Raw genomic sequence first — 56,613 nt, 5'->3', positions numbered from 1 at the left:
AGCTGCGCCGGCTCGACGAGGACATCGCGGCGCGTCGCCGCATCGCCGAGAGGTATCACGACGGGCTCGGCGACACCGGCCTGACCCTGCCCGCGATCGGGACGGGCAACGACCACGTCTACTACCTGTTCGTGGCCCGGCACCCGCGGCGGGACGAGCTGCTGAAGCTGCTGGCCGACCAAGGGATCCACCTCAACGTCAGCTATCCGTGGCCGATCCACACCATGCGCGGGTTCGACAAGCTCGGCTACCGTGCCGGCGATCTCCCGGTGACCGAGAAGCTGGCCGACGAGGTCTTCTCCCTCCCGATGTACGCGACGCTCACCCGCGAGGACCAGGACCGCACCATCGCCGCCGTGCGCGACGTGCTGGCCGTCATCGCCTGAACCACGGGACCACACCACACGGAGGTGCACATGAAGCCTTACCAGATCAACGTGTCCGAGGACGACCTGATCGGTTTGCGGAGCCGGATCCGCGGCACCCGCTGGCCGGTGGCGGGGGCTCACGTGGCGCCCGGCAGGGGCGTCGACCTCACGCTCCTGCAGGAGATGGCCGGCTACTGGGCGGACGGCTACGACTGGCGGGCCGCGGAGCGGCGGCTGAACGCGGTGCCCAACTACGTGGCGGACATCCACGGCGCGCAGATCCACTTCCAGCACGTGCGGTCCCCGCACCCGGACGCGACGCCCCTGCTCCTCACCCACGGCTGGCCCGGGTCGGTGGCCGAGTTCGAGCGGCTCGTGCCCTACCTGACCGATCCCACCTCGTACGGCGGCCAGGCGGAGGACGCCTTCCACGTCGTCGTTCCGAGCCTGCCCGGGTTCGGATTCTCCGCCACGGGCGACAGCGGCGGCTGGGACGTGCCGAAGATCGCCACCGCGTGGTCGGAGCTCATGGGCCGGCTGGGCTACGAGCGGTACGTCGCGCACGGCGGCGACGCGGGCTCGCCGATCACGCAGGCGCTCTCGATGATCGATCGCGAGCACGTCACGGGGATCCATCTGACGATGCTCATGACGTTCCCGGCCGTCGACGAGGACCTCGGCGGGTTCAGCGCCCTCGACCGGGAGAGGCTGGCCGCGCTCGACGAGTTCAACGCTCAGCGGAGCGCTTACATGCAGGTGATGGCGACGCGCCCCCTGACCCTCTCCTACGGTCTGACCGACTCGCCGGTGGGTCTGCTGGCCTGGCTCCTGGAGCGGTACCTGGAGTGGACCGACCCCGGCTCCTTCCAGGGCGGGGCGCTCTCCTGGGACGACGTCCTCACCGCGGCCTCGCTGTACTGGTTCACGAACACGGCCGCGACCTCGGCCAACTTCTACTACGAGGGCGCGCCGGCCATGCGCGAGCTGAGCCGCGGGAACGTCCCCGGCCCCAACCCCGTGCCCGCTGCCGTCTCCGTGTTCCCCCACGACATCATGCTGCCGATCCCGGCGTTGGCCTCCCGGTATCTCGGCAACATCGTGCAGTGGCGCGACCACCACCGCGGCGGTCACTTCCCGGCGCTCGAGTGCCCGGAGGCCCTGGCCACGGACCTGCGAAGTTTCGCCCGTGACCTGCGGAAGGCACCACAGATGGCCGTGTCGTGAGTGTGGGCAGCTCCCCGGTCACCGCTCGTGGCCGGCGGGCCCCCGCGAGCATCCTGACCTGGCTGGCCCAGTACCGCGCCGACCACGGCCTCCAGGTCCGGCGCACCCTGCTCGACGGGATGCCGGGCTGGCACTTCGACGACCTCGGCAACCTGGTGCACCAGACCGGACGCTTCTTCTCGGTCCGTGGCCTCGAGACGTTCGACGTCGACAGCCGGCAGGTGGTCGAGAGCGGCCCGATCCTCCTGCAACGTGATGTGGGCGTGCTGGGCATCATCACCAGGCGGATCGGCGGCGTGGCGCACTACCTGATGCAGGCCAAGATCGAGCCCGGGAACCCTGGGCAGGTCCAGGTCTCTCCCACGGTGCAGGCGACGCGCAGCAACTACGACCGTGCCCATGGGGGAGGGGCGACCGCCTACCTGGACTGGTTCCTGCCCACCCCGAGCGGGCAGGTGGAAGCCGACTCCCTGCAGGGCGAGCACAGCGCGGTCTTCTTCCACAAGCACAACCGGAACATGATCATCTCCGTCGACCAGGACATCCCCGAGAGCGAGAGCCACCGCTGGCTGACCCGCACCGAACTGCGCGACTGCATGTGGCAGGACCATGTCCTGAACATGGACAGCCGGTGCGTCCTCGCTCACCTGCCCACGCTGCCGGTCGGTCCGTCCCGGCACACCGACGCGGAGGTGCAGTCGTGGCTGACGAGCCTGCGGGCCACGGACCTGGCCGAGGCCCGGCTCGTCGGCCTGGACCAGGTGCCGTACCTGGGCGACCGGGGTGTCATCCAGGCATCGGCCGACTTCCGGGTCGTGGGCGTCCAGGTCTCGGGCGGCAACCGGGAGGTCGTCGGCTGGTCGCAGCCCCTGGTGGAGTACACGTCGACCCGGGAGGAGCTGCTGCTCGTCGCCGAGCACCGGGGCGAGCCGCACCTGTTGATCCAGGCGAGGCGCGAGGCAGGGTCCCGTGCCGGCTTCGAGGCGTATCCGTCGGTGACCCACGTCGGCCGCGACTCCCCGCTCTCCGAGGAGCTGCGGGAGCTCGCTCTCTCGTCGCAGGCCGAGATCGTCTACAGCACCGTGCACTCCGAGGAGGGCGGCCGGTTCCTGGGTGCGAACTCCCGGTACACCATCGCCCGGGTGCCGGACGCGGTGATGGAGCGTCCGCTCCCGGCCGGGTACCTGTGGGTCACTCCGGCGCAGGCGCAGATGCTCACCATGGGGAGCTACACGGTGTCGGTGCAGATGCGCACGATGCTGGCCGTCCTCACCACGGGCTGCGTGGTGCTGTGACGGCCGGCCCCCGGCCCGCCCGGCCGATCAGGACGACAGGCCGGCGTCGCGCAGCGCCGTGCGGAGCGTCGAGATCGCGCCCGGGCCGACGCCGTGGAGCTCCTCGATCGCGTCCAGGCCGCGCTCGGCCACGCCCTCGAGGGTGGTGATGTCCTGGCCCGTGAGGGCCCGGACCGCCGGCGCCGCCAGGTTGTCGGGCAGGGGGTGAGTCATGCTGTCGACCTCTCTTCTCGTGCGGGTGCGAGCTGCCGGCGCAGGGCCTTCTTGTCGATCTTGCCGACTCCGGTCAGAGGGAGGGCATCGACGACGTGGAGCTGCTCCGGGTACTTGATGCGCGCGGCACCCGCCGCGCGCATCTCGGCGTGGATGTCGTCCAGTGTCACAGTCTGGCCCGGACGAGGGACGATGACCAGGCCGACACGCTCACCGAGCGCCTCGTCCGGCAGAGCGACGGCCGCGGCGTGCAGGACCCCGGCACAGCGGTACGCGATCTCCTCCACGTCCTCCGCGGAGACCTTCTCGCCGCCCCGGTTGATGATGTCCTTGTCCCGTCCCTCGACGACGAGGTTGCCGTCGGGCCGCCGCCGGACGACGTCGCCCGTGCGGAACCAGCCGTCGGCGGTGAAGGCGTGGCGGTTGTAGGCGGCGGCGTTGACGTAGCCCCTGGGCGTATAGGGGCCGCGGGTGACCAGGAGCCCCGGGGTGTCGTCCTCGACGACACCACCGTCCTCGTCGAGGATCCGGATCTCGTCGTGAGCGCTCATCGGACGGCCCTGGGTGCCGGTCACGACGTCGTCCGGGTCGTCGAGGCGTGTCATGTTGATCAGCCCCTCGGCCATGCCGAACACCTGCTGCAAGGCGCAGCCCAGCTCGGGCCCGACGCGGCGGGCGACGCTGTCGGCCAGCCTCGACCCTCCCACCTGCAGCAGCCGGAGCGATTCGAGGTCCGCGCGGGCTGCGGGCTCCTGCCGTACCGTGTCCAGCCATCGCTGGGCGATGGTCGGGACGAGCGCCGTCATCGTCACCCCGTGCTGTCGGATCAGCGGGAAGCAGACCTCCGGCCGCGGTGACGGGGAGACGACGACGGTGCCCCCGACCCCCAGGACCCCGAGAATCCCCGGGCACGCCAGGGGGAAGTTGTGCCCCAGCGGAAGCACCGCCAGGTACACGGAGGAAGACGAGAGGGCACAGACGTCCGCGGCCGTCCGGGCGTTGTACCCGTAGTCGTCGTGGGTGCGGCAGATGGCCTTGGGGAGACCGCCGGTGCCGCCGGAGAGCAGGAAGACCGCCGGGTCCTCGCCGCGCGGTACGGGTTCCCCGGACCCGTCCGCGGACGGCACGCCGCCGGTGGACCGTACGCACGGAACCAGCGTGTCGACGTCCACCGCCCGTTCGAGGGGGGACCGTTCCACGACCCGGCGCGCCAGGGCGAGGTGGTCCACCCCGCGCACCACGGCGGTGACGAGAATCGCGCGCGCCCGCGTGAGCTCGGCCAGGTGCGTGAGCTCGCGCTCGCGGTGCCCGGTCAGGCACATGACCGGGACGACGCCGCGGCGCAGGCACGCCAGCAGCAGCGGGACGAATCTCCAGGTGTTGGCGACCTGGACCAGGACGCGGTCGCCCCGGCGCAGACCGGCGGCGGCCAGGCCGGCCGCGGTCGCGTCGGCGGTGGCGACCAGATCGCCGTACGTCAGGCTGGTCTCGGGGTCGCGGACGGCGACCGCGGCCGGCCGCGCCGCGGCGCGGCGCAGGATCGCGTCGCCCAGGTTCTCCCCACGCCACAGCCCGCCGCCGCGGTACCGGTCGGCGACGACGGCGGGCCATCTCACGATGTCCTGGTTCGGCATGACGAGCCCCTCACGCGCGCACGATGGAACGGGACACGGACGCGAGCTTCTCGCAGGTCTCGATGAACTCGCGCCGCGGCTCGGACTGGGGGACGATGCCGGCGCCGGCACGGATCCAGCACCGCCCGCCGGAGGAGTAGACCGACCGCAGGACCAGTGCGGAGTCGAGGCTGCCGTCCTCGCGCTGGACGAAGACGGCGCCCGAGTACAGGTCCCGGGGAGAGTTCTCGAGGTCGACGATCGCGGCGAGCGAGACGTCGCGGGGGATCCCGCTGGCGGTCACCGCGGGGAAGGCGCTCTTGAAGGCGTCCCACGGCGTCCTGCCGCCGGCGAGCCGCCCCCGCACCACCGATCCGAGATGCTGCACGGATCCGCGGCGCTTGACCGCCATGAACTCGCGTACCTCCAGGCTCTCGGGGGAGCACACGGCGGACAGGTCGTCGAGCGCCGACTGCACCGAGACGCAGTGCTCGTAGACCTCCTTGGGGTCGGTGAGCAGCTCCGTGCGCAGTGCCTCGTCCCGCACCGGGTCACCGGTCAGCGCCCTGGTCCCCGCCAGCGGCATGATGCGTACGGTTCCGTCGGCGTCGACCTCGGCCACCGTCTCCGGGGGGAAACCCGTGGCCTCGAGCTCTCCGGTGCGCAGACAGAACGAGCGGGCCGGGGTGTTGACGCGCCGGCCGGCCAGATAGGTCCGCGGGACGTCGACCGGGAACGGGACCTCGACCCTGCGCGACACGATCACCTTGCGCAGGTTCGTTCCCCTGACCCGGGTCAGGGCCTGCTTGACCGTCGCCTCGTAGGCGCCTCGGCCGGTTTCCACGTCCACCGCGGTCACCGTTCCGGCGGCTTCCTCCGGTTCGGTCTGCTTGAACCTCTCCGTGGCGGCGACCAGGTCGTCCGGACCCAGCCCCAGGAACGTGGTGCGATCGGCGGTCAGGTGTACCTCGCGTCGGTAGGTCGCGGCATGGACGAGGGTCTCGCCGTCGGCGGCCGCCGACGGCACCGCCGCCGAGAACCCGCACCAGCCGTACCAGTTGGGCTCGCTGATCGGCACGGTCTCGAACACCTCGGGGAGGCGGGCGAGATCGAACCCCTCCCAGCGACGGGGCCCTTCCGGCAGGACGGACGGCGCGCCCGTGAGGGAGATGCCCTCACGGGTCGCCGTGACGACGGCGGCCGGTTCCTCGGCGAACCGGATCCCGTCCGGCCCCTCGACGAGGATGTAGTCGCCGGTGGCGGTCCGGGCCAGTGCGGCCGCGGCCAGGATGGGGTCGTCGGCGGCCGGGCCCACGGCCCGGAGCATGCGGGCGCCCATCTCAGAACCAGTAGCTGATGAACGGGGCACGCGGCGGAGTCGCGAGCATGTCCCACTGGGCGGGCAGTTCGGGCGACGCGCAGCGGATCGCTCCGGCGCGAGCCCATCCGACGGCACTCGTGCCGCCGAGGTAGATCGAACCCAGGGTGCCCACCTCCATCACGAGGTCGGGCTCGGCACCCGGTGTCCGGTCGCAGCGCGCCTTGCCGTCGACGACCTCCATCCGGTACGTGCCGGTGGTGTAGCCCTGCGGGTCGTGGATCTTGATGGACATCCCGGGATGTGAGCCCTGCCAGTGGCGCGCCTCGAGCAGGCGGGGCACGTCGAGCGGCCGTAGCCAGAGCCCGTCCTTCGGGACCGTGCGGATCCAGCGGGCGTCACGGACCCACCAGCGCAGCGGGCTGTCCTGCGGCACGCGCCACGCATGCACCTCGGCGACCATGTCGAGGGAGAAGAGGTACCGCCACAACGACGCCTCCGCCTCCGTGTCGGCCGCAATGAGGTCGACCACGAGCGCCGTGTAGCGGGGTGCCTGCTGGTCGGTCCAGTCCTGGAGCAGGCGGTAGGACAGGAACGCGCGGTCCTCGATCCCCACGCAGTGGAGCGGGCCGCCGGGCATGCCGAGTGCCATCAGCGACTCGGGGCCGGCGTCCTCGGGATCGAGCAGGAGCCGGTCCCAGGCCGCGTCGGGAGGGATGACCTCGCCGGGCGTGCCCGACGACACCCGCGCGTAGACCGACATCGCGGTGGCCCGGGCCTGGGGACCGTCGAGACGCGTGAGGCCACCCGCGTCGCCCGGCGCGTCGTCGCGGAAACCGGTGCGGTGGATGTCGATCTCGACGCTGTCGTACCAGGTGGCCGGGCCGTAGCCGAACCGCCGGTAGATGGGCCACTCGGAGACGCCACCCGCGGCCAGCGGCACGTCCTCCTCGACGGCGCGGTCGTGGAGGCGGTCGAGCGTCGCTCGCATCAGACCCTGACGGCGCAGCGTCTGGTGGCACGAGCCACCGGTGCAGCCGGCCAGCGGGATGGTGGTGCCGCCAGGAAGGACGAAGTCGCGGTTCATCGAGGTGTTCGTGGCCACGGGTCCGCGTTCGTCGCTGATCAGCAGGCACCGGTCCGGAGGGTGCGTGCCCCGGAAGTAGCTGACCAGGCCCGGGTCACCGCTGGGCGGGGAGCCGAAGGCCCCCTGCCAGGCGTCGAGCCACTGGCCGTACTGCTCGTCGGTCAGCCCTTCGACCATCGTGTAGTCGGAGTTCAGGGTGGTGCGCATGGTTTCCTCCCGGAGCGATCAGATGACGACGGGCTGATCGGGTGCTGCGACCAGGGCGCCGAGGGACTGGGTGAACCCCTCCGCCATGGCACGGACGGAGGGCTCCTCCCAGCGGTCCACGCTGGAGCTGAGGGCGTAGTAGACCGCGCCGTCCGAACCGCGCTCGATGGTCCACAGGATCGCGTCGTCCGGGATCCCCGGCCCCGCGTCCTGGGAGCGGACCCGATGGATGCCGGCGAAGCGGACGTCCCCGGCCGTGACCAGCTGGGAGCCGGCCGGGCTCTGGAACATCGCGAAGCCCGGAACCACCATCCCGGGGCGTTCCAGCCCGGCGAGCTGAGCGCCGGCGATCCCCAGGAGCTCGACGAACGGGACCTCGTGCGTCAGCGACTCCAGTGCCGCGCCGCGAACCGCACGGATCGCGTCGCGGAACGTGCGGGCGCCCTCGAGGTCGACGGGGAGCGGGCACATGTTCGCGAAGTACCCGACGGTGTCGGCCCACTTGTCGTCACGGCGACCGGGGCCCGCGGTCAGCATCCAGACCAGTCCTCGGCGGCGGCCGGTCGCCCGGGCGAGCTCGATCGCGTGAGCGGCCAGGAGCACCATGTAGCCGGACGCCCGGGCCTCCTCGGCGAGCCGGTGCACGCCGGCGGACACCGACGCGTCGAGCGCGAACCGGTCGACGCGCGTCGTCCCGCTCGGATGCTCGGCCGCGGGGCGGTCGGACTCCAGGACGTACGCCTCGGTGCCGGAGAGCCGGTCCGCCCAGCCGGAGTCCTGCGAGACCGCGTCCTGCTGCGCCGCGTAGTCGGCGTAGGCGGGTGGCGCCGCGACGTCCTCGCCCGCGTACAGCCGGGTGACGTCGCGCAGCAGCACCTCGATCGACCACACGTCGATCAGGGGCAGGAATCCGACGAGGACGAGCACGGCGTCGTTCTCGTCGAACCGGCCCAGGTACCCGCGCAGCGGGGGGAAGTCCCGTTCGGAGAAGGGGCTCTCCTCGCAGGCGGCCACGAACTCCTCAGCCGCGCGGTCCCGGGCGTCCGGGGCGAGGTCGTCCGCGTCGAGGCCGCGTTCCTCGATCCGGACGGCCGCCGTCGCGCGGATCTCCTGCCCGTCCGGGTGGACGGCGGCGCGGGTCTGGGGGTGGAGCTCGACGGCGCGCTGGATCGCGGTGGCGAGGCGGCCCGTGTCGAGCGGGCCGTCGATGCGCAGGGCGCCACTGGAGATCGGGCGCTGTCCGAACCCGGCGGTGCTCCCGTCGGTCTCGTGCTGGCCACGGAGAAAGTTCTGTTCGAAGGTGAAGGGGAAACTCGTCATCGGCTGGCCCCGTCCGGGTCGTCGGTCACGGTGTCGGCGCGCTCCCTGAGCGTGCGCAGCAGGTCCTCGAGGCTGGGATCGTCGAACAGGTCGGTGAGGGTGACCGTGACGCCCAGCCGGGCCAGGCGGGACCTGAGCCGGTTGGCGGCGATCGAGTGCCCGCCGAGCGAGAGGAAGGTGCCCGGCGTCCCGGGGGCGATGCCGAGCACCTCTGCCCAGCACTCACCGACGGCAGCGGCGAGATCGTCGGTCACGGTGCTGTTGGTTCCGGACACGTCGTGGGTGGTCACACGGCCAGTCTCGGAGGCCCCTCGGGGAGATCTCTTCTTCCCCAGTGCGCTGCTCGCGTGCGGCCTGACGGCGTTGTCGAAACGTGCGGCATGGGGACGCGGCTATCGCCCCCGCGACGCGCGCAGACCTACGCTCCAAGCATCTCGGCGCGAAGGAGGAGAACCATGTCCAACCCGGGCATCATGTCCTACAACGGCTTCATCAACTACTGCTACGCCGACGCCGCCTCGATGTTCCTGTCGGCATACGGCATCGAAGCGCCGTCCGGCCGTCTCGAGGTGCTCAGCGGGATCTCGCTGCTGGGCGCGCACCGGCTCAGCGAGCCCGACTGCGAGAAGCTCTACCTGTCGCTGGTACCGGACCCGAGCCGGCTGGACCGGGCGTTCTCCCTGCTGGGCCATGGGGCGGAGCGGGAGAACGCCACGGAACCGCTCGAGGCCCTCCGTCGCGGTCTCGAGCACGGGCCCGTCCTGGTGGGGCCGATGGACATGGGAGCACTGCGCTACTTCCCCTATCACCAGCACGCCAACGGCGCCGACCACTACGTGGTGGCGTATGCGGTCGAGGGCGACTCGGTCCGGGTGCACGACCCGATGGGTTACCCGTTCGCGACCGTCTCGGTCGAGCACTTCCTCGACGGGTGGCGCGGCGAGGAGCTTCCCTGCCCCGGCCCGCCGTTCCACATGTGGACCCGGCCGCGGGCGGGCAGGCCGGCCGGCGACGCCGAGGTGTTCGACGCCGCCCTGAGCTGGTTCGAGGAGATCCGGCAGTCCACCCCCAACGGCGCCGAGGTGATCCAGGGATACGCTGACGACCTCGAGGCGGACCGGCTCTCGCCGCGGAGCCAGTCGTTCATGACGATCTTCCTGCTTCCCTCGCAGGCACGCCGGTGCCTGGACTACGCCCAGTTCTTCGGCGAGGGGGGAGCGCGCGAGCTCGCGGAGCGCAAGTTCACCCAGGGACGCCTGATGGGAGAGTCCCTCCAGGCGGGCAACAAGGGCAACTGGAAGCAGGTCGCCACGCTCTTGCGCGAGTACGCCGACATCGAGGACGAGTTGAGCTCCCGGCCCTTCGGCTGAGCGCCGATCCCGCCTGCGGGCCGTCCGCGCGTCACCCTGCCCTCCGCGCGTCACCCTGCCCCCTGCGCGTGACCCTGCCCCGACGCCTCCGCGTGCGGGGCAGGGTCACGCGTGCGCCGTCACGCGAGGAGAAGCTCGGTCAGCCGGGCCGCCGTGGCGTTCGGGGACGGGACGGCCTGGTACCTGGCGCGCAGCCGCGCCGCGTTGTCCGCGTACGAGGAGTCCTTCAGCACGCGCTGCAGCGACCCGTGCAGCCGCTCGGCGTCGAGGTGGTCGGAGTCGGACACGAACTCGCCCGCGCCTTCGTCGACGATGCCGCGGGTCTGGGCGACCGGCCCGAACCAGCGGTCGCTCCAGTAGGTGCTGGGCACGACGAGCTGGGGTGTGCCCGCCTCGTAGGCGGCGGCGAAGGTGCCGCTGCCACCCTGGTGCACCAGTGCGGCGCAGTGCGGGAGCAGCGCGTTGAGCGGCACGAACCGGGTGAGGGTCACGTTGGGCGGGACGGCGGTACCGGGATCGCCGGCGACCGTGGCGATGACGTCGGCGTCGAGATCGGCGACGCCGTCGAGCAGCGCCGTGGACGACGCGTGCGCGACACCCGCCTCCTCGTGCGACAGCCCGAGCGTGATCAGGACGAGCGGGCGCTCCGGGCGCCGGAACAGCTCGGTCTGCCAGGTGCTGGGGCCGTTGTAGGCGAGATGCCGCATGGGCAGGTAGTCGCCCTCGGGGCGCCACACCCACGGCGGCATGGTGTCGATGCTGAGGCTGCCGGTGGCCCGGTCGGGCGCGGGACGGCCGCCGTGCCGCTCGATGTGCGGGTCGAGCCAGGCATGAACGGGGTCGTAGCCGGTGCCTGCCGCCTGGACGAGCTGGCCGATACCGTCGGTGCCGAACAGGATCCGGGCGTGGGGGACGCCCAGGATCGAGGCGAGTGCCCCGCCCACGTAGCACAGCTGGTCCCACACGACGAGGTCCGGGCCCCAGTGGCGGCCGAACTCGACGAGGTCCGCGAGGAGCCGGGGCTCGCAGAGCTGGGAGAGGAAGTGGGTGTTCAGGTACTCCAGCTCGGCGCGGGGGTCGTCGGCGGCGTAGTCCTGCTGGTGCGGGGCGGGCCCGTCGTCCTGAACGTGTGCGGGCTCGTGCGCGTCGATACGCCCCAGGGTCTCGAGCATGTCGATGCCGACCGTGGGACCCGCGAGTCCGACGGCGGACCGTGCGTCCTCCAGGTCCGGGTGGACCGCCACGGCGACCTCGTGTCCCTCGCCGCGGAGCGCCCAGACGAGGGGGACCTGGAGGTACAGGTGTGATCGGAGAGCCGGTGGTGCGATGAACAGGATCCTCATCGTGGTTCCCTTCAGTCGGCGAGCCGGATGGCGACTTCTGTCTCCCACTGCTCGATCGGCACGTCCGGGGGCGAGAAGTAGGTCTCGACCCGCCCGGACCAGACGTCGTCCGATCCGTCGGACGTCACGTCCCAGGACCTTCCCGTGCTGGTTCCCCACTCGACCAGTTCCGCGGTGAGCTCCACGAGCTCGTCGGGGTGGCCCACGTGGCGGACGCTCGCGTACCGGCCGGCGGGCAGGACGTCCGCGACCATCCCGGGCCCCACCGGCGACTCGCCCTCGACGGGGATGCAGCAGGAGACGTCGACGTGGTCGGGGAGCCGGACGACGTGGTACCGGAAGAACGGCGCACCGTTGACCGTGACGCCGTGCTCCTCCAGCCACTCCAGGGTGACGGGGATCTTGTCGGCGACCTCCGGGAACTGGTCGACGTGGATGGTTCGGCGCCAGCCCACGTAGGGCGAGGCCGGCCGGGTGGTGATGACGGGATCGACGGTCACGAGGAATGCTCCTTCAGTGCGAGACGCAGGTGGCGAGCGGTGTGCGTGTCGTGGTCGAGTGCCATCGCCGGCGGGCCGGCGAAGAGGATCCGTCCGCCGGCGGCGCCGGCGTCCGGACCGACGTCGATCATCCAGTCGGCCTGGAGAGCGACGCTCAGGTCGTGCTCGATCACGATCACGTTGTTGCCTTGGTCCACGAGGTGGCGCAAGGCGTCGAGCATGCGGGGGACGTCGGTGCCGTGGAGTCCGGTGGTCGGTTCGTCGAGGATGTAGGTCCGGCCGCCGGTGGCGGTGCGCGTGGCGACCTTGAGTCGTTGCCGCTCTCCCCCGGAGAGGCTGACGACCGGCTGGCCCAGCGTCAGGTAGTCGAGTCCTACCTCCGCCGTCGTGGCCAGCCGTTTGCGGATCCGGCCGGGGCCGAAGAGGTCCTGGGCCGCCGCGACCGAGGTCTGCAGGACGTCGCTGATGTTGCGGCCGTCCACGCGCTTCTCCAGCACCTCGGGCGCGAACCGGTGCCCTTCGCACGCCGGGCACGTGTAGCTGACCGGGTCGAGGTGTGCCAGGTCGAGGAAGATGGCCCCCAGGCCCTCGCACTCGGGACAGGCTCCCCGGGAGTTGGCACTGAACAGTGCCGGGCTGGAGCCGGTGGCCTGCGCGAAGTGCTTCCGGATGTCCTCGGCGATGCCCAGGTAGGTGGCGACGTTGGACCGGCGGTGCCCGCGGGGGACGGTCTGGTCGACGATGATCGGCTTCTGGAGCTGCGGCGCGAGGCATTCCATGACGAGGGTCGACTTGCCGCTTCCGGCGACGCCGGTCACGACGGTCAGGCCCCGGACGGGAAGCTCCACCTTCCCGTCGGGGACGTTGTGGGCGCCGGTGAAGGCCAGCGTGCTGGTCTCGACCTCCGCGGGCTCCGCCATGGTCACCGGAGCCGCGAGGTGGTCGGCGGTCGGGGTGCCCGCTCCGCGCAGGTCTTCCACGGAGCCCTGGAAGACGACGGTTCCCCCTTCTTCGCCGGCTCCCGGGCCGAGGTCGATGACCTCGTCGGCGGCCTCGATGACCGCTCGGTCGTGCTCGACGATCAGCACGGTGTTCCCGCGGTCACGCAGCGACCGGAACAGGTCCAGCAGCCGGGTGACGTCATGGGCGTGGAGGCCGCTGGTGGGCTCGTCGAAGATGTACGTGAGGTCGGAGAGCGACGAGCTGAGGTGCCGGACCAGCTTGAGCCGCTGGGCCTCACCGCCGGAGAGGGTCTGGGTCCTGCGGTCGAGACCCATGTAGGTCAGGCCGAGGAGGGCGATGTTGTCGAGCCGGCCGCGCAGCGCGGAGATCAGCGGACGGACGCGCCGCCCTTCCGGTGTGGCCTCGACGTCGGCGAGGAACTCGGAGAGCTCGTCGACGGTTCCGGTCATGCACTCCACGATGTTGCGGCCGGCCACCGTGTAGGACCTGGCCTGCGCGCTGAGCCGGCTGCCGTGGCACTCCGGGCACGTCGTGCGCGTCATGATCGCGTCGAGGGCTGCCTTGGTCTCGGCGGGGACGCTCCGGCGCGTCTTCTCGATGAAGAGGCGCCGGAACTTCGGGATCAGTCCCTCGTAGTTGAACGTGCCGGTACGGGAACCGTTCTGCACCTTGATGCGCTGTCGCTCGCCGCGCAGCAGGAGTTCCCGCTTCGACTCGGTGTACTGCTCGATGGGAAGGTCGTTGTCGAAGAATCCGGAACTGGCGAAGAAGTTCCAGTTCGCGGAGCCCACGGAGAAGGCCGGAAAGGTGATGGCACCACCGTTGAGGGAGCGGGTCTGGTCGACGAGCTTGCTCTCGTCGATGTCGATGGCCTCGCCCTGCCCCTCGCAGTTCTCGCACCGGCCACGCGGGTCGGAGTAGGACAGCGCCCGGGGGTCGTCCAGCGGAGGTGAACAGGTGCGTGCGAAGAGAAGCCGGAGCATGCCGTAGACGTCGGTGGCGCTGGCGACGGTCGCGCGGCTGTCGGCCGGCAGGGGGTTCTGGTCCACCACCATCGAGGCGGTGAGCCCGTGCATCCCGTCGACGTCCGGCTGCGCGTACCGGGGCAGGGCGGACTGCACGTGCGCCGGGTAGGTGTCGTTCATCAGCCGTTGCGACTCGGCCGTGATGGTGCCGAACGCGAGCGAGGACTTGCCCGACCCCGACACGCCGGTGATGACGGTGATCGCCCGCTTCCGGATGTCCACGGTGACGTCGCGCAGGTTGTTGACCCGGCTCCGTTCGACGCGGATGGTGTCGAATGGCAGGTCACCGGGCATTGCTCCTCCAAGCTCCGGCCTCGTGCGGTCGGGTGCCCAGGGGCCGGCGGGTCGCGATGGTCGTCTGTCGGAGACGATAACAAGCGCCGGGTTTGTTTCGCTCGGTACTCATGGGTTTTCTGCCTGGTAAGAGTGGTTCTCAGAGGTACTGGGTGTGCGGTGCGAGCCCTGCCAGCACACGGCCGTGGAGCTCGCGGTTGGTGGCGGGGTGGATCAGCGCGTGCATGCGCATGGCGTGCAGGTCCCGGGCGATCCGCTGGACGGGGACGTCGGCGTAGATCGACGAGCCGCCGCTGTTGGCGTTGACCACGTCGGCGCTCCGGTGCGCCAGGTCGCAGGCACGTCCCAGGCAGGCGCGTGCGAGCACGCGCCTGCCCACGTCCCAGGACTCGGAGCCGTCGAGCATGTCCGCGAGGCGCTGGGCCTGATAGCGGCTCTCGTCGACCAGCATCGAGGCCTCGCCCAGCGCCAGGTGGGTGACGGGTGCCTCGGCCTGGTTGTCGTACGCCGTGTAGGTGATCTTCCGGCCGGGCAGGCGGTCGAGGAACGCGGACAGCCCTGCCTCCGCGAGCCCGACGGCCACGCCCGCGGACAGGGCAGCGGCGGTGGGCACGAGGGGGGTGGTGAAGACCGGCGTGGTGGCGTTGCTCGCGGAGGCGTACTGCTCGGCGAGCATGGCCGGGAGGGGGACGAAGTTGCGCCGGGGGACGCGCACGTCCTGGGCGATGGTGGTGAAGCTCCCGCTGCCGCGGAGGCCGGAGGTGTTCCAGTCGTCGACGAGCCGGAGATCGCCGATCGGAACCACGCCCAGGACGGGCAGGAGCCCCTGAGGGGTCTCGACGACGGCGATCACGGTCTGCCACGCGCTGCTGGGCGCCCCGCTGATGAACTGCCACCTGCCGTTGAGCAGGTAGTCGTCCCCGTCCTCGGTGACCTGTCCCCCGGGGCTGAGGGTGCCGCAGGTCTGGACCGGCCCGTCGGCGAACACCTCGTCCTGGACCTCGTCGGGCAGCGTGGAGACCATCCACGACGTGATCGCCGAGACCGCGACGACCCATCCGGTGGCGCCGTCGGCCCGCGAGAGCGCGGCGACCCTCTCCAGCACGTCGCGGTAGCTGAGCTCGCTGCCGCCGTGGCGTGCGGGCACACGCATCGCGAAGTGCCCGTCGGCGTGCAGCGCTTCGATCACCGCGGGGTGGGTACGGCGGTTCTCCTCCTGCCAGGCGGTGTGGACGCGGATGGCGTCCCGGAGGTCGTTGCTGAGCAGGGGGCCCTGGGCGGTGGCGAGGTCGGTCATGGTGGATCTCCTTCGCGTACGGGACGACGACGTCCCCGACGTTGGCATGTCGGCGTGCCCGGTGTGCCTTCGATCGTGCGGTCTCGTGGCGGGGGCGGCCGTCTCCGGGCGTGTCGCCCACGGACCGCACGCGGGAAGACGATGCCGAGGTCGCGGACCGCCAGGGTGGTGCCAACCGGTCCACCGAGAGGAGAGGTCACGATGCAGGTTGATCAGCTGCCGGGCGTGGCGGCACCCAGCCCCGAGGACATCGCAGCCGTCACGGAGGTTCCCCAGCGCATCATGGCGGCGTGGGCCGCCCAGGACGGAGTGCGGTTCGCCGACGTCTTCACCGAGAACGGGATCATGGTGCTCCCGGGCCAGTGCGTGAAGGGGCGCGGCGAGATCGCTCGTTTCATGAGCGGTGCGTTCCAGGGCCCGTACCGCGGTACCCAGGTCACGGGTACACCGTTCAACGTCGCGGTGCTCAGCGACACCGTCGTCGTCCTTCACACCCTGGGCGGGGTGCTCGGGCACGGCGAGTCGGAGGTCAGCGACGCCAAGGCGGTCCGTGCCGTCTGGACCGTGGCGAAGGTCGACGGCACCTGGCAGCTGGCCGCCTACCAGAACACGCCGAGGGACACCCCGTGAGCCGCCGCGCGCTCGTCCTGGGCGGCAGCATCGCGGGACTGCTCGCGGGCCGTGCGCTCGCCGACCACGTCGACGAGGTCGTGATCGTCGAGCGGGACGACGTCATCGGGGTTCGGGGGGTGCGCAGGGGCGTGCCCCAGGGCGGCCACGTGCACGGTCTGCTGGCCCGGGGCCAGCAGGCACTGGAGAACTACTTCCCGGGGTTCACCCGTGAGGCGCAGGAGGCGGGGGTGCCGACCGCGGACCTCGGCGAGCTGCGCTGGTTCTTCAACGGGAAGCGCCTGGCCCCGGCCGCGACCGGACTCACCTGTGTCTCGGCGGACCGGCCGGTCCTCGAGCACCTCGTCCGCGAACGCGTCCGCGCACTGCCCAACGTGACCCTCCGTGAGGGGCAGGAGGTGTCGTCACTGGTCTTCGACGACACCCGGCAGACGGTGCTGGGTGCCGTGGTGGCACCGCGCGGCACGGATCGCAGCGAGGTGGTTCAGGCCGACGTCGTCGTCGACGCCCTGGGGCGCGGATCGCCCGTCGCCCGGTGGCTGCACGACGCCGGATACGGCCGTCCCGAGGAGGAGACCGTCAAGATCGATCTCTCCTACACCAGCCGGCACTACGAGTTCGACGACGAGTCGGTGCTCCGGGGAGACCTGTCGATCAACCCGGTCTCGTGCCCGCAGTTCCCGCGCGGAGCCTTCTTCTCGCGAGTTCAGGACGGGGGCTCGCTGGTCTCCCTCACGGGAGTGATGGGTGATCATCCGCCGACGGACGAGGAGGGGTTCCTGGCCTGGGCTCGTTCCATGGAGGTGCCCGACGTGCACGAGGTGATGGACGCGGGCCGTCCCGTGGACGACCCCGTGCAGTTCCGGTTCCCGAAGAGCATCCGGCGCCGCTTCGACCGGATGAGCGACCTGCCGGCGCGTCTGCTGATCGTCGGCGACGCCATGTGCAGCTTCAACCCGGTGTACGGACAGGGCATGACGGTCGCGGCACTGGAGTCGGAGCTGATCGGGGAGCTGGCGGGCAAGGGCGAGATCTCCAGCCGCGAGTACTTCACCCGGGCCGCCGGACTGCTGGACGGTCCGTGGGCCGCGTCGACCAGCGGTGACTTCGCCTTCCTCGGGACGGACCTGCCCGAGGAGATCCGCGAGGCCAACGCGTTCATCGCCCAGGTCCAGGAGGCCGCCACCCACGACCCGGTCGTGACGCGAGCGTTCATGCGCGTGACGGGGCTCGTGGACCCTCCGGAGTCGCTGACCTCCGCCGAGATCGCCGAGCGCGTCCTCGCGCCGAATCCGATTGGACTGTCATGACCAGTACTGCTGCCTGTCCCTATGCCCTCGACCCGGCCGGCACCGACATCCACGGGGAGGCGGCCGCACTGCGTGAGCAGGGCCCCACGCAGGTACGGCTGCCCGGCGACGTCGTCGTCTGGTCACTGAACTCGCACGCGGCGATCCAGCAGGTGCTCGCGGACCGGCGCGTCACCAAGAGCGCGCGCAACCACTGGGCGGAGTTCCGCGACGGGAAGATCCCGCCGGACTGGGAGCTCATCAGCTGGATCGCCATGGACAACATGGTGACCTCGTTCGGCAGCGATCATCGCCGCCTGCGCCGCCTGGTGGCGAGCGCCTTCACCACCCGGCGCACGGAGGCGATGCGGCCGCGGATCAGTGAGCTGGTCACCGAGCTCCTGGACGCGCTCGCGCAGACTCCGCCGGGGGCTGTCGTCGATCTCCGGGAGACGTTCGCCTATCCCCTCCCGGCGCGGCTCGTGGCCGACATGATCGGCATGTCGGAGGACGCCCGGGCCGCGACGGCCAAGGTGATCGACATGATGGTCGACACGACGGTGACGCCGGACCAGGCGGCCCAGGTGCTGCAGGGATGGCGCGGTGCCATGACGGAGCTGATCGAGGAGAAGCGCCGCAACCCTGCCGCGGACATCACCAGTGACCTGCTCGCCTCGCGTGACGAGGACGGTTCGCGCCTCAGCGAGCTGGAACTGATGGACACGGTCTTCGCCATTCTCGGAGCGGGTTCGGAGACCACGATCAACTTCTTCGACAACGCGATCTCGGCGCTGCTGTCCCACCCGGACCAGCTGGCGGCGGTCCAGGCGGGCGAGGTGACCTGGGACGACGTCATCGACGAGACGCTGCGGGTGGAGTCGCCCCTCGTGCACCTGCCGCTCCGCTACGCCGCCGAGGACATCGAGGTCGAGGGCGTGACGATCCGGCAGGGTGAGGCCCTGCTGGTGAACTACAGCGCCGTCGGGCGCGATCCCGCGCTCAACGGTGAGACGGCGTGCGAGTTCGACGTCCGCCGCGAGAACAAGGAGCACCTGTCCTTCGGGCACGGCCCCCACTACTGTCTGGGTGCCGGGATCGCCCGCGCCGTCGCCACCGAGGGGTTGTCACGCCTGTTCGCCCGGTTCCCGCGGATGCGTCTGGCGACGGGTGACGAGCCGCTCCAGCCGCTTCCGACGTTCATCATGAACGGTCACCGGGAACTGCCGGTGATCCTTGAGCCCGGCTCGAGCTGATCCCGGAAGGGTTCGGGCCGGCCCCGGGCGGGAGGGGGCGAGGCGGAGGAGGACGCTTGCGCTCGTCCTCCTCCGCCTCGTCGTCCAGGACGGCTACTTGCCCGCGTCGGCCGGCAAGGCGGCCGGATCGGGCGTCGCGTCGTCCTGGGCGGTACCGGCGTCGTCGGCCCCTCGCCCGACGGCGCCGGCCCCGGCATCGGCACCGTCACCCGCCGGCGGCTGGCCGGGCGGTGGCAGCGGTGCGAGATTGCGCAGCATGATCCCCGCGGCGATCGCCAGGCAGACCATGATGACCGTGGCCGTGACGGCCACGATGTTGAGGCCGTGGGTGAACGCGGAGTCGACGACGGCACGGAACTCGTCGCCCAGCGAGCCGGGCAGTCCCGCCGCCGTACCGACTCCGGCCTCGATGCTCGACTGGGCATCGGCCAGCGCGTCGTCCGGCACGCCGGAAGGCGCCTCGGCGGCGAGCTGGGTGCGGTAGGCGAGGTGGCCGATGCTCCCCAGACCCGCGATACCGAAGGCGACACCCAGTTCGTTGGCCGTCTGCGTGAGCGACGAGGCGGCGGCCGCCCTCCGCGGTCCCACGGCGCCGAGACCGATCGCCGTGCCGAGCCCCATGGGGATGCCGACGCCGAACAGGACGATGGCGTACCCGGCCACGAGCACGGGAAGGCCGGTGTCCGGCCCGATCTGGGCGATGATGACGTAGCCGACGGCCGCGATGGGCAGGCCGAGGGCGATGACCCGCCCGGGCGGCACGCGGCTGGCGATGCCGGGCCCCAGCATGAGCCCGACGATCATCGCCGCCAGCGCCGGCAGCAGCACCAGGCTGGCCTGCAGCGGGGTCCTGTCGTGAACCAGCTGCACGAACACGTTGATCAGGTACGAGCTGCCACCCTGTACCGCACCGCCCATGAGGCCGAGGACGAGCGAGAGCACGAACGCGGGGATGGCGAACAGCTTCAGGTCGATGACGGGCTGTTCCAGCCTGCGCTGACGCAGGACGAAGAGCGCGGCGAGGAGGACACCGGCCACACCGATGGCGATCCTGGTGCCGCCCGTACCGTTCGCGGCGAGTTCCTTCACCGAGTAGGCGACGGCCAGCACCGAGGTCAGCGCGAGGACGACGCTTGGCACGTCCATGGCTCGCGAACCGGGCGTGCGCTGCTCGGGGAGCAGGCGCGGGCCCGTCACCAGAAGCAGGATCGCGACGGGGACGCCGAGCAGGAACACCGAACCCCACGGGAAGAACTGCAGGAGCACCCCACCCAGCGGGGGCCCGATGATCATGCCGAGCATGAACGTGCTCATCCAGGTGGAGATGGCCATGCCGCGCTGGGCGGGGTGCCGGAACATCGTGGCGATGATCGCCATGCCGGACGGCATCACCGTCGCCGCGCCGATGCCCATGACGACTCGCGCGCCGATGAGCATGGCCACGGACGTGGACAGCGCGGCGACCACCGATCCGAGTCCGAAGATCGCGGCGCCGATCATGAGCAGCTTGCGCCGCCCGATCCGGTCGCCGAGCGAACCCATCGTGATGAGCAGGCCGGCGATGACGAAGCCGTAGATGTCGATCATCCAGAGCGCCTCGACCTGGCTGGCGCCGAGGCTCGCGGAGATCGTGGGAAGTGCCAGGTACAGGATGCTCAGGTCGAGCGAGAGCACCAGGTTGGCGAGACCGAGAACCAGCAGCCCCAGCCATTCACGGCGGCCGGCTGCGAGTTCCGGGGGGATCTCCATCCGGGGACGGGGATTGCGGCCCATGCGGGACTCCTTCGAGGAACGAACGGGTGGTACGTGCACTAGGCTGCGGAGGGCCTGTTACGGAATGGTTTCGGACCACGGAGCCTTCGATCGGTCCGGTCGGGAGGTGACCGGTGAACTTCCACCTGCTTGGCGCCCTTCGCGTGACCACGGATGCCGGGGCCGAGGTCACCGTCCCCGGAACCAAGGTCAGGGCACTGCTCGTCGCGCTGCTGTCCGCCCGGCGCCGCCGCATCTCGGCACCCGACCTGGTGCAGGAGCTGTGGCAGGCGGACGAGCCGCAGCGCCCTCTCCGTGCGCTGCAGAGCAAGGTGTCACAGCTGCGCAAGGCGTTGTCGGAGGCCGAACCCGGGGCGGGGGAGCTCGTCGTCGGTGACCACGGCGGATATGTCCTGGACGCCGAACCGGGGACCGTCGACCTGGACCGTTTCGACCGGCTCATGGAAGACGCCTACGGCCAGGACGACGCCGCTGCGCGAGCGCGTGCCCTCCAGGGCGTGCTCGCGCTGTGGGACGGGTCCTACGAACACCGGTACCGCTGGGCGGGAAACGGGTACGACGCGCTGATCCTGCGTCTGGAATCGCAGCGGCTCCAGGCCACGGAGGAGCTGCTGGACGCCTGGCTGGGGGCCGGCGCGGCCGAGCGAGTGGTTGCCGAGGCTCCCGTGCTGGTGAGCCAGTATCCGGAGCGGGAGCGGATCACTGTTGCGCTGATGGGCGCGCTCCATGCCTGTGGCCGGCAGTCCGAGGCGCTGGAGTTGTTCCGGAACCAGGCGCGGAGGCTGCGCGACGAGCTGGGTCTCGAGCCGGGTGCCGAGATGTCCCGGATGCACGAGGCGATCCTGCGTCAGGAAGCCGACGTCGGTGTGAGCCGGTCGCCACGTGGGTCAGCGCTGCGGCTGCCCGCGCGGTCGAACCTGCCCCGGCACATGACCGCCCTGGTGGGCCGCGATGCGGAGACGCCCCGGGTGCGCGCCGCGATGCGGACCAGAAGGCTGGTGACGCTGACCGGTCCCGGGGGTGTGGGAAAGACCCGGCTGGCGGTGGAAGCGTCCAGGACGACGGTCCGTGACCACCCGGACGGCGTGTGGCTGGCGGACCTCTCCCACATCGACGCCTCGGACGGCAGCGCGGTGCGGCGGATCGTCGCTCACGTGGCGGGCATCCTCGGGCTGGGCGAGCCGCAGCGTGGTGCACCGCCGCTCGACTGGCTCGCGGGTGCGCTGTTCGACTCCCGCGTGCTCCTCATCCTGGACAACTGCGAACAGGTGCGGGACGCGTGCGCGGAGCTCGCGAGGGTGCTTGCCGAGCAGACCCCGGAGGTCCGGATCCTCGCGACCAGCCGGGAGCCGCTCGGTGTGCCCGGGGAGCTGGTCCACCCGGTGCTTCCCCTTGCCATGCCCGACGCGGTGGAGAGCGACCTGCTGGCATGGCCGGCCGTCCGGCTGCTCGTGGACCGGGCGCAGGACGGCGATCCCACCTTCGACCCCCACGCCGCCAGCCCGGAGGCGCTCCTGGAGATCTGCCGACGGCTCAACGGGATCCCGCTGGCGATCGAGCTCGTCGCTCCCCGGCTGCGGACGGTCGCCGCCGAGGAGATGGTCCGCTGGCTCGACGACGAGATGTGGCTGCTCGACATCGAGCTGAGCCACCTGCCCGTGCGGCAGCGCAGCATGTGGGCCGCGGTCGAGTGGAGCTGGCGGATGCTGACCGAGCGGGAACGGGAGGTCCTGGCGCGGCTCGCGACGCAGGCCGGGAGCTGGGAGGCGGCCGCCGGCCTGGCGTGCTGCCGGGCCCTCGACCCCGCCGGTGACGAGGTCGTCAACGTGATCTCCCGCCTGGTGACGCGGTCCTTGGTGGCCGTCTCCGTGTCAGGCCCGCAGCGTCGCTACGCGGTTCTGGAACCGGTGCGGCAGTTCTGCCGCGAGAAGCTCACCGCGCGGGAGCTCGCCGACACGCGGCACTCCCTGGCGCGGTTCTACGCCCAGCAGGTCCGGCGGATCGACGAGCAGTTGCGCGGCGCGGGGCAGGAGGACGCCTTCCGGCGGCTGGATCTGGACGCCGCCAACATCCGGCAGAGTCTCGAATGGGCCGTGACCGCTGGTGAGCCGCTGCTGGGACTCCGGATCGCCGTGGGCATGGCCTGGTACTGGGTGCAGCGCGGACGTCTCGACGAAGGGTCCGACTGGCTGCGGCGTGCGCTGGACCTGGCGGTCGGTGGCGAGGGTGACGGCGAACCGTCGCTCGCTCTTGAGGCCGCGACGTGGGAGGCGGCGATGAGGAGACTGCGCGGGATCCCCTGCGACGTCGACGCGCTGCGCCTCGATCACTGGCCCGAGAGCCGGTCGGGGTTGGGGCTGCTCCGTGCCCGCGGGCTGCTCGCCGTCGTGCTGCCCGCGGGGGAGAGCACCGTGGACCTGGTCGAGCAGACCCTGGCGACGTGCCGACGGCTGGACTACCGGTGGGGGGAGGCGGCGGTGCTGAGCACGAGAGCTCTGGAGCGCCTGCGCCGAGGCGCCTTCGACACGGCGCGCGACGACGCCGAGCGCAGCGTCGCCGGGTTCCTGGACCTGGGCGACCAGTGGGGGGTCATCCACGCGTCCGACTGTCTCGCCGCGCTGAGCACGATCGCGGGCGACCTGGACGACGCCGAGCAGCTGCACCGCCGGTCCATGGCCGTGGCCACCCATCTCGGGCTCTGGCCGAAGGTCAGCCACCTGCTGTGCGAGCTGGGCCAGCTGGCGCTGCGGTCCAACCGTACGGACGAGGCGGAATCCCTGTTCCAGGAGGCGCTGCACCTGGCGGTCAGGCAGAACACCCCCGCGCAGCAGCAGGTGTGTGAGCTCGGCCAGGCGACGGTGGAGCGGCAGCGCGGTGAGTACCTGCGGGCATCGGCCCGGCTGGAGCGATGGCTGAGATGGAACATCAGCGTGGGATGGATCGAGGGAGAGGTGCGGGTCCGGCTCGAACGGGCCAGGCTGTCGCTCGCCCGCGGCCGGACGGACGAGGCCCGGGCGGACTCCGCGGCCGCGCGGGCGGCGGCGACCGAGTTGGGGGACTGGCCCATGGTGGCGAGTGCCTGCGAGACGCTCGCGCGAGCCGCCATCCTCCTGGACGACCGGGTCACGGCGGAGGAGTGCTGGCGGCAGGCGAAGCAGACGCGCCGGGACATGCGCGTACCGGCCACGGGTGAGGACGCCGAGCTGCTGGACGACCTGGACCGGTACTTCGTCGCGCACACGGCGTGAGGTGGTGGCCGGCCGGCCCGGGGCGGTGGCGGAGGATTACGCCTGTGGCGTATGGCCTCCGTCCGTGGAGGCAGGTCCTGGTTGCGTGTCAGTGTCCCGGGCTACCGTGGTGGCAGTCGACGGGAGGGCGGTAGGGCATCGTGACGACACAGCCAGCGCGACAGATCACTCGGCCGGGTGAACCGGCCGGGTTCGGTATGGCACCGGAACCGCTTCTCCGGGACCTCGTGGGCAGGATCTTGCGGCGTGCGCGGACGGCGCAGCGCCGTACGCTGTCCGACGTCGCCGACGAGGCCAGGGTCTCGACCGCCTACCTGTCGGAGGTGGAGCGTGGGCGCAAGGAGGCGTCGTCCGAGGTGCTGGCCGCGGTGTGCGCGGCGCTCGGGATGAGGCTGGCCGACCTCGTCGAGCGGGCATGGGCGGACCTCGCCCTCGCGACGGCTCGGAATGAGCGGGAGGATCGCCTCCGTGTGCTGTCCTCCGGGGCGAGGCGTGGCCGGGCCGGGTTCGCCGTCCCCGAGCGAGACGGGACCGAGGGCCTCTCCCGTCTCCCGGGCCGCCGCACGGCCCGCGGTACCGGCTCGGCGTCGGACGCCGTACTGCTCGCCGCGTAGCCGGTGCGGGGGAACAGCCTCGCGACGGCCGCCTTCTCCTCGGGGACCCGTCGAGCGCTCTCGGCCACCGGACGGGTCCGATGGCCGAGACCGCTCACGGACGTGGCCGAGGCCGCTCACGGACGCTGTGCTCTCCGGGCGGCCGGCGGGCGAACACGCCGACCGCACGGCGGGTTCGGCGCCGTGCGGGGTGGCCGGTGCCCGCGGAGTGCTCTCCCGTCGACCGGAGTGCCGGGTCAGAGCCCTGCTCGTCGGCCGTGGCCCGTCGGGCGGACGTCGCCGACGTGGTCCACGACCTTGTCCACGATCCCGTAGGCCCGTGCCTGTTCGGCGGTGAACCAGCGGTCCCGGTCGGAGTCGGCGGCGATCGTCTCGGGTGACTGGCCCGTGTGATCGGCGAGGATCTGGGTCACGACCTGTTTGGTGTGCTTGAGGTTCTCGGCCTGCGTCATGACGTCGGACACGGTTCCGCCGATCCCCCCGAGCGGCTGGTGCATCATGATCCGCGTGTGCGGGAGCGCGTACCGCTTGCCCGCGCTGCCGGAGGTGAGGAGCACCTGCGCCATCGAGCCGGCGAAACCGAGCGCCACGGTGGCGATGTCGTTCGGAAGGAGTTGCATCGTGTCGTACACACCCATGCCGGCGGTGACGGAGCCACCGGGTGAGTTGATGTAGAGCGCGATGTCGGCGTCCTGGTCCTCGGCCGACAGCAGCAGGAGCTGCGCGGTCACGCGGTTCGCCAGGGCATCGTCGATCTCGTGTCCGATCACCACGATCCGCTGGTGCAACAGGCGGGCGGCGAGATGGTCGTCGAGTGGAATGGTCTGGTTGTCGCTCATACCCGTCACGGTGTCCGACGCGGCCGGGCGGCGGGAAGCCTCTTCGGCCTGCGGCAGATCTGCCGAGGGCAGAGAGAAGAGGAGCGGTCTGCCCGGAGCCGTTCCGACGGCCTTCCGCGGCGGGGCGTCAGAGAGGGTCGCCGTGCCGGTCGATGACGGGGAAGGCGTCGAAGTGGATCTCGACGGGAACGGCGCCGGGCTCGCCCTCCTGGCCCCGCAGCGGGTCGATGTGCTCCGTCGTGAACCTGTTCCAGGCCGCGACGACGCCGGCCATCTGTTCCGGCGTGGCCCACAGGTGAGCGGTCACGAAGGTGGTCGACGGCAGCCAGGTGGCGGTCACCACGTCGTCGGCGTCGTTGGCGCGGCTGATGAAGGCCAGTGTCCGTTCGCTCCTCAGCCGCATGAACTCCAGGTTGACGGCCTCGGCGGTGGCGCGGACCGCCGGGGACTCCTGGTCCGACATGGAGATCGTGAAACCGCCCGGAGTGCGTTCCCACCAGCGCTCCCTGGCGGTGCCCTTGCCCTCCACCTCGCGTACGAGACCGTGCTTCTCGAGCTGACGGAGGTGATAGCTGGTCGATCCGCTCGACTCCCCGACGATCTCACCGAGCTTGCTCGCCGTGAGCGCTCCCCGGGTGGAGAGCAGGTCCAGGATCCTCAGGCGCAGCGGATGGGAGAGCGCGCGGAGCGCGGCGGGACCGAGCTGTGCGGGAGGCCCGGAAGGGTCGGGCACGTCGGTGGGGGCGCTCTGCTCGTTCGCTCCGGTCATGGACCTGACGTTACTTCCTGCGTGCCGCTGCGCCGTGCATCCGCGGACCCGTCGTCAGTCGACCTCGCCGCCGCGACCGCGCCACGCTGCCACCGCGCGCCGCCACGACGGCGGCACGAGGCCGCCACGACCGCGCCACGACGGCGGCACGACCGTGCTGCCCTGCCGCACGGCTCGCGTGAGGCGCGGTACGGGTGGAGGGGTTCACCGCAGGGACAGCGGGTGGCGGGCAGCCGCGTTGTCGCGAGCGCGCTCGAGCTGGTCCTTGCGGCGGATGTCGCGCGCGTGCCGGGCGCTGTCCTGCCGGCGCCGTTCGCCGCGGCTCGCACGGTGCTCCCGCTCGCCCTCGCGGGCACCCGACGGCGCGGTGGCGAGGGCGCGGGCGTCCTGGCCGTGGCGTGCGGGGCGGGTGAACGTGGCGGTGAAGGTGGCGTCGAGCGTGCTCATGGTGATCTCCCTGGGATCGGGGCCGGGCTGATCCGTGCCGTTGGCACCACCGTACAGATGCAAACGGAGCTTTGCAAGCATCTCTTTGCAAACATGGTTCTGCAATGAGTCGCGTGGCGCCGAGCCGCGTGGGTGCGGTTGTGGGGAGGTGAGCGGCACCGGTACCAGAGCCGCGGCACAAAGTTGCAGCGACTGCAAAATCACCTCGTAGAGTGGGAACTCCGGTCGGCGTGACTCTCGTTGGACCGGATGCACCACGACGACGGAGTCGTGAGGCTGTCCCCAGAAGTCCCGCCCGTTCGTGGAGGCAATCGTGTTCCGTCTTGCCCGCCTGTCCTTGGCGCATCGCGCCGTCGTCGCCCTGACGACGGTCGCGGTAGCCGTCATGGGCGTGCTGAGCATGGGCCAGCTCAAACAAGAACTGATCCCGTCGCTCCAGCTGCCCATGGGAATCGTGGTCGCGCCGTACCCCGGATCGTCCCCGTCCGTCATCGAGGAGCGCGTCACCGAACCGGTCGAGTCGGCCGTGCAGACGATCGACGGGGTCGAGTCGGTGACCTCCGACATCTCCACAGGCCTGTCGATGACCACCGTCGAGTTCACCTACGGCACCGACATCGAGCGCGTCACGCAGCGCCTCGAGGCCTCGATCACCAGGCTCGGGCAGGCGCTGCCCGAGGACGTCGATCCGCAGGTCATCGCCGGTTCCTTCGACGATCTTCCGGTGGTCCAGCTCGCCGTCGCCGGTGACGAGTCGGACGACGCGCTCGCCGACACGGTGGAGACCGCGATCGTCCCCGAGCTGGAGAAGCTCGACGACGTCCGCGGCGTCGAGGTCAGCGGTGTCCGCGAGGACCGGATCGTCATCACACCGGACGACGACGACCTCGCGGAGGCCGGCCTCACCGCGGACCAGCTCTCCACGCTCCTGCAGGACAACGGCGTCGTCATGCCGGGTGGCACCCTCACCGAGGGGAACCGGACATGGTCGGTCGAGCTGGGCACGAGCCTGGACGACATCAAGGAGCTGCGGCAGCTTCCGCTCATCCCCGCCGCCGGGGCCGGCCAGGGCGAAGCCGGAGCCGGAGCCGGGACCGGTGCCGGAACGGGTGCCGGTACCGACGCGGGTGCCGCGGGCGCCGGTGCCGCCGGCACCGGGGCTGGGAGCGCCGACACGGGAGCGGGCGCCACTCCCGGTGGCACCGTCACCCAGGATCCGTCGTCGGGCACGGGACTGCCGGCGCAGACGGCACCGCCCGAGCCCGTCGCCCTCGGCGACGTGGCGACGGTGAAGCGAGAGCCCGTTCCCGTCACCTCCGCCTCGCGTCTCGACGGCGAACCGTCGCTCGGCATCGCGATCACCAAGACGCCGGACGGCAACACGGTCGAGGTCTCGCACGCCGTGCAGAGTGCGCTCGACGACCTCTCCGGCACCCTGGAGGCACGCGACGTCACGGTCGGTGTCGTGTTCGACCAGGCACCGTTCATCGAGGAGTCGATCGAGGGGCTGTCCACGGAGGGCGGGCTCGGTCTGCTCTTCGCCGTGCTCGTGATCCTCGTGTTCCTCGCGTCGTTGCGGTCCACCCTGGTGTCGGCGATCTCGATCCCGCTCTCCCTCGCGGCGACGTTCATCATCATGAACATCACCGGCTACACGCTCAACATCCTCACCCTCGGCGCGTTGACGATCTCCATCGGGCGGGTGGTCGACGACGCGATCGTGGTCATCGAGAACATCAAGCGGCATCTGTCGTACGGCGAGGAGAAGCTGCCGGCGATCTTCGGAGCGGTTCGCGAGGTGGGCGGTGCCATCGCCGCGTCGACGATCTGCACCGTGGCCGTGTTCGCGCCGATCGCTCTGGTGGGTGGCATGACCGGGGAGCTGTTCCGGCCGTTCGCCCTGACCGTGGCGATCGCGATGGGCGCCTCCTTGATCGTCGCGCTCACCATCGTGCCGGTACTGGCGTACTGGTTCGTCAAGGCGCCCCAGGTGGCGGGCACGACGGACGAGGAGCGTGAGGCGGCGCGCAACGCCGAGCGTGAGGCGGCCGAGGCCAAGGAGCGCCGCGGCCTGTGGCAGCGGGCCTACGTGCCCACGCTGGGGGCGGCGCTCCGACGCCCGGTCGTGAGCCTGTTCCTCGCCGTGGCGGTGCTCGGCGGGACGCTCGCCATGGTGCCGCGGCTGCAGGTCAACTTCATCGGCGACAGCGGGCAGAACACCCTCACCGTCACGCAGGACTTCCGGCCGGGCACGTCGTTCGACGCGCAGGACGACGCGGCGCGGGAGACCGAGGACGTGCTGGCCGGGGTCGACGGCGTCGAGACCGTGCAGACCACCGTGGGCTCCGGCGGCGCCGAGCAGGCCGCCTTCATGGGCGGCGGCGGTGACTCGGCGTCCTACTCCATCACGCTGGACGAGGAGGCGGACGGCACGGCCGTCGCGGACGAGGTACGGGACGCCGTCGAGCCGCTCGCGACGGGCGTGACCTCCGAGGTCTCGGTCGCCACCCAGGACAGCGGCTTCGGTGGCTCCACCGTGGACCTCGTCGTGAGCGCGCTCGACTCGGAGACGCTCGCCGAGGCGGCCGCCGAGGTGGAGGACGCCGTCACGGGCGTCGAGGACGCAGCCGAGGTGTCGAACAACCTGGCCGCCCCGCAGCAGATCGTGCAGGTGGAGGTGGACCGCGAGAAGGCGGCGGAGGCCGGCCTGAGCGAGTCGGCGGTGTCCGGCATCGTGTCCGCCGCGATGACGCCGGAGCAGGAGCTCGGCAGCGTGGACATCGACGAGCGCACCCTCGACGTGATCGTGTCCACCGGCGAGGCGCCTGCCACGCGCGCCGAGCTCGAGAACCTGGAGATCCCCACGGCGACCGGCGCGGTGGAGCTCACCGATCTGGCGGAGGTGGTGGTGGAGGACGTTCCGACCACCCTCACCCGTACCGACGGCGAGCGGACGGCCACCGTGGCGGTCACGCCCGCGGGGCAGGACCTCAACGTGCTGACCACCGCGCTCAACGAGCGCATCGCCGACCTGGACCTGCCGGCGGGTGCGAGCGTCGAGGTGGGCGGTGTCGCGACCGAGCAGGCCGACGCGTTCAACGATCTCGGACTGGCGCTGATCGCGGCCATCTTCATCGTCTACGTGGTGATGGTCGCGACGTTCGGGTCGCTCGTCCAGCCGCTGATCCTGCTGGTGTCGGTGCCGTTCGCGGCGACGGGTGCCCTGGGTGCGTTGCTGCTCAGCAACACGCCGCTGGGAGTGCCGGCGCTGATCGGCGTGCTGATGCTCGTCGGGATCGTCGTCTCGAACGCGATCGTGCTCATCGACCTGATCAACCAGTACCGGCAGCGGGGCATGGGCCTCGACGAGGCCGTGCGCGAGGGCGCCCGTCAGCGCCTGCGGCCGATCGTCATGACGGCGCTCGCCACGGTGTTCGCCTTGACGCCGATGGCGCTGGGGCTCACGGGCGGCGGAGCGTTCATCGCGCAGCCGCTGGCTCTCGTGGTGATCGGCGGGCTCGTCTCCTCGACGCTGCTCACGCTGCTCATCGTGCCGGTGCTCTACTCGCTCATCGAGCGCGGCAAGCTCCGGCGGGCCGACAAGCGCGACGCGCGGCGCCGCCGCAACGCCGCGAGGGCGGAGATCGAGGCCCGCCGGGCGGCTGCCGCCGAGCCGGCGACCTCCGGGGCGCGGTAGCGACGGTGGGACGACGACGGCGGCGTGGATCCGGGACCCGGATCCACGCCGCCGTCGTTCCCCGAAGGGTGTTCGCTCAGGCGTCGCGCGTCTTGAGCGAGATCGCTCCGGCGATCAGCACGGCCGCGGTGTATGCCGCGAGGACACCGGCGCCGACCCACGGGTCCAGGACCTCGGGCGTCTGGGCTGCCGCGGGGGTGATCGCCGAGCCGGCGATGCTCGGCAGGAACTTGTTCACGTCCAGGACCCACGAGACCTGGCTCGCGGCGAACGTGGCGATGCCGAAGACGATCGGGATCACGAGGAAGATCGCCACGACCGTGAAGATCGCTCCCGCCGTGTGCCGGATCAGCGTGCCGACCCCGAGCGCGAAGAGCGCCACGAGCACGGTGTACAGGACCGTGCCGTACAGCTGGCGGACCTGGTCGGAGTCGCCCCAGTCGACCGTGATCCCGTTGGAGTCGAGGATCGGGTACGTCACGAGCCAGGCCAGGGCGAGCGACACCGCGATGAGCACGGCCGTCACCCCGGCGAGCACCGTGGCCTTCGCGAAGTACGCGCCGAGCCGGTGGGGTGCGGCGGTGAAGGTCGAGCGGATCATCCCGGTGGAGTACTCGCCGGTGATCAGCATGGATCCGAGCACCGCGACCACCAGGGCCGCGAACTCGTAGCCACCGGTGATCACGATGGGGGCGGTGAAGAGCTGTTCTCCGCCCGTGGCGGCCTGTTCCTCGGCCGACATGTCCGACATCTGGTCTGTGAACAGCTGCGCGATGATCGCCATCATGAAGCCGAAGCCGACGAGGATCACCACCGTCGAGCCGAGCGTCCACCAGGTGGAGCGCAGCGACCAGAGCTTGATCCACTCCGAGTGCAGCAGGCGCCCGAAGGTCACCTTCTTCACGGGCACGGTGGAGGACGGCGTCCTGGCTTCGGGCGCGTCGAGTGTCGTCGTGCTCATCGGTCGTTCACCTCCGGCGAGGAACTTGCGGGGACCGTGTCGGCGGAGTGCCGCCCGGGGTGCGGCTCCGCCGCGTGGTCGGCGGAAGCCGCCGGTCCCTCGGCGAGGTGTGCGCCGGCGGCCTGCGACCCGTCGCGCGGCGGCTCTCCCGCGCCACCGGCCAGGTTCTCGGAGCGGTACTCCACGGCGTCGGCCGTGAGGGACATGTACGCCTCCTCCAGCGTCGATTTGATGGGCGTCAGCTCGTGCAGCACGATCCGGCCCGCGGCGGCGAGCTCGCCCACCGAGGCCGCGTCCGGGCCGGTGACCTCGAGGACGTCGGCCTCGGGGGTGGTGACCTGGGCGTCCTTCTCGCGCAGCAGCGCGGCCAGGTCGCCCGCCTGCGGCGAGCGCACGCGCACGTGCTTGCGCTCCGACGCCGCGATGAGGTCGTCGACGGAGGTGTCCGCCAGGATGCGTCCCCGGCCGATCACGATGACGTGGTCCGCCGTGAGGGCGACCTCGCTCATCAGGTGACTGGACAGGAAGACCGTGCGGCCCTCGGAGGCGAGGTGCTTGGCGAGGTTGCGGACCCAGATCACGCCCTCGGGGTCCAGCCCGTTGACCGGCTCGTCGAGGATGAGCGTCTTCGGGTCGCCCAGGAGCGCGGCCGCGATCCCGAGGCGCTGGCCCATGCCGAGCGAGAAGCCGCCGACGCGCTTCTTCGCGACGGACTCGAGCCCGGTCAGCTCGATGACGTCGTGCACACGCTGCTGGGGGATGCCGTGCGTGGCGGCCAGGGCGCGCAGGTGGTTGAAGGCGGAGCGGCCGGAGTGCACCGCCTTGGCCTCGAGCAGCGCGCCGACCTCGGCCAGCGGGCGCCGTAGCTTCGCGTAGGGGTGGCCGTTCACGGTGACGGTCCCGGCCGTGGGCTTGTCCAGACCCATGATCATGCGCATGGTGGTAGACTTCCCGGCTCCGTTGGGCCCGAGGAAGCCCGTCACGCGGCCCGGCTGGACGGTGAAGGTGATGTGGTCGACGGCGGTCTTGGAGCCATATCGCTTGGCGAGACCGTGGGCCTCGATCATGATGCGCTCCTCGTGGGTGAAGTCATGCTGTGGCTTTCGCTCTCCGGATTCGGGGCGTCGGGTCGTCGGGGTCCGACGACGCCGGTACTCCCGACACTAGAGCGACTCAGCGACACGCGTCACCGAAAGTGCCGCCGAATCATCCGGGAGGCGGAGCCGTGTCATCCCATCGGGCTAGGCCGGCGGGGCTTCGGGCGGAACCGGGAACTGTCGGGGTGTCCGTGACGTTCACTAGCATGGGTGCACTACCAGGAGGAGCACATGAGGAACCCCGTCTTTTCTAACAGCGACGTCTTCGGCGAGCCGCGTCGCACCGGGGCGCCGCGAGGCGCCCAGGGCGGTACCGCCACCGCCCCCAACCCCTACTCCCAGTACGGCACGGCAGGTCCGGCGTCCATGGACGCCTCCCAGCTCGGCGCCATGTACGACGCGCCGTCGGCCACCACGGCCGACACCAAGCGCATGACGTACGACGACGTGATCATCAAGACCGGCGGGCTGCTGGCGCTGCTGGTCGTCGCAGCGGCGGCGACCTGGACGCTCGTGCCCCCGCCGATGCTTTCCATCGCACTGTGGGTCGGCCTGATCGGCGGCCTGGTGCTCGGCCTGGTGAACGCGTTCAAGAAGAACCCGAGCCCGGCGCTGATCATCGCCTACACGGTGTTCGAAGGTGTTTTCCTCGGCGCTCTGTCGTTCATGTACAACTCGATGTTCGAGGGTGCCGTCACGCAGGCCGTGATCGGTACGCTCTGCGTCTTCGCCGGGTCGTTGTTCCTCTACCGGAGCGGCAAGGTCCGGGTCACGCCGAAGTTCACGCGCTTCCTCATGATGGCGCTGGTGGGCTACGCGCTGTTCTCGCTGGTCAACTTCGGCCTCGTGATGTTCAACGTGCTGGACGGCTTCGGGATGCGCACCGGTCCGCTGGGCATCATCATCGGCGCCGTCGCCATCATCCTGGCGGTGATGTCGCTGATGGTCGACTTCGAGTTCATCAAGCAGGGCGTCCAGCAGGGTGCCCCGGCCAAGATGGCCTGGGCGGCCGCCTTCGGCCTGCTGGTGACCCTGATCTGGCTGTACACGGAGATCCTGCGCCTGATCGCGATCATCAACATCTTCAGCGGAGAATGACCGTCCGCTGAGGCCCGTACGGTGACGGCCCGGGCCACCTCCCTCGCGGAGGTGGCCCGGGCCGTCGTCGTCCCTGCCCGTCGCGCCTACTCGTCGGAGTCGACGTAGTGGTTCTGGCGTTCGCCCTGCTCGGCGCGGATCACGTGCATCACCGCGTTGATGAGGGCGAGGTGGGTGAACGCCTGCGGGAAGTTCCCGAGGTGCCGGCCGCTCGAGGGGTCGATCTCCTCGGCGTAGAGGTTCAGCGACGAGGCGAACGACAGCAGCCGCTCGCACAGCGCCTTGGCCCGCTCCAGCTCGCCGATCTCGACCAGCGCGGACACCAGCCAGAACGAGCAGATCGTGAAGGTCCCCTCCTCGCCGGCCAGGCCGTCGTCCGTCTCGTCGACGCGGTAGCGCAGCACGAGGCCGTCCACGGTGAGTTCCTCGGCGATGGCGAGAACCGTGGCGCGTACGCTCTCGTGGTCCGGCGGCAGGAACCGCAGCAGCGGCACGAGCAGCAGCGAGGCGTCCAGGGCCGGGTCGCCGTAACGCTGGGTGAACACCCCGCGCTCGTCGACGCCCTTGGCGAGGATGTCCGCCCGGATCTCGTCGGCGATCTTCTGCCACTGCTCCGCGTAGTCGTGCTCGTCGTACAGTCTCGCGAGCTTGGCGCCGCGGTCCATCGCGACCCAGCACATGAGCTTGGAGGAGGTGAAGTGCTGCGGCTCCCCGCGCACCTCCCAGATACCGCGGTCCGGCTTGTGCCAGTGCTTGGCCGCCTCCTCCGCCTGGCGCTTGAGGATGGGCCAGAGCGACTCCGGCAGCTGTTCGCGCGAGCGCGTGTGCAGGTAGACCGAGTCGAGCACGGCTCCCCACACGTCGTGCTGCTTCTGGTTGTACGCACCGTTGCCGACCCGCACGGGGCGCGCACCCTCGTAGCCGGAGAGGTGCGACAGCTCGGCCTCCTCCAGGGTCTCCTCACCGCCGACCCCGTACATGATCTGGAGCTGCTTGTTGTCCCGGCACACGTCGTGGATGAACGCGAAGAAGTCGTTCGCCTCGCGGTCCAGGCCGAGCGTGTACAGGCCCCACAGCGCGAACGTCGAGTCGCGGATCCACGAGTACCGGTAGTCCCAGTTGCGCTCGCCGCCCGGCGTCTCGGGCAGGGAGGTCGTGGCCGCGGCGATCAGCGCACCGGTGGGGGAGTACGTGAGTCCCTTGAGCGTGAGCGCCGAGCGCTGCAGGTAGATGCGCCACGGGTGGTCGGGGAACGTGCCCTGCGTGATCCAGTCACGCCAGTACTGCTCCGTGCGCCACATCGCGGCGGTCGCCTCGGTCCAGTTCTTCGGTGCGGGCTGCGAGCCCCACGACATCGCGACGAAGTGCGTGGTTCCCTCCGTCATCCGGGTGCGGGCGATGGCACGCCGGCCTTCGAGGCCGAAGCGCAGGTCCGACGTCAGGCTGACGTCCGGGTTGTGCTTGCCGAGCCGTGCGGTGACGTTCGAGTAGCCGCTGTTGTCGTAGGACCAGGCGGGCTCGTTGCGCGCGTAGTTCGGGCGCGGCTCGCACATCACCTCGAGGTCGACCGTGCCGGACACACACTTCACCGTGCGCAGCAGGATGTGTTCGGCGTCGTTGTCGGTCGGGGTCCGGCGGTGGGTGCTGGACCGCTTCTCGACGTCGTGCCAGGGGCCCATCAGCATGGCGTCGCGCACGACGAGCCAGCCGGTGGGGGTCTGCCACGTGGTCTCGAGGATGAGGGTGCCGGGAATATACCGGCGCGCGACCGGCACCCGCACGCCGTAGGGGCTGAGCCGGAAGCGGCCCGCGCCCCGGTCCAGGATCGCGGAGAAGATGCTCGCCGAGTCCGGTCGGGGGATGCACATCCACTCCACCGCACCGGACGGCGCGATGAGGGCGTTGGCCTCGCAGTCCGAGAGGAATCCGTAGTCGGCTATCGACGGGAACTTGCTGCGCCAGTCCCACGCCTGAGGTACCGCACCGTCGCTGGAGGTGTGGCCCTTGATCGGGCGCTTGAGGGCGTCGGCACGCTTCTGCGGGTGCCGGCGGGCCGCCTGCGGAGCCGCGGCCTCGGGTGAATCCGTCGTCATGAACTCAAGGGTTCCCCACGTCCGGTCACTTGGACAAACCATGGGCGCAGGTGTCGGACTTCTTTGACAGCGCTGCCGAGTGGCACCCGGCGCGCCGGCCCCGCGATGACCTGAGGCGGAGCCGGCGAGCCCGTGGCCCGTCCTCAGCGGCGGCGGGGACGCCGTGTTGCCAGGATCACGCCGCCCAGGCACAGTGCGCCACCCGCGAGCACGATCGGCGCGGGAACCTCGCCGAGCAGCCACCAGGAGAGCAGCACCGCGATCGGTGGCACGGCGTAGGTCGTCGCCGACAGGCGGCCCGCCGTCGTGTGTGACAGCGCATAGCCCCAGGTGGCGAACGCGATCGCGGTCGGGAAGACGCCCAGGTACACGACCCCGAGAGTGGCCGCCGCGGGCGCCGCGGCCACCTCCGCGACGAGCGTGCCGGCGAACGGCAGGGCAGCCACCGTGCCGGCGAGGCAGCCGAGCCAGGTCATGGTCAGGGCGTCGACCTTCGGCAGCATCCGCTTCTGCAGGAGGGCGCCCGCCGAGTACAGCACCGCCGCGGCGAGCCCGAGCAGCACCGCGCCCATGTCCGACGTGCCCGACGACGACGCCCAGGCGATCACGGCCACGCCGGTGAACGCGATCCCGATCCCGGTGAGCAGCCGCGCCGGGAACCCCTCGCCGAGCGTCAGCCCGGCGACCACCGCGGTGAGGATCGGCGCGAGCTGCACGAGAAGTGCCGCGGTGCCCGCGTCGAGCGTGCGTTCGGCCGCGTTCAACGCGACGTTGTAGACGCCGAACCACAGCACGCCCCACACGATCACGCCCGCCAGCACCCGCCCGCGAGGCAGCTCGAGCTTCCTCGCCACGCCCGCCAGCACGGTCAGGGCGACGGTCCCCACCGCGATCCGCCCCAGCGTGAGTGCGCCGGGCGAGTAGTCGTGCCCGGCGGCGCGGATCCCGATGAAGGCCGAGGCCCACAGCACGACCGTCACGCCGGCGGCGAGCGGGACCAGGTATCGGGCGCGCGGCCCCGACGTCCCGCCCGGCCGCAGACCTGGAGCCTCCGGGGCGATGGTGCTGGAGTTCATGTCGCGAGGATCGCCCGCTGCCGCGGGTCGTGTCCGGCGGTTTTCGGACAGGGCATCGGCGGTCGTCATGGCACCGATGATGCCCTCGGGCGATCATCAAGCACAAGCGACTTGTTCTGTACGATCATTCAGTCTCGCTGTACGGTTGGGTCATGCTCGACGTCCACCGTCTCCGGGTGTTCCGTTCCGTGGTCGCCAGCGGCTCCGTGACCGCGGCCGCCACCAATCTCGGCTACACGTCGTCGGCCGTCAGCCAGCACCTGGCCGCCCTGCAACGCGAGACAGGCCTCACCCTCCTGGTCAAGGCCGGGCGCGGCCTACGGCCCACCGCCGCCGGACTCGCCCTCGCGCACGAGGCCGACGGCGTCCTCGAACGCCTCGGTGCGGCCGAGACCCTCGTCTCGGACCTGCGCGCGGGGCGCACCGGGTCGCTCAGCATCGGCTACTTCGCCTCGGTCGGAGCGTCCTGGCTGCCCGACGTCGTACGCCGCCTCACCACCGAGTTCCCCGGGCTGCGCCTCGACCTGGAACTGCGTGACGACATCCCCGACCTGCCCGAGAGGCGTCCGGACCTGCAACTCGTCGTCATGATGGCCGAGTACACCAGCGCCGCCGGCTTCACGGCGCACCATCTCCTCGACGACTCCTACGTCGCCGTCGTCCCCGCCCGGCACCGGTTCGCGGGCAAGGAGGAGATCGAACTCGCCGACCTCGCCGACGAACCGTGGATCGACAACGACTTCGCCCGGGGCTGGTGCCGCCGCAAGCTGCTCGAGGCCTGCGCGGCCGCCGGCTTCAGCCCGACCTTTCACGTCGAGGCGCACGACTACCCGACGGCGCTCGCGTTCGTGGACGCGGGTATCGGACCCACGGTCCTGCCGGAACTCGGCACGATCACTCTTCCTCCCGGCACCGTGGCGGTACGGATCGTGCGTCCTACCCCGGTCCGGTCGGTGCACGTCGTGGTGGCGGATCCGGTCGCGGAGACCCCGCCGGTGCGTGCCGCGGTCGAGGAGCTTCGCGCGGCGGCCGGCCGCGAGGCGGTCCGGCGCGACGCCGCACGCTGAGAACACGGGCGCGCGGTCCGCGACCGGCCCGACGTAGGGTGGAGCGGTTCGGGCGCCAGGAACCTGGCGCCAACCCGACCGAGAGGCAGTTCTCGTGACTACGCTCCCCACCGTCGAGTGGCAGGCCGGCGGCAAGCCGGCGCTCACCTTCCCCGAGGGCGACGCCCCCGCGGGCCTGCAGGTCCAGGTGCTCGAAGAGGGCAACGGGCCGGTGGTCGAGGCCGGCCGGACGATCGTCGTCGACTACCTGGGGCAGACCTGGGGCGGCGGTGTGTTCGACAACAGCTACGACCGCGGCACCACGATCGACTTCCCGATCGGCGTCGGTGCCGTGATCGGAGGCTGGGACAAGGGTCTGGTGGGCCGCAACGTCGGCGACAAGGTCCTGCTGTCCATCCCCGCCGAGCACGGTTACGGCTCGCGTGGCGTCCCGCAGGCGGGCATCCCGGGCGGGGCGACGCTGGTGTTCGTCGTGGAGGTGAAGGGAGTCCAGTAAGGGCTCACCGCGTACGACGGCGGCCGGACGTCCGGCCGCCGTCGTACCCGTCACCCGTGGTGGACCGCGCGTGCACCGCTGCGGCCCGCGGGCAACCACCGGCGGGCTGCCGCCGGTGCGGTCGTCAGCTGGAGGGGAAGCTGATCACCTGCGGGGAGGCGAAGCTGCCGACCGCCGGGGCGCCCGTGTCGTTGACGACGTGGTTGATGCCGCCCGAGCCGTCGAGGAAGACGCTCGTCATCGAGCGGAGCGTGACCCCCCGTGTCTCCGGGACCTGGATCCCCGACTCGGCGCGGATGTCCACGCCGTTCCAGAAGTACGAGTACACCCCCAGGCCGACGGCCTCGTGCCGCCGCACATGGTCCGCGACCCGGTAGGACGCGTACCCCGGACGGTCGCCGTCCATCCAGGCCTCCTGGCTCGGCGGATCGTACGGGAGCTCGCTCTGGTAGAAGACGGTCAGGCCGTCCTCACCGTTCCAGATCGTCTGGTTCTCCTGGTAGTGCTCGACGAAAAGTCCCGTCGCGGTGACGCGGTCACCGTTGACGACGACGCCGTGGGCTCCGGTGTTGTCCTCCCAGCCGATACCGTTGCCGTGGTCCCCGCGCCAGGCCCAGATGTGGTCCAGCAGCACGTCGTCGCTGTTCACCTCGATCGACGTGACCGCCTTGCCGACCCAGGGGCCGCCCACGCGGACGAACACGTCCGTCAGGGTGGTCGGGTCCTCGTCGGATCCGTGGTGCCGGCGACCATGGCCCTTCGCCGACGACGGCGGGCACTCCTTGCCCACGCGCACCAGCACCTCGGACTCCGGCACGTTGGCGTCCACGGTGATGCCGGCGATGTGGATACCGGCCGCGTCACTCGTCACCAGGGCCGCGTTTCCGCGTGTCGGCGTGAGCGAGGCGTAGCCCAGCCCGAGCACGACCGTGTCGGCCTTCTTCACGCGGATCGGGCCGTCCAGCTCGTAGATGCCCGGCGTGAGGATCAGGTGCTTCCCCCTGCGCAGCTGCCGGTTGATCGAGGCGGCCGTGTCGCGGCCGGCCTGGGCGATGTGGAAGTCGTCGAGCGGCAGCGACTCGCCCGCGCTCGCGTCGGTCGACCAGTTGGTGCCGGAGGTCTCCGTCCGGGCGTGCGGCGCGAAGACGCGCAGCTCGCCGTCGTCGGCCCGGTAGAGGAACGGCTTCTCCCGTGTGACGGGCGTCGTGTCGAGCGCCGTCTTGACGCCGACCGCGCCCTCGCCGGCCGGCTGCCCGAAGTCGGTGGCCGGGGCGCCGTCGACACCCGAGAACACCATGTTCCAGACACCGCCCTCCCACGTGCCCACCGTGCTGTCGCGCGTGTACCACTGCTGCTGCGAGCCGGTGGTGATGGTGCCCTCGACCCGCGAGTTCGCCAGGTAGCCCCCCGACGCGTACTCGCCGAACCGGCCGAACATCGTGAGGTCGCCCTGGATGTCGACGCGGCGCAGCGGCGCGGCCTGCGACACGGCGTACCGCATCTGATGCGGTTCGGCGACCCCGGCCGGGAAGGGGCGGGCGGCATCCTCGGCCGTCGGGCGTTGGATGGGGTTGAACGCGAGGTTGGCCATGGAACGCCAGAAGCGGTTCAGAGAGCCCGGTCCCTGGCAGGCCCACGGGGTCTCGGGGCACTCCACGTGCGGCTCCACGTGGATCGCGCCGTTGATCACGACGTCGTCCGGCCGGCCGCCCAGGCCGTCGACGGACTCGTAGTACCCGAGCTCGGCGTTGATGATGCCCTCGGCCGTGGCGGGGTCGTCCTCGCCCGCCGCGCTGCCGTACACACCGGGTTCGAAGAAGACCTGGTGCCGGTTCTGGCTGAACTCCGCCTCGTCGTTGACCGAGTCCAGGAACTCGTTGATCTCGTCCGTGGACCACGTCTCGTCGATGAACGTGACGTTCGGGCCGAAGTCCGGGTCCTCCGCGGGCCCGTGGCCGTGCCCGTGCCCGTGCCCATGCCCGTGGCCGTGCGGGCCGGCGACCGCCGACGTCGGCAGGGCGGCGACCGCGCCTCCCGCGATCAGCGCCGCTGCCAGCACGACGCCGGTTCGGCGTCGTGCCCGGAGAGAGTGGGGTGTCATCGTCGACAGTCCTTTCCGCGCTCGGGAAGTCCGGGAGAACCCCCGAGCGTCGATGCTCGAGTTCCGTTCCGGGCGAGCGTAGCGGGCTCTGTACTTACTTGTCAGTAAGGGATTTCGCGGTGGGCCGGGTCGAGCGTGCGACCGTGAAACGGCGGTCACGGGCGACCTGCTCGGTGGGGCCGACGGCGCGCTCCAGCGCCGGGCGGTACCGCAGTGCGGAGTTGTACACGGTCCACAGCTCGCCGCCGGGTCGTAGCACGCGGCCGGCCGCCGCGAACATCCGGTGCGCCGCGTCGGTGCTGACCGCGGCCCGGTCGTGGAACGGCGGGTTGAGCAGGACGAGGCCGGCGCAGCCGTCGGGCAGGGACGCGCCGGCGTCGTCGCGCACGGTCCGCACGAGGTGCCCGACGTCGTTCGCCGTCGCCGTCGCCCGGGCGGAAGCCACCGCCGCGGCGCTGCGGTCCGTCGCCACGACCTCGAACCCCCGCAGGGCCAGTGCGGTGGCGAGGATCCCGCTGCCGCACCCCAGATCCACGGCGAGCTCGGGCCCGGACGGCGGCGGCCAGCCGTCCGACTGCTCGAGCAGGAGCCGGGTGCCGCCGTCCAGACCGCCACCGGCGAACACTCCGCCGTGCGTGACGACGGTGATCGGTCCGGGCAGGCCCGGTACGTCGGGGATCACGTCGCCGGCCGGGTACGTCAGCGGCCGGTCGAGCACGTCCGGCCGGGGCTCACGTGCGACGAGCAGCCGCGACTTCCGCCGTGCGAGCGATGGCGTGACATCCGCGAAGAGCGCCCCCAGCACGTCGTTCATCGCGTGCGTCATGTGCTTCACGCGCCCACCCGCGTACAGCACGACGTCACCGGCGGCGTACCGGGCGATCTGTTCGGCGATCTCCGTCAGCTCCGCGAGGGACTTCGGGAGCTGGAGCAGAACGACCCGGGCGGCCCGCAACAGGTCCGGCCCGAGCGGATGATGGCCGAAGGAGCCTCGCCGCGCCACGAAGGCGTTGGCGCGCAGCGCGGCCTCGGCGTCCACCGCGTCCTGATGCGCACGCACGTCGCGTGCGCCCAGGCTGACGGCGCCGAGCGTGAGGGCGCCGAACCGGTCGCCGATCGTCACGACGTCACCGGGTGCGGCCGACGTGATCGCGTCGCGGGCCTCGTCCAGGATCAGGCGGTCCGTCGCGTCCACCGCGACCGGGCCGTCGGCTCGCGAACCGTCCTCGGGAAATGGGCGCAGGGCCCCGAGGGCGGTGTCGAGAGAGTCGGTCACGCGGGCCTCTCTACGCCGGCGGGTTGTCGCGACGGCCCTTGCCCGCCGTGTTCCCGGCGGCGCGCTCCTCCTCGGCGCGGACCCGCGCGTGCGTCTCCCGCTCGGCGACCAGCCAGTCCGGCGGATCCGCGCGCAGGTCGTCGATCTGCTGGGTGGTGAGCGGTTCCGTGACGCCGCCTCGGGCCAGGCCCGAGATGGAGATTCCCAGGCGCCCCGCGACGACGGGGCGTGGGTGGGGTCCGTTCCGGCGCAGCTCGGACAGCCACTCCGGCGGGTTCTTCTCGAGCTCTTCCAGCTCGGCGCGAGTGATGCCCTTCTCCCGGAACTCCGGTGGCGTCTCCGGGAGGAGGACGCCGAGCCGCTTGGCGGCGTTGATCGGCTTGATGACCTGTTGGGAGAACGGGGTTGCCATGCCCCAAGAATATGCTTGCCTGGTGTCTGAGACCTTCCGCCTCGCCTACGTTCCCGGCGCCACGCCCGGCAAGTGGGCGAGAGTGTGGCGCGAGCGCCTGCCCGACGTGACGCTGGACCTGGTCCAGGTCGACGCCGCGGACGTTCCCTCCGCCCTGCGGGAGGGCCGGGCCGACGTCGCGGTCGCACGGCTGCCGGTGGACACCGACGTCTTCTCCCGCATCCCGCTGTACGAGGAGGTCGCGGTCGTGTGCGTGCACCGGGACCATCTCGTCGCGGCCCTCGAGCCGGACGAGGCGGTGACGCCGGAGGACCTCGCCGGCGAGACGGTGTGGCTGCCGCAGGACGACGTGCTGTACGGCATTCCTGGTGACCGGTTCGTCGAGTCGGGTCGGACGGCGGACTCCGTGCCGGGGCGTGCGGTCGTGCCCGGACGAGAGCCCGTGGATCCCGAGGGCGCGCCGCTGGAACGGCCCGCGACGGCGGCGGACGCGCTCGCGATCGTCGGCGCGGCGGCGGGGATCACGGTGCTCCCGATGTCACTCGCGCGTCTGCACCACCGCAAGGACGTGGTGTACCGGCCGCTCGACGGCGGCCCGACGGCGCCGGTCGGACTCGTGTGGCCCGTCGACCGGACGACGGACCTCGTCGAGGAGATGATCGGCATCGTCCGGGGGCGGACCGTGAACAGCTCGCGGGGCCGCGGGCGGACACGGTCGTCCGCCGACGCCGCAGCGGCCGAGCGGACGGCGCCCATCCGTGACCGGAAGGGCCCACGCGGGGGAAAGCGTGGTGACTCGTCCGCGACGGGCCGCGGCCAAGGGCAGGGTAGGGGCCGGCCGAAGAGCCGCGGGGGTGGTTCGCCGGCGAACCAGAGCGGCCGGAAGAGGCGGAGAAGAGAGAACTGACCCGCGGTATCACCGGGGCTTCGTGATCCACGGCCGTCGCTTCGCGTGCCCGGGCGGTGCCGGGCAGGGTGCCGACGTCGCCCGCACGGCCGGTTCGTGCCTTCCGCCTCCGGCGTGCGGAACGGCGTGGTGCGGCATCCCGTCGACGAAGTTGGACGGGTGAATTAGAGGAAAGAAACGGCAAAGGAAATGGCGGTCCTGCTATTGGCGCGACCGTCGGTTCCGAGTGTCTCAGCAGGTGACGGCCACTGTTCCGAGTAAAGACGTTCGATATCTGCGACCGGAAGCCCTGGGGATAAATCGGCGAGATGGGCTTTGGTGTTCCGCCGGGTTCCCGCTATTGTTCGGCGAGTTGCGCGGGTCGTAGCGCGACACCCAGTCGAAGGAGCATCCCCCATGAACCGCATTGCCGCACTCGGAGCCACCGCGCTCCTCGCGGTCGGCTTGGGCGCCGCCCCGGCCGTCGCCGCACCGCTCACCTACGAGAACGGCTTCACCGTCACTGCCTCGAATGACTCGGGCGCCACCTGCCCGAAGGACGGCAAGATCGACGTCGGGGACGATTACGAGGGCGACCCCAAGGAGATCACGATCACCGCGCCTGAGGGCCAGGTCATCACGGGCTACTGCGTCAAGGCCGGATCCGCCAAGCAGGGCGAGGGGCCGGAGTACGTCGAATTCGGCGAGGATGACTACCGCACCGAGGTGACGATCAAGCACTCGTCTGGCAAGGACATCAGTCACTACACCGTCTTCTATGCCGACGCTCCGTCTCCGTCTCCGTCCCCCTCGGACGAGCCGAGTGACGAGCCTTCCGACGGGTCGTCGGAGGAGCCGGGTGACGAGCCCACCACCGGGCCGTCGGAGGAGCCCACCACCGGGCCGTCGGACGAGCCCACCGAGCCGGGCACGGAGCCGAGCGACGAGGCGGAGGACGACGGGGGCGTGCTCGCCGCGACCGGCGCCGGTCCTGCCATCGGGTACGGGCTGCTCGCGCTCGCCCTCGTCGGCGGCGGTGCCGCGCTGCTGGTGCTGCGCAGGCGTCGGATGGCCTGAACCACCGGCTGAGCACCACGTGATTCCGCCGGGGCGGCGGCCTGACACTCGGGTCACCGCCCCGGCGGCGCGCGTTTCCATACGATGGTTCGTGTCCACGGCGCGTGTGCCCTGGCGCGGACCCGACTCCCAGCGGCCCGGTGGAGGACGGGGCCGAGGAAGCTGAGGACGACATGGACGCTGTTCACGGTACCGAGCACCAGGTTCGGACGGAGGGCTCGACGCCGAGGGGCATGGCTGCCCTCGACGCGTCGCCCGCGAACGGGGCGGGCCCCGGACCGGAGGCCGCAGCGGGTGCGGTCACCGGGGCCGCCCGCGTGCCGGCGGGCTCCCTGGCGCCAGGAACCGGGCCGATCGCCGTCGTCGCGCTCGTCGTGGTCGGTATCGCGGGCGCTCTGGCCTATCTGCTCCGACGCCGGAGGCGGCGAGCCGGGCGTGCCACCGAGCCGGTCCCCGGCGGCCCGGCGGTCACGGCGGCGGCCACGACCGCGCCGGCCACGGCGCCGGAGGCCTTGCGGCCTCGCCGGGGGGCGCCCACGTTCGTGGTCGACGACGACACGGGAGAGTTCCCGAGCCTCCGCTGACCTCCGCGCCGTAAGGGTCGGGGCGGCCTGCCCGCCGTCTCGCCCTGCCTGCCCCGGCGGCCGCCTGGCCTGACGGTACGCAGCCCGTCAGGCCGCGTCGGGGTACGGAACCCCCGTGGTCGCATGGCAGCGGTACCCGTTCGGGTTCTTCGCCTCGCTGAGGTACTGCTGGTGATAGTCCTCGGCCAGGTAGAAGGACCCGACCTCCGCCGCCGGACGCAGCTCCGTCGTGATGGGGTCGTATCCCTTGGCGTCGAGCACCTCCTGGTATCGGGCCGCGGTGCGCCGGGCCGCCTCACCCTGCTCCGGCGTGGTCCAGTAGACGGCCGACCGGTACTGGGTGCCGACGTCGTTCCCCTGGCGGAAGCCCTGGGTGGGGTCGTGGCGCTCCCAGAAGATCCGCAGCAACTCCTCCTCCGAGACACGCGACGGGTCGTAGGCGACCATCGCCGTCTCGGTGTGGCCGGTGCGGGCGGTGCAGACCTCTTCGTAGGTGGGGTTCGGCGTCGTGCCGCCCATGTAGCCGACGGCGGTCGACACCACACCGGGCACCTGCCAGAAGATCTCCTCGGCACCCCAGAAACAGCCCATCGCGAGGTACAGCACGCGGGTGTCCGGCTCCCACGGGCCGGTGAGGGACGTGCCGAGCACCGTGTGCGGTCGCGGTGCGGGCAGAACGGGGGACTCGCGGCCCGGCAGGGCGTCCTCGGGAGCGATCATCGTGGTCTTGCCCTGGCCGAACAGCGACTCGAAGAACGACATGGCTGCTACCTCCTTGATGTGGCGTGAGTGGGAACGCCGCTGCCGCCCGGGCTGTTCCGGACGTGACCACAGTCTCCGTCAGCGGACGTCGAAGGAGGAAGCGAAGTGCTCGATCTCCGCCGTGAGGTCCTCGACCGTCTCCAGGTTCTTCCGCCAGTCGTCGGGGATCTCGAGACGGTGGTCGCCGCCCGGCACCTCGACGAAGTCCGCGCGGAGAGAGGCCACCAGGTCGTGGTCCCAGGTGGGATCGGCACTGCCGCCGATCAGGAGGTGATCCCCTTCGAGCCCTGCCACGGCCTCCCGTATGTCGGCTGCGTCGTCCCAGGTGAGCAGGGGCGTGAGCCAGATACCGGGCAGGCCCAGCCGCGCGGCGGCCGGGATCGCGAGGGTACCCAGGGACTTGCCGACCACCAGATGCGTCACACCGTCGCCGGGCCCGTCCGAACCCTCGAGCAGCTCGGCGGCCGCGATACGGGCACCGTCGAGGTCCGGCGTCCCGGACCATTCCACGACGCGGACGGTCCAGCCCAGCTCCAGGAGCGCGGCACGCGAGTGGTGGAGCAGGGGCGCCAGGGCGGTGTACGCGACGTCGGGAAGCATGGTCACGACCCGGCTCGGGTCGCCGTCGGTCCGGTGGAGGTCGTAGATGTTGGACACTCGCCCAGGATGACGAAGCGCCCCGGGGAGGAAAAGGAAAGTCGGTGGTACGCGCCGACGTTTCAGGCCAGGCCGAAAGAAGACCCGGCCCCTGGCCACGACACCGGGGCCCGCACGGGCAGGAGCCGGCGTCCGGGTTTTCTGTGCAGGAACTGGCGTGTCCGTGTGATCTGCGCGTGGTGGCACGTGGCGCGTCCGGCGGAATCGCCTACGTTGGGCATCGTGAGCGAGAACGAGTCTGTCTCCGTCCCCGCCGACACCGAGCCGCGGGCCGGGGCGACGCCCTCCGCGGGCCCGGTGACCCGCGCCGCGAAGAACGAGGTGAAGGCGTCCGGCGACGGCGGGACGAAGCGGACGACGACGGATGCCGCAGCCGCGGGAGCGCCGGCGAAGCCGTCCGGCCCTCCTGTCGCCGCCCACGCAACCACCACCGTGCCCCGCACCATCCGCGAGGCCGCCGCGTGGTCCTGGCGGATCCTGCTCATCGGCGCCGCGCTCGCGGCGATCGGCTGGCTGCTCGCGAGCCTCCGGGTGATCGTCGTGCCGGTGGCCGTGGCACTGCTCCTGGCAGTGATGCTCACCCCCGTGCGGCGCTTCCTGCAGCACACCCTGCGGGTGCCGCGCGGACTCGCGTCCGGCATCTCCCTGGTCGGCCTGATCCTTGCCGCCGCCGCCCTCGTCACCTTCGCGGGGCAGCAGGTCGCGACCGGCTTCGCCGATCTGTCGGAGGAGGCCATCGCCGGCTTCGAGGAACTGACGGGCTTCCTCGACCGCCAGTTCCAGCTCGACCTGGGCGACTACCAGGGCGAGCTCCTCACCGAACTGGAGGCACAGCGGGACGCGATCATCGCCGGTGCTCTCGGCGCCGCGGTCACCGCGGGAAACCTGCTGATCGGCGCCCTCATCGCACTGTTCTGCACGTTCTTCTTCCTGCACGACCCCCGCGGCATCTGGAGCTGGGTGGTCGGCCTCCTGCCCGCGGCAGCGCGGGACCGCGTGCACCAGGCCGGACGCCGGGGCATCGTGACCCTCTCCGCCTACACCCGCACCCAGATCCTCGTTGCCGGCGTCGACGCCATCGGGATCGGGCTCGGATCGGCGTTCTTCGTGCCGTCCCTCGCCGTCCCGATCGGGGTGCTCGTGTTCGTCGGCTCGTTCATCCCGATGGTCGGTGCCATCGTCACAGGAGCCATCGCGACCGTGGTGGTGCTCGTCGCCCAGGGCTGGGTCGCGGCGATCATCATGCTGGGCATCGTCATCCTGGTGCAGCAGATCGAGAGCCACGTGCTCCAGCCCTTCCTCATGGGCCAGGCGGTGTCCCTGCACCCCGTCGCCGTGATCCTCGCGGTTGCCGCCGGATCGTTCGTGGCCGGCATCGCCGGCGCGCTCTTCGCCGTGCCGCTTCTCGCGCTGGTCAACACCGTGGTGCTCTACCTCACCGGGCACGACAAGTTCCCGGAGCTCGGTGACGACGACAAACTCCCCATCAGATGGCTCGCTCCCGATGCCCCACCGCTGCGCATCCCGCTGCGCCGGGCCGCGGATCCGGCGGAGGACTCCTGACACCGGCGCGTTGTAGTGTCGCGGGGTGACACCCAGTACCGTCCCCACCGTGAGCGCGGACGACGTCCGCGAGGCCGCAGGTCTCCTCGACGGCGTGATCACCCGCACGCCCGTCGTCGAGAGCCGGGCACTTTCCCAGCTCGCCGGCGCCAAGGTCGTGCTCAAGTGCGAGAACCTCCAGCGTGCCGGATCCTTCAAGGTCCGTGGCGCCTACACGCGCCTGTCCCGCCTCACCCCCGAGGAACGCGACCGTGGTGTCGTCGCCGCGAGTGCCGGCAACCACGCCCAGGGCGTGGCGCTCGCAGCGGGCATGCTGGGCATCGACGCCATGGTGTTCATGCCGGTCGACGCCCCCCTCCCGAAGCTGTCCGCCACCCGCAGCTACGGCGCCGAGGTGCGCCAGGTCGGCAGCAGCGTCGACGAGGCGCTGTCGGCCGCGCGCGTCGAGGCCGCCCGCTCGGGGCGCATCCTCATCCACCCGTTCGACCACGCCGACATCGTCGCCGGTCAGGGCACCATCGCGCTGGAGATCCTGGAGCAGGTGCCCGATGTCGCGACCATCCTCGTGCCGCTGGGTGGCGGTGGCCTGGTGGCCGGGATCGCGGCCGTCCTGGCCGACGTCGCGCCCCACGTGCGCGTCGTGGGCGTGCAGGCCGCGCAGGCCGCGGCCTATCCCGGGTCGCTCGACGCGGGGCGCCCGACGGCGGTCGACCTGCAACCGACCATGGCCGACGGCATCGCGATCGGTACCCCGGGGCAGGTGCCGTTCGGGCTCGTGGCGGGACACGGCGTGGAGGTCCGTACGGTCAGTGAGGACCTGCTGTCCCGCGGCCTGCTCCTGGTGCTGGAGCGTGGCAAGCTCATGGTGGAGCCCGCGGGCGCGGCCGGTGTGGCCGGGTTGCTGGCCGCCGCACCAGGGGAGTTCGCCGGACCGATCGTCCCGGTGCTCAGCGGCGGGAACATCGATCCGCTCGTGCTGCTCCGGGTGGTCCAGCACGGTCTTGTCGCGGCGGGCCGCTATCTGCAGCTCCGGGTGCGCGTCCAGGACCGGCCCGGCGCGCTGGCCGGTCTCGTCGACGCGATCGCCGCGGCGGGCGCCAACATCGTCCAGGTGGAGCACTCGCGCACCGACGTCTCCCTGTCGGTGTCGGAGGTGCTGGTCAATCTTCAGGTGGAGACCAAGAGCGCGGAGCACCGGACGTCCGTCGTCGAACGCCTGCGCCAGGACGGCTTCGCCGTCGACGTCACGTAGCCGCGGTCCACAGCCCGCCGACGGCGCCGGGCGCGGCCCGTCCGGCCGACGGGGAAAGACGCCGGCCCGCGGGCCGGGGCGCAGGACGACGAAGGCACGCCGCGGTCCGTTCACCGTGGCGTGCCCTCGTCGTCGGGAGCCGTGGTTCCGCCGACCCGGAGAGCGGGCACGGCAGGGGAGAGGTTCAGGCGAACGGCTTGGCGTCCATGATCTCGACCTCGATCGTCTTGCCGTTCGGTGCCTCGTAGCTGGTCCTGTCGCCGACCTTCTTCTCCACGATGGCCGCGCCGAGCGGGGAGGTGGGGGAGAAGACGTCCATGTCCGTGTCACCTGCCATCTCGCGGGACCCCAGCAGGAACGTCTCGTTGTCGCCGAAGATCGACACCGTGACGACCATGCCGGGCTGCACCGTGCCGTCGTCGGACGGCTGACCCACCTGGACGGTACGCAGCTTCTCCGTGAGTTCCTTGATGCGGGCCTCGTTCTTCGCCTGCTCCTCGCGAGCGGCGTGGTACCCACCGTTCTCCTTGAGATCGCCCTCGTCGCGTGCGGCGGCGATGCGCTCGGTGATCTCCGCGCGGTAAGGGCCGGAAAGGCGCTCCAGCTCGGCCTGAAGCCGGTCGTACGCGTCCTGGGTGAGCCAGGTGACAGAGGTGTCGGTCACGGAAGCTCTCCTTTCGTGGTAGCTCGTTCGAGCGGCGGTGGGGCACCGACAACGCGCAAGACCCGCCGAACGGGAAAGCACGCACGTGCCCGTTCAGCGGGTCTCTACAGCGTGTGAAACGTCAATTCTATCAACGAACCGCCCGGTAAGTGTCAAGGGCTTACCGAGCAGCGGTCGACGATGCCGGTCGTCGCCTCCTGAGTGGTCCGCACGTCGGCGGTGACCCGGACGGCGTCACGCTCGTCCGGCCCCACCTCGACGTCGAGGGATCCCACCTCGGCGTAACTCGGGTTGAGGGCCGTGACGGTGCACACCGCCGTCGTCCCCGGCGGCATCATCACGTCGAACGTCACCGACACCAGCTCGGCGCTCTCGACGGAGAACCCCACGTCCCGGAAGGAGACCGGGTTGCGTTGCGCGTCGGACCAGGCGAACCAGGCGGCGCCGGCGACGCCGACGGCGAGTGCCGCCGCGATCGCGATCCGCGCACCGACCGACAGGCGCGGTCGGCCGGACGGCCCGGTCTCGCGCGCCGGGCGGCCGTAACGGTCTGCTAGGGGGTCGGAGCTCATAGTGACATGATGGTGCATGTCGCCGACATCGACGAAGGGGCCGCCGCGAAGCAGGCGCGCGGCGCCGCTCGGTGTCGGACGAGAACATTGCCGTCGACTGCCGGCCGGGAGGTCCAGGTGTCCGAATCCGAGCGCGAGCCGCTCCGCCTCATGGCGGTGCACGCGCACCCCGACGACGAGTCGAGCAAGGGGGCCGCGACCACGGCCCGCTACGCGGCCGAGGGCGTGGAGGTTCTCGTCGTCACCTGTACCGGAGGAGAACGGGGCGACATCCTCAACCCGTCGTACGTCGTGCCCGACGGGCACGAGTTCGACTCGCTCGACGGGCGTCACGCGGTGCGCCGTGAGGAGATGGCCCGCTCGGCCGCCGCGCTCGGCGTGCGGCACCGCTGGCTGGGCTTCGTCGACTCCGGACTGCCCGAGGGAGACCCGCTGCCCCCGCTGCCCGAGGGCTGCTTCGCGCTCGTGCCGCTCGAAGAGGCCTCGGAGCCGCTGGTCCGCCTGGTGAGGGAGTTCCGGCCGCATGTCATGACGACCTACGACCCGTCGGGCGGCTATCCCCACCCCGACCACATCAAGTGCCACGAGGTGTCGGCCGAGGCGTTCGCCGCCGCCGGGGACGCGGCGCGGTATCCGGACGCCGGCGAACCGTGGGAGCCCATGAAGCTCTACTACAACCACGGGTTCTCGATGGAGAGCCTGCGTGCGGTGCACGAGGCCATGGAGGGCGCCGGACTGGAGTCCCCGTTCGGCGACTGGATCGAGTCCCGCGCGGCGCGCGAGATCCCGGAGCGTGAGGTCACGACGTACGTGCCCGTGTCCGGCTACTTCTCCCACCGCGACGACGCCCTGCGTGCGCACGCCTCGCAGATCGACCCGGACGGCTTCTTCTTCGCGGTCCCCCGCGACATCGAGGCCGACGTGTGGCCCTGGGACGAGTACGAGCTCGCCGTGTCGAACATCCCGCTCCCCGAGCGCGCGCCCGGAGAGCACGAGGACGACCTGTTCGCGGGCGTGCGCGAGGCCCTCGACGCCGAGCGGGCGGCCGGCGACGAGGGCCGGGAGCACGCGCAGGTGAACGCATGAACGAGGCTCTGTCCATGGCGGCGGTCGCGAGCACGCGCTGGGCCGAGATCGTCGCCGCGGCGCCGTCGCCCGACCCGACCGAGGGCGTGCTGCGGCCCGGCCTCGAGGAGACGGACATCACGCCCGGGCTCGTGGGGTTCCTCGTCACGTTCGCCGTCGCGGTCGCCTGCGTGTTCCTCTTCCTGTCGCTGACGCGGCACCTGCGCAAGGCGCGCCGCAACGCGGAGGAGCAGGGCCTGGACGTCGAGAGGCGCAAGGGGATCGAGATCCGGCGGGACGTCGACCACCGCCCCCCGGCCGACCGCTACCCGCGCGACAGCCAGGGTCACATCGACATCCCTCCCGGCGGCGTGGGGCCGGTGTGAGAGATCGGGACCCTGGGAGGAGCGGCACGGCGTCGGACGGCGTCCCAGGCGTCGTCGGTGACGTGAGCGCGGAGAAGGTCCGCGTCACGGTCGCGCAGCTGACGGTCTCCGACGACGCCGCCGCGAACCGGGAGACGGCGGTATCGGCGTTCCGCGAGGCGGCGCGGGTGAAGGCGCAGCTGCTGGTGCTGCCGGAGTACGCCGCGGCGTACGACCCCCGCGGTGTCGGCGCCGAGCACGCCGAACCCCTCGACGGGCCGTATGTCTCCCTGCTGCGCCGGCGTGCCGCCGAGACCGGCGTCTCGGTGATCGCCGGGCTCGCGCTGCCTGCCGGCGAAGGTCGCGCGGCCAACGCCCTCGCGGTCGTGGACCGTGAGGGCGTCCTGGCCGGCGTGTACCGGAAGGTGCACCTCTACGACGCGTTCGGAACGCGTGAGTCGGACCGCCTGGAGCCCGGCCCGGCCGGCGCGGACCCGGTCACCCTGACGCTCGGCGGTCTCAGATTCGGTGTGCTGACCTGCTACGACCTTCGCTTCCCGGAGTCGGCGCGGCGCGTCGTGGACGCCGGGGCCGACGTCCTGGTCTACCCGGCGGCCTGGATGGCCGGGCCGCTGAAGGTGGACCACTGGCACACCCTGCTGCGGGCACGGGCGATCGAGAACACGGCGATCGTGCTCGGCGTCGGGATGGCGGGCAAGAGCGTCACCGGGCGATCGCTCTTGGTCGGGCCCGACGGCGTCGTCGGTCTGGAGCTGGGGGACGGGCCTGAGATCAGGACCGTCGACCTGGACCCGTCAGGCGTCGCGGCGGCCCGCCGGACCAACCCGTCCCTGGCCAACCGCCGCTACGCCGTCGTCCCGAGGTAGCGCCCGGTACGCGGGGCCCGGCCGCCGAGGAGAGCCGGGCTCAGGACAGCACCGCCAGGTAGATCGCCGCGACGTGCGAGGCGAAACCGATGACCGTGAGCACGTGGAAGATCTCGTGGAAGCCGAACCAGCGCGGGCTGGGGTCCGGCCTCTTCGTCGCGTAGACCACGGCGCCCAGCGTGTAGGCGAGGCCTCCGGAGATGACCAGCCAGACCACGGCGGGCCCGCCGGCCTCCCAGAACGGCTTCATGTAGCCGACGGCCACCCAGCCGAGCGCCACGTAGATCGGCGTGTAGACCCAGCGGGGTGCGTGCAGCCACACGATGCGGCCGATCAGCCCGGCCAGCGCACCGCTCCAGACGATCCACAGCAGGATCGTGGCGTCGCGCTCGTCCAGCAGGGTGACCGCGAGCGGCGTGTACGTGCCGGCGATGATGAGGAAGATGTTGGAGTGGTCGGCGCGTCGCAGGATCCCCTCCACCTTCGGCGACCACGTGCCGCGGTGGTACACGGCGCTGGTGCCGAACAGCAACGCCGCCGTGAGGCCGAAGACCGCGACGGACCACTTGGCGGCCGCTCCCGGCGCGAGCACCACCAGCGTGATGCTCGCCGCGAGGGCGAACGGGAACGTGCCGGCGTGGATCCAGCCGCGCAGGTGGGGTTTGATCTTCCGCTCCACCGTGTCCGACACGGTCGTGGAGATCGTCTGCACGACACCGGTCACGCTGCCACGCACGTCGTCGAAGGTGTCGCCGACCCGGTCGAAGGTGTCGGACACCTTGTCACGGACGTTCTCGACAGGGCCTGACGACGGCCGGCGGGGCTCGTTCGCTGTTGGTGCCATCTGTCATCTCCTTCGCTCGGCCGACGGCAACAACCTACGGTAGCGTAGGTTGTTGCCAGGCTAGGCCGCGGATCCCGGGACTGGCGTCCGCGGTGTGAAGATCCTGCGGCGGGTTGGCGCGAGGGCCCGTGCTATACGGATGCCGGGGCGCGGTAGCGTTTTCCCGTGCTTCTGCCCTCACCTCTCTACCGACTGTACGAGCGCCGTCTCGCGCGCAGCCTCGTCGGTGCCTCGCTTCCTCGGCACATCGGCGTGATGCTCGACGGCAACCGGCGTTGGGCGAAGTCGTTCGGCGAGACCGCGGCCACGGGGCACCGGCGGGGTGCCGACAAGATCGCGGACCTGCTCGGCTGGGCGGAGCCGCTGGGTATCGAGGTCGTGACGCTGTGGATGCTCTCCACGGACAACCTGAGCCGCTCGGCCGCCGAGCTGGAGAACCTCCTGGAGATCATCGAGGACGCGGTCCGTGACCTCGCGGAGTCCGGTCGCTGGCGTCTGCGTGCCATCGGCCGGCTGGACCTGCTGCCGGAGCGTCTCTCGCGGACTCTGCGCCAGGCGCAGGAGGCGACGTCCGGCGTCGGCGGGCTGCAGGTGAACGTGGCCATCGGCTACGGCGGCCGGCAGGAGATCGCCGACGCGGTCCGTTCCTACCTCACCGAGGAGCTGAAGAACGGCGCGACGCTGGAGGAGCTCGCCGAGCGCACCGACGTCGAACACATCGCCGAGCACCTGTACACGCGTGGCCAGCCCGACCCGGAGCTGGTGATCCGTACGTCGGGCGAGCAGCGGGTCGGGGGGTTCCTGATGTGGCAGTCGATGCACTCGGAGTACTACTTCTGCGAGGCGTACTGGCCGGCGTTCCGGCGGGTCGACTTCCTGCGCGCGCTGCGGGACTTCTCCCAGCGGGAGCGTCGCCTCGGGCGCTGAGTTCCGGCCTCCACGAGCCCTCGAGCCGCGCGCTTCCTGGCGCGGCTTGCCGCGTCGGGGCGCCCGTCCTGAAAGTCTGCACCATATGAGTCCTTCCTGCGGAAATCTGAGCCGCCCTGGGGTAGCGTGCCAGTCGAAGCAGGAGAGGATCACACCCGATGACAGTGAGAGAACGGCCTGCTCCCACGCCGCGCGAGGCAGCGGAGGCATGGGAGTCGCTCTTCCGGACACAGGTGACCTTGATGCGCCGGTTGCTCGCCGATGACATCTGGGACGAACTGAGCATGCGCGAGTACGACGTGCTGTTCACGCTCTCCGGCGGTTCGGGCTCGATGCGGCTGCGAGACCTGAACGAGAACATCCTCATGGCGCAGTCGTCCCTGTCGCGCCTGGTGGACCGCCTGGAACGGCGGGGGCTGGTGCGGCGCGAGTCCGCGCCCGAGGACGGCCGGGGCGTGAAGGTGGTGCTCACCGACGACGGCGTCCGGCTGCAGAAGGAGGTGGGACTGCGGCACGTGCGGTCGATCGCGCACTACGTCGGTTCCGCGATGCGGGCCGACGACCTCGCGACGCTGCGCACGCTGCTCGACAAGCTGCGTGCGGCGCAGTCCGCCGTTCCTGACCGGCCGAGGGCCGTCGCCACGTAGCGCGACCTGGTGTGTCCGCCGGACGGGCGGTGCGTCAGGGGCTGACGCGGGTGATCGCGTCCGCGACCTCCCGGACGGCGACGCGCGACATGGCGGCCCGGCGTCCCATCAGGTGGATGTCCCGCTCCAGCGGATCCGCGAAGGGCAGGATCCGCACCGCGTACCGCTGGTCGACGGCGAGCCGTGGCAGCAGCGTCACCGCCAGGCCGGCCTCCACGTAGCGCAGCAGCGAGCCGTGCGACATGCACCGTGCGGCGATCCGCGGGCGGAACCCCGCGCGGAGGCAGAGACGCTCGGCCAGGTCCGCCAGGTGCGCCCCCGGTTTCTCGAACGCCCAGGTGGCGTCCGCCAGTGCGGGAAGGCGGACGGCGTCGGCTCCGTGGCCGGGCGCCGGTACGCCCGGTACCGTCACGTCCTCGCCCAGCACGAGCACGACGTCGTCCCGCGTCAGCGACGTGCGCACGAGGTCGGGATCGGACGGCTCGGGGGAGTCCTCGAAGTCTCCGCTGACCGCCAGGTCGACCTCGCCGCGGCGCAGCGCGGGCAGCGCCTCCGACGGCTCGGCCTCCGTCAGCACGACGGCGATGCGTGGGTGCGTGGCACGCAGACGCCGTACCGCGGGGATCAGAATGGTGTGGAGCACGCTGGTGAACGCGGCGACCCGCACGGTACCGGTGGGCTCGGAGTGCAGACCCGCGATCTCCGCCTCGACCGACTCGATGTGGTCGAGGATCTCCGTCGCGTGCCGGGCCAGCTCCAGCCCGACCGGCGTCAGGCGGACCCGGCGGCCGGCCCGTTCCAGGAGGTGCGCACCGGATTCCTTCTCCAGGGTGGCGAGCTGCTGCGAGACGCTCGACGGGCTCAGGTGCAGCGCCTCGGCCACGGCGCGTACCGTCCCCAGCTGGTGGAGCTGGCGCAGCAGGTGAAGGCGCCAGGGATCGAGCATGCGGCACCGGACCTCTCTGTTCGGTTTCTCCGAACATTCTATTCGCAGATGTGACCTGGACCGCACAGCGGGACCGGCCTACCGTCGAAACATGAAGATCGGAATACCCACCGAGATCAAGAACAACGAGAACCGCGTCGGCATCACCCCCGCCGGCGCGCATGAGCTCGTTCGCCGCGGCCACCAGGTCCTCGTCCAGGCGGGCGCCGGGACCGGTTCGGGCTTCACCGACGAGGCCTATCACGTGGCCGGAGCCGTCACGCTCGCCACCGCCGACGAGGTCTGGGCGGACTCCGACATGGTCGTCAAGGTCAAGGAGCCCATCGAGCCGGAGTATCGACGGCTGCGCGCCGACCAGGTGCTGTTCACCTATCTGCACCTCGCGGCGTCGGAGCCGTGCACGCGTGCGCTGCTCGACGCCGGCACGACCGCCATCGCGTACGAGACCGTCCAGCTCCCGGACCGCTCGCTCCCGCTGCTCGCGCCCATGAGCGAGGTCGCCGGCCGGCTCTCGATCCAGACGGGTGGCTACCACCTGCTGCGGGCGGCCGGCGGCGCGGGCGTCCTCATGGGCGGCGTCCCGGGCACGCCCGAGGCGAAGGTGCTGGTGGTCGGCGGCGGTGTGGCCGGCGAGCACGCGGCGGCCAACGCTCTGGGCATGGGCGCCGACGTGACCGTCGTCGACATCTCCCTGCCGCGCCTGCGTGAGCTCGACCACCGGTTCCACGGGCGGCTCCACACCCGCTACTCCACTCAGTACGAGATCGCCGAGCAGGTGGAACGGGCCGACCTCGTCATCGGCTCCGTCCTGGTACCGGGCGCCGCCGCGCCCAAGCTGGTCACCGACCAGATGGTGAAGGCGGCAAAGCCGGGAACCGTGTTCGTGGACATCGCCATCGACCAGGGCGGCTGCTTCGAGGGGTCGCACCCGACCACGCACGACGACCCGACCTACGGTGTGCACGACGCCCTGTTCTACTGCGTCGCGAACATGCCCGGCGCGGTGCCCCAGACGTCCACGCGTGCGCTGACCAACGCGACCCTGCCGTACGTCGTCGCCCTCGCGGACCAGGGCTGGAAGGCCGCGCTGGCCGCGGACCGGTCCCTCGCCCAGGGCCTGAGCACCCACGCCGGCGAACTCCGCAGCAAGGAGGTCGCCGACGCCCTGGGCCTCGAGCACGCCTGACCTCCGCCGTCCGTCGTGCGGGTGTGAATGCGGTCGGTCCGGTGTCGAGCGGTCGG

The 56,613-nt window shown here is 71.3% G+C and carries 51 protein-coding genes (1 of these 51 cut by a window edge); 24 read left to right on the top strand and 27 right to left on the bottom strand.

The window, feature by feature from the left end; all coding sequences use genetic code 11:
• The 3 genes in view from J0911_RS19495 to J0911_RS19485 are tightly spaced (at most 30 nt apart) and all read left to right on the top strand, a layout consistent with a single transcriptional unit that may run on beyond the window.
• A protein-coding gene (locus tag J0911_RS19495; RefSeq protein WP_207277173.1) for a DegT/DnrJ/EryC1/StrS family aminotransferase crosses the window boundary here: on the top strand, positions 1-386 show its final stretch. 736 nt of this gene lie to the left of the window's left edge; only the last 386 of its 1,122 coding nucleotides appear in the window; the start codon falls outside the window, past its left edge; it ends in the stop codon at positions 384-386.
• Between the two features lie 30 nt (positions 387-416).
• The gene (locus J0911_RS19490; protein ID WP_207277172.1) at positions 417-1,592 is read left to right on the top strand and encodes an epoxide hydrolase family protein; all 1,176 of its coding nucleotides are present in this window, start codon (positions 417-419) and stop codon (positions 1,590-1,592) included.
• Entirely contained in the window at positions 1,589-2,887 is a 1,299-nt protein-coding gene (locus J0911_RS19485) for an NDP-hexose 2,3-dehydratase family protein (RefSeq protein ID WP_207277171.1), read from the top strand. The genes J0911_RS19490 and J0911_RS19485 overlap by 4 nt, the downstream gene beginning before the upstream one ends.
• Before the next feature lie 27 nt (positions 2,888-2,914).
• Here J0911_RS19485 and J0911_RS19480 read toward each other — a convergent pair whose 3' ends face one another.
• Genes J0911_RS19480 through J0911_RS19455 form a run of 6 tightly spaced genes read right to left on the bottom strand, consistent with a single transcriptional unit; the run spans position 2,915 to position 8,935 of the window.
• The gene (locus tag J0911_RS19480) at positions 2,915-3,100 is read right to left on the bottom strand and encodes a helix-hairpin-helix domain-containing protein (RefSeq protein WP_207277170.1); all 186 of its coding nucleotides are present in this window, start codon (positions 3,098-3,100) and stop codon (positions 2,915-2,917) included.
• Positions 3,097-4,734, bottom strand: coding sequence for a (2,3-dihydroxybenzoyl)adenylate synthase (locus J0911_RS19475; RefSeq protein WP_207277169.1), 1,638 nt, complete (start codon positions 4,732-4,734; stop codon positions 3,097-3,099). Before J0911_RS19475 ends, J0911_RS19480 begins: the two co-directional genes overlap by 4 nt.
• Positions 4,735-4,744: 10 nt before the next feature.
• Positions 4,745-6,052, bottom strand: coding sequence for a salicylate synthase (locus J0911_RS19470; RefSeq protein WP_207277168.1), 1,308 nt, complete (start codon positions 6,050-6,052; stop codon positions 4,745-4,747).
• 1 nt (position 6,053) lies between these two features.
• On the bottom strand, positions 6,054-7,325 hold the full coding sequence (locus tag J0911_RS19465) for a GNAT family N-acetyltransferase (protein ID WP_207277167.1): 1,272 nt from the start codon (positions 7,323-7,325) through the stop codon (positions 6,054-6,056).
• An 18-nt stretch (positions 7,326-7,343) separates the two neighbouring features.
• Positions 7,344-8,645 carry a condensation domain-containing protein gene (locus J0911_RS19460; RefSeq protein ID WP_207277166.1) on the bottom strand — a complete coding sequence of 434 codons (1,302 nt, stop codon included), beginning with the start codon at positions 8,643-8,645 and terminating at the stop codon, positions 7,344-7,346.
• Positions 8,642-8,935 carry an acyl carrier protein gene (locus J0911_RS19455; RefSeq protein WP_207277165.1) on the bottom strand — a complete coding sequence of 98 codons (294 nt, stop codon included), beginning with the start codon at positions 8,933-8,935 and terminating at the stop codon, positions 8,642-8,644. The genes J0911_RS19460 and J0911_RS19455 overlap by 4 nt, the downstream gene beginning before the upstream one ends.
• 165 nt (positions 8,936-9,100) lie before the next feature.
• Here J0911_RS19455 and J0911_RS19450 point away from each other — a divergent pair, with 165 nt between their 5' ends.
• Entirely contained in the window at positions 9,101-10,015 is a 915-nt protein-coding gene (locus J0911_RS19450; RefSeq protein ID WP_207277164.1) for a YobF C-terminal domain-containing protein, read from the top strand.
• Positions 10,016-10,134: 119 nt separating this feature from the next.
• Here the strand turns inward: J0911_RS19450 and J0911_RS19445 are convergent, their stop codons facing one another.
• The 4 genes from J0911_RS19445 to J0911_RS19430 all read right to left on the bottom strand — a co-directional run bounded on the left by J0911_RS19445 (position 10,135) and on the right by J0911_RS19430 (position 15,437).
• Positions 10,135-11,358: a nucleotide disphospho-sugar-binding domain-containing protein gene (locus tag J0911_RS19445; protein ID WP_207277163.1), complete on the bottom strand. Its 1,224-nt coding sequence runs from the start codon at positions 11,356-11,358 to the stop codon at positions 10,135-10,137.
• A gap of 11 nt (positions 11,359-11,369) precedes the next feature.
• On the bottom strand, positions 11,370-11,858 hold the full coding sequence (locus J0911_RS19440) for a GyrI-like domain-containing protein (RefSeq protein ID WP_207277162.1): 489 nt from the start codon (positions 11,856-11,858) through the stop codon (positions 11,370-11,372).
• Positions 11,855-14,140, bottom strand: coding sequence for an excinuclease ABC subunit UvrA (locus tag J0911_RS19435; protein WP_207277161.1), 2,286 nt, complete (start codon positions 14,138-14,140; stop codon positions 11,855-11,857). The genes J0911_RS19440 and J0911_RS19435 overlap by 4 nt, the downstream gene beginning before the upstream one ends.
• Before the next feature lie 139 nt (positions 14,141-14,279).
• Entirely contained in the window at positions 14,280-15,437 is a 1,158-nt protein-coding gene (locus tag J0911_RS19430) for an acyl-CoA dehydrogenase family protein (protein ID WP_207277160.1), read from the bottom strand.
• A 201-nt stretch (positions 15,438-15,638) separates the two neighbouring features.
• On the opposite strand from J0911_RS19430, the gene J0911_RS19425 reads away from it, so the two are divergent.
• From J0911_RS19425 to J0911_RS19415, 3 genes are read left to right on the top strand one after another with little or no spacing between them, the layout of a single operon-like run.
• Positions 15,639-16,067 carry an SgcJ/EcaC family oxidoreductase gene (locus tag J0911_RS19425; protein ID WP_207277159.1) on the top strand — a complete coding sequence of 143 codons (429 nt, stop codon included), beginning with the start codon at positions 15,639-15,641 and terminating at the stop codon, positions 16,065-16,067.
• A complete protein-coding gene (locus tag J0911_RS19420) occupies positions 16,064-17,377 on the top strand; it encodes an FAD-dependent oxidoreductase (RefSeq protein ID WP_207277158.1) in 1,314 nt (437 codons plus the stop codon). Before J0911_RS19425 ends, J0911_RS19420 begins: the two co-directional genes overlap by 4 nt.
• The gene (locus J0911_RS19415; RefSeq protein WP_207277157.1) at positions 17,374-18,609 is read left to right on the top strand and encodes a cytochrome P450 family protein; all 1,236 of its coding nucleotides are present in this window, start codon (positions 17,374-17,376) and stop codon (positions 18,607-18,609) included. Before J0911_RS19420 ends, J0911_RS19415 begins: the two co-directional genes overlap by 4 nt.
• A gap of 93 nt (positions 18,610-18,702) precedes the next feature.
• Here J0911_RS19415 and J0911_RS19410 read toward each other — a convergent pair whose 3' ends face one another.
• On the bottom strand, positions 18,703-20,382 hold the full coding sequence (locus J0911_RS19410) for an MFS transporter (RefSeq protein WP_207277156.1): 1,680 nt from the start codon (positions 20,380-20,382) through the stop codon (positions 18,703-18,705).
• A 113-nt stretch (positions 20,383-20,495) separates the two neighbouring features.
• Between J0911_RS19410 and J0911_RS19405 the strand changes: the two genes are divergently transcribed.
• Both J0911_RS19405 and J0911_RS19400 read left to right on the top strand, forming a co-directional pair.
• Positions 20,496-23,630, top strand: coding sequence for an AfsR/SARP family transcriptional regulator (locus J0911_RS19405; protein ID WP_207277155.1), 3,135 nt, complete (start codon positions 20,496-20,498; stop codon positions 23,628-23,630).
• A gap of 197 nt (positions 23,631-23,827) precedes the next feature.
• The gene (locus J0911_RS19400) at positions 23,828-24,244 is read left to right on the top strand and encodes a helix-turn-helix domain-containing protein (protein ID WP_207277154.1); all 417 of its coding nucleotides are present in this window, start codon (positions 23,828-23,830) and stop codon (positions 24,242-24,244) included.
• 236 nt (positions 24,245-24,480) lie between these two features.
• Here the strand turns inward: J0911_RS19400 and J0911_RS19395 are convergent, their stop codons facing one another.
• The 3 genes from J0911_RS19395 to J0911_RS19385 form a co-directional block, all read right to left on the bottom strand.
• The gene (locus J0911_RS19395) at positions 24,481-25,083 is read right to left on the bottom strand and encodes a ClpP family protease (protein ID WP_207277153.1); all 603 of its coding nucleotides are present in this window, start codon (positions 25,081-25,083) and stop codon (positions 24,481-24,483) included.
• 127 nt (positions 25,084-25,210) lie between these two features.
• Positions 25,211-25,852 (bottom strand): ArsR/SmtB family transcription factor, encoded by a 642-nt coding sequence (locus J0911_RS19390; RefSeq protein ID WP_207277152.1) that lies wholly within the window; start codon positions 25,850-25,852, stop codon positions 25,211-25,213.
• A gap of 204 nt (positions 25,853-26,056) precedes the next feature.
• The gene (locus tag J0911_RS19385; RefSeq protein WP_207277151.1) at positions 26,057-26,299 is read right to left on the bottom strand and encodes a hypothetical protein; all 243 of its coding nucleotides are present in this window, start codon (positions 26,297-26,299) and stop codon (positions 26,057-26,059) included.
• A gap of 313 nt (positions 26,300-26,612) precedes the next feature.
• On the opposite strand from J0911_RS19385, the gene J0911_RS19380 reads away from it, so the two are divergent.
• On the top strand, positions 26,613-29,996 hold the full coding sequence (locus tag J0911_RS19380) for an efflux RND transporter permease subunit (RefSeq protein ID WP_207277150.1): 3,384 nt from the start codon (positions 26,613-26,615) through the stop codon (positions 29,994-29,996).
• Positions 29,997-30,072: 76 nt separating this feature from the next.
• Here J0911_RS19380 and J0911_RS19375 read toward each other — a convergent pair whose 3' ends face one another.
• Both J0911_RS19375 and J0911_RS19370 read right to left on the bottom strand, forming a co-directional pair.
• Entirely contained in the window at positions 30,073-30,957 is an 885-nt protein-coding gene (locus J0911_RS19375; protein ID WP_207277149.1) for an ABC-2 transporter permease family protein, read from the bottom strand.
• On the bottom strand, positions 30,954-32,024 hold the full coding sequence (locus J0911_RS19370; RefSeq protein ID WP_207277148.1) for an ABC transporter ATP-binding protein: 1,071 nt from the start codon (positions 32,022-32,024) through the stop codon (positions 30,954-30,956). The genes J0911_RS19375 and J0911_RS19370 overlap by 4 nt, the downstream gene beginning before the upstream one ends.
• A 261-nt stretch (positions 32,025-32,285) precedes the next feature.
• Between J0911_RS19370 and J0911_RS19365 the strand changes: the two genes are divergently transcribed.
• The gene (locus J0911_RS19365; RefSeq protein ID WP_207277147.1) at positions 32,286-33,152 is read left to right on the top strand and encodes a Bax inhibitor-1/YccA family protein; all 867 of its coding nucleotides are present in this window, start codon (positions 32,286-32,288) and stop codon (positions 33,150-33,152) included.
• Positions 33,153-33,238: 86 nt separating this feature from the next.
• Here J0911_RS19365 and J0911_RS19360 read toward each other — a convergent pair whose 3' ends face one another.
• Together J0911_RS19360 and J0911_RS19355 are read right to left on the bottom strand one after the other, a co-directional pair.
• Positions 33,239-35,245 carry a glycoside hydrolase family 15 protein gene (locus tag J0911_RS19360; protein ID WP_207277146.1) on the bottom strand — a complete coding sequence of 669 codons (2,007 nt, stop codon included), beginning with the start codon at positions 35,243-35,245 and terminating at the stop codon, positions 33,239-33,241.
• A 143-nt stretch (positions 35,246-35,388) separates the two neighbouring features.
• Positions 35,389-36,321 carry a DMT family transporter gene (locus tag J0911_RS19355; protein ID WP_207277145.1) on the bottom strand — a complete coding sequence of 311 codons (933 nt, stop codon included), beginning with the start codon at positions 36,319-36,321 and terminating at the stop codon, positions 35,389-35,391.
• 152 nt (positions 36,322-36,473) lie between these two features.
• Between J0911_RS19355 and J0911_RS19350 the strand changes: the two genes are divergently transcribed.
• Positions 36,474-37,388 (top strand): LysR family transcriptional regulator, encoded by a 915-nt coding sequence (locus J0911_RS19350; protein ID WP_207277144.1) that lies wholly within the window; start codon positions 36,474-36,476, stop codon positions 37,386-37,388.
• A 94-nt stretch (positions 37,389-37,482) separates the two neighbouring features.
• A complete protein-coding gene (locus J0911_RS19345) occupies positions 37,483-37,884 on the top strand; it encodes an FKBP-type peptidyl-prolyl cis-trans isomerase (protein WP_207277143.1) in 402 nt (133 codons plus the stop codon).
• Between the two features lie 124 nt (positions 37,885-38,008).
• Here J0911_RS19345 and J0911_RS19340 read toward each other — a convergent pair whose 3' ends face one another.
• The 3 genes from J0911_RS19340 to J0911_RS19330 all read right to left on the bottom strand — a co-directional run bounded on the left by J0911_RS19340 (position 38,009) and on the right by J0911_RS19330 (position 41,673).
• On the bottom strand, positions 38,009-39,985 hold the full coding sequence (locus J0911_RS19340; RefSeq protein ID WP_207277142.1) for a pectate lyase-like domain-containing protein: 1,977 nt from the start codon (positions 39,983-39,985) through the stop codon (positions 38,009-38,011).
• 94 nt (positions 39,986-40,079) lie between these two features.
• Positions 40,080-41,261, bottom strand: a complete 1,182-nt coding sequence (locus tag J0911_RS19335) for a class I SAM-dependent methyltransferase (RefSeq protein WP_207277141.1) — start codon at positions 41,259-41,261, stop codon at positions 40,080-40,082.
• 10 nt (positions 41,262-41,271) lie between these two features.
• On the bottom strand, positions 41,272-41,673 hold the full coding sequence (locus J0911_RS19330; protein WP_207277140.1) for a DUF5997 family protein: 402 nt from the start codon (positions 41,671-41,673) through the stop codon (positions 41,272-41,274).
• 22 nt (positions 41,674-41,695) lie between these two features.
• Here J0911_RS19330 and J0911_RS19325 point away from each other — a divergent pair, with 22 nt between their 5' ends.
• The 3 genes from J0911_RS19325 to J0911_RS19315 all read left to right on the top strand — a co-directional run bounded on the left by J0911_RS19325 (position 41,696) and on the right by J0911_RS19315 (position 44,220).
• Entirely contained in the window at positions 41,696-42,580 is an 885-nt protein-coding gene (locus J0911_RS19325; protein WP_307865187.1) for a LysR family substrate-binding domain-containing protein, read from the top strand.
• 396 nt (positions 42,581-42,976) lie between these two features.
• Positions 42,977-43,636: a hypothetical protein gene (locus J0911_RS19320; RefSeq protein WP_207277138.1), complete on the top strand. Its 660-nt coding sequence runs from the start codon at positions 42,977-42,979 to the stop codon at positions 43,634-43,636.
• Between the two features lie 233 nt (positions 43,637-43,869).
• Entirely contained in the window at positions 43,870-44,220 is a 351-nt protein-coding gene (locus tag J0911_RS19315) for a hypothetical protein (protein WP_207277137.1), read from the top strand.
• Between the two features lie 87 nt (positions 44,221-44,307).
• Here the strand turns inward: J0911_RS19315 and msrA are convergent, their stop codons facing one another.
• Both msrA and J0911_RS19305 read right to left on the bottom strand, forming a co-directional pair.
• A complete protein-coding gene (msrA, locus tag J0911_RS19310) occupies positions 44,308-44,982 on the bottom strand; it encodes a peptide-methionine (S)-S-oxide reductase MsrA (RefSeq protein WP_207277136.1) in 675 nt (224 codons plus the stop codon).
• A gap of 78 nt (positions 44,983-45,060) precedes the next feature.
• The gene (locus J0911_RS19305; RefSeq protein WP_207277135.1) at positions 45,061-45,639 is read right to left on the bottom strand and encodes a hypothetical protein; all 579 of its coding nucleotides are present in this window, start codon (positions 45,637-45,639) and stop codon (positions 45,061-45,063) included.
• Positions 45,640-45,861: 222 nt separating this feature from the next.
• Between J0911_RS19305 and J0911_RS19300 the strand changes: the two genes are divergently transcribed.
• Together J0911_RS19300 and ilvA are read left to right on the top strand one after the other, a co-directional pair.
• A complete protein-coding gene (locus tag J0911_RS19300; protein WP_307865186.1) occupies positions 45,862-47,202 on the top strand; it encodes an AI-2E family transporter in 1,341 nt (446 codons plus the stop codon).
• A gap of 25 nt (positions 47,203-47,227) precedes the next feature.
• On the top strand, positions 47,228-48,454 hold the full coding sequence (gene ilvA / locus J0911_RS19295; RefSeq protein WP_207277133.1) for a threonine ammonia-lyase: 1,227 nt from the start codon (positions 47,228-47,230) through the stop codon (positions 48,452-48,454).
• Positions 48,455-48,638: 184 nt separating this feature from the next.
• Here the strand turns inward: ilvA and greA are convergent, their stop codons facing one another.
• Both greA and J0911_RS19285 read right to left on the bottom strand, forming a co-directional pair.
• Positions 48,639-49,118 (bottom strand): transcription elongation factor GreA, encoded by a 480-nt coding sequence (gene greA, locus J0911_RS19290; RefSeq protein WP_207277132.1) that lies wholly within the window; start codon positions 49,116-49,118, stop codon positions 48,639-48,641.
• A gap of 152 nt (positions 49,119-49,270) precedes the next feature.
• Positions 49,271-49,690 carry a DUF4307 domain-containing protein gene (locus J0911_RS19285; protein WP_207277131.1) on the bottom strand — a complete coding sequence of 140 codons (420 nt, stop codon included), beginning with the start codon at positions 49,688-49,690 and terminating at the stop codon, positions 49,271-49,273.
• Positions 49,691-49,840: 150 nt separating this feature from the next.
• On the opposite strand from J0911_RS19285, the gene mca reads away from it, so the two are divergent.
• The 3 genes from mca (at position 49,841) to J0911_RS19270 (ending at position 52,007) form a co-directional block, all read left to right on the top strand.
• Positions 49,841-50,776 carry a mycothiol conjugate amidase Mca gene (gene mca, locus J0911_RS19280; RefSeq protein WP_207277280.1) on the top strand — a complete coding sequence of 312 codons (936 nt, stop codon included), beginning with the start codon at positions 49,841-49,843 and terminating at the stop codon, positions 50,774-50,776.
• A complete protein-coding gene (locus J0911_RS19275; protein WP_207277130.1) occupies positions 50,773-51,141 on the top strand; it encodes a hypothetical protein in 369 nt (122 codons plus the stop codon). Before mca ends, J0911_RS19275 begins: the two co-directional genes overlap by 4 nt.
• Positions 51,142-51,203: 62 nt before the next feature.
• Positions 51,204-52,007 (top strand): carbon-nitrogen hydrolase family protein, encoded by an 804-nt coding sequence (locus J0911_RS19270; protein WP_207277129.1) that lies wholly within the window; start codon positions 51,204-51,206, stop codon positions 52,005-52,007.
• A 40-nt stretch (positions 52,008-52,047) separates the two neighbouring features.
• Here the strand turns inward: J0911_RS19270 and trhA are convergent, their stop codons facing one another.
• Positions 52,048-52,851 carry a PAQR family membrane homeostasis protein TrhA gene (gene trhA / locus J0911_RS19265; RefSeq protein WP_207277128.1) on the bottom strand — a complete coding sequence of 268 codons (804 nt, stop codon included), beginning with the start codon at positions 52,849-52,851 and terminating at the stop codon, positions 52,048-52,050.
• A 165-nt stretch (positions 52,852-53,016) separates the two neighbouring features.
• On the opposite strand from trhA, the gene J0911_RS19260 reads away from it, so the two are divergent.
• A complete protein-coding gene (locus tag J0911_RS19260; protein WP_207277127.1) occupies positions 53,017-53,778 on the top strand; it encodes an isoprenyl transferase in 762 nt (253 codons plus the stop codon).
• Positions 53,779-53,936: 158 nt separating this feature from the next.
• On the top strand, positions 53,937-54,425 hold the full coding sequence (locus J0911_RS19255; protein ID WP_207277126.1) for a MarR family winged helix-turn-helix transcriptional regulator: 489 nt from the start codon (positions 53,937-53,939) through the stop codon (positions 54,423-54,425).
• Positions 54,426-54,459: 34 nt separating this feature from the next.
• On the opposite strand, the gene J0911_RS19250 is transcribed toward J0911_RS19255, so the two are convergent.
• Positions 54,460-55,371 (bottom strand): LysR family transcriptional regulator, encoded by a 912-nt coding sequence (locus J0911_RS19250; RefSeq protein WP_207277125.1) that lies wholly within the window; start codon positions 55,369-55,371, stop codon positions 54,460-54,462.
• Positions 55,372-55,462: 91 nt separating this feature from the next.
• On the opposite strand from J0911_RS19250, the gene ald reads away from it, so the two are divergent.
• Positions 55,463-56,557: an alanine dehydrogenase gene (gene ald / locus J0911_RS19245; RefSeq protein WP_207277124.1), complete on the top strand. Its 1,095-nt coding sequence runs from the start codon at positions 55,463-55,465 to the stop codon at positions 56,555-56,557.
• Positions 56,558-56,613 lie beyond the last annotated feature (56 nt).

The sequence above is a fragment of the Myceligenerans salitolerans genome (genome assembly GCF_017349295.1).
Taxonomy (GTDB): domain Bacteria; phylum Actinomycetota; class Actinomycetes; order Actinomycetales; family Cellulomonadaceae; genus Myceligenerans; species Myceligenerans salitolerans.
Note: the sequence above shows the minus strand (reverse complement) of the source record. Positions and strands in the feature narration are given on the sequence as shown.

Coding starts and splice junctions, on each gene's coding strand:
- msrA (WP_207277136.1), bottom strand. CDS start 44,982: ATGTCGTTCTTCGAGTCGCTGTTCGGCCAGGGCAAGACCACGATGATC.
- J0911_RS19475 (WP_207277169.1), bottom strand. CDS start 4,734: ATGCCGAACCAGGACATCGTGAGATGGCCCGCCGTCGTCGCCGACCGG.
- J0911_RS19315 (WP_207277137.1), top strand. CDS start 43,870: ATGGCTGCCCTCGACGCGTCGCCCGCGAACGGGGCGGGCCCCGGACCG.
- J0911_RS19355 (WP_207277145.1), bottom strand. CDS start 36,321: ATGAACTCCAGCACCATCGCCCCGGAGGCTCCAGGTCTGCGGCCGGGC.
- J0911_RS19435 (WP_207277161.1), bottom strand. CDS start 14,140: ATGCCCGGTGACCTGCCATTCGACACCATCCGCGTCGAACGGAGCCGG.
- ald (WP_207277124.1), top strand. CDS start 55,463: ATGAAGATCGGAATACCCACCGAGATCAAGAACAACGAGAACCGCGTC.
- J0911_RS19395 (WP_207277153.1), bottom strand. CDS start 25,083: ATGAGCGACAACCAGACCATTCCACTCGACGACCATCTCGCCGCCCGC.
- J0911_RS19460 (WP_207277166.1), bottom strand. CDS start 8,645: ATGACGAGTTTCCCCTTCACCTTCGAACAGAACTTTCTCCGTGGCCAG.
- J0911_RS19250 (WP_207277125.1), bottom strand. CDS start 55,371: ATGCTCGATCCCTGGCGCCTTCACCTGCTGCGCCAGCTCCACCAGCTG.
- J0911_RS19400 (WP_207277154.1), top strand. CDS start 23,828: ATGGCACCGGAACCGCTTCTCCGGGACCTCGTGGGCAGGATCTTGCGG.
- J0911_RS19470 (WP_207277168.1), bottom strand. CDS start 6,052: ATGGGCGCCCGCATGCTCCGGGCCGTGGGCCCGGCCGCCGACGACCCC.
- J0911_RS19465 (WP_207277167.1), bottom strand. CDS start 7,325: ATGCGCACCACCCTGAACTCCGACTACACGATGGTCGAAGGGCTGACC.
- J0911_RS19490 (WP_207277172.1), top strand. CDS start 417: ATGAAGCCTTACCAGATCAACGTGTCCGAGGACGACCTGATCGGTTTG.
- J0911_RS19330 (WP_207277140.1), bottom strand. CDS start 41,673: ATGGCAACCCCGTTCTCCCAACAGGTCATCAAGCCGATCAACGCCGCC.
- J0911_RS19370 (WP_207277148.1), bottom strand. CDS start 32,024: ATGATCGAGGCCCACGGTCTCGCCAAGCGATATGGCTCCAAGACCGCC.
- J0911_RS19365 (WP_207277147.1), top strand. CDS start 32,286: ATGAGGAACCCCGTCTTTTCTAACAGCGACGTCTTCGGCGAGCCGCGT.
- J0911_RS19360 (WP_207277146.1), bottom strand. CDS start 35,245: ATGACGACGGATTCACCCGAGGCCGCGGCTCCGCAGGCGGCCCGCCGG.
- J0911_RS19410 (WP_207277156.1), bottom strand. CDS start 20,382: ATGGGCCGCAATCCCCGTCCCCGGATGGAGATCCCCCCGGAACTCGCA.
- J0911_RS19275 (WP_207277130.1), top strand. CDS start 50,773: ATGAACGAGGCTCTGTCCATGGCGGCGGTCGCGAGCACGCGCTGGGCC.
- J0911_RS19450 (WP_207277164.1), top strand. CDS start 9,101: ATGTCCAACCCGGGCATCATGTCCTACAACGGCTTCATCAACTACTGC.
- J0911_RS19385 (WP_207277151.1), bottom strand. CDS start 26,299: ATGAGCACGCTCGACGCCACCTTCACCGCCACGTTCACCCGCCCCGCA.
- J0911_RS19255 (WP_207277126.1), top strand. CDS start 53,937: ATGACAGTGAGAGAACGGCCTGCTCCCACGCCGCGCGAGGCAGCGGAG.
- J0911_RS19390 (WP_207277152.1), bottom strand. CDS start 25,852: ATGACCGGAGCGAACGAGCAGAGCGCCCCCACCGACGTGCCCGACCCT.
- J0911_RS19340 (WP_207277142.1), bottom strand. CDS start 39,985: ATGACACCCCACTCTCTCCGGGCACGACGCCGAACCGGCGTCGTGCTG.
- mca (WP_207277280.1), top strand. CDS start 49,841: ATGGCGGTGCACGCGCACCCCGACGACGAGTCGAGCAAGGGGGCCGCG.
- J0911_RS19425 (WP_207277159.1), top strand. CDS start 15,639: ATGCAGGTTGATCAGCTGCCGGGCGTGGCGGCACCCAGCCCCGAGGAC.
- J0911_RS19480 (WP_207277170.1), bottom strand. CDS start 3,100: ATGACTCACCCCCTGCCCGACAACCTGGCGGCGCCGGCGGTCCGGGCC.
- trhA (WP_207277128.1), bottom strand. CDS start 52,851: ATGGCACCAACAGCGAACGAGCCCCGCCGGCCGTCGTCAGGCCCTGTC.
- J0911_RS19285 (WP_207277131.1), bottom strand. CDS start 49,690: ATGAGCTCCGACCCCCTAGCAGACCGTTACGGCCGCCCGGCGCGCGAG.
- J0911_RS19375 (WP_207277149.1), bottom strand. CDS start 30,957: ATGAGCACGACGACACTCGACGCGCCCGAAGCCAGGACGCCGTCCTCC.
- J0911_RS19320 (WP_207277138.1), top strand. CDS start 42,977: ATGAACCGCATTGCCGCACTCGGAGCCACCGCGCTCCTCGCGGTCGGC.
- J0911_RS19350 (WP_207277144.1), top strand. CDS start 36,474: ATGCTCGACGTCCACCGTCTCCGGGTGTTCCGTTCCGTGGTCGCCAGC.
- J0911_RS19445 (WP_207277163.1), bottom strand. CDS start 11,358: ATGAGGATCCTGTTCATCGCACCACCGGCTCTCCGATCACACCTGTAC.
- J0911_RS19430 (WP_207277160.1), bottom strand. CDS start 15,437: ATGACCGACCTCGCCACCGCCCAGGGCCCCCTGCTCAGCAACGACCTC.
- J0911_RS19415 (WP_207277157.1), top strand. CDS start 17,374: ATGACCAGTACTGCTGCCTGTCCCTATGCCCTCGACCCGGCCGGCACC.